General features: G+C 42.0%; 57 protein-coding genes (2 of these 57 only partly in view). 17 read left to right on the top strand and 40 right to left on the bottom strand.

Features of this window, described 5'->3' with window-relative positions; all coding sequences use genetic code 11:
• The 6 genes from DN92_RS03115 to DN92_RS10695 all read right to left on the bottom strand — a co-directional run.
• Positions 1-2,298, bottom strand: partial view of a type 2 lanthipeptide synthetase LanM family protein gene (locus DN92_RS03115; protein WP_173959881.1) — the 5' portion only. It extends 942 nt beyond the left edge of the window; the window shows 2,298 of its 3,240 coding nt (coding positions 1-2,298); its start codon is at positions 2,296-2,298; its stop codon lies off the left edge, out of view.
• Between the two features lie 85 nt (positions 2,299-2,383).
• On the bottom strand, positions 2,384-3,418 hold the full coding sequence (locus DN92_RS03120; protein WP_173959882.1) for a hypothetical protein: 1,035 nt from the start codon (positions 3,416-3,418) through the stop codon (positions 2,384-2,386).
• Between the two features lie 100 nt (positions 3,419-3,518).
• The gene (locus DN92_RS10685; protein ID WP_302479690.1) at positions 3,519-3,647 is read right to left on the bottom strand and encodes a hypothetical protein; all 129 of its coding nucleotides are present in this window, start codon (positions 3,645-3,647) and stop codon (positions 3,519-3,521) included.
• Positions 3,648-3,710: 63 nt separating this feature from the next.
• The gene (locus DN92_RS03125; RefSeq protein WP_173959883.1) at positions 3,711-3,848 is read right to left on the bottom strand and encodes a hypothetical protein; all 138 of its coding nucleotides are present in this window, start codon (positions 3,846-3,848) and stop codon (positions 3,711-3,713) included.
• Positions 3,849-4,011: 163 nt separating this feature from the next.
• On the bottom strand, positions 4,012-4,137 hold the full coding sequence (locus DN92_RS10690; RefSeq protein ID WP_302479691.1) for a hypothetical protein: 126 nt from the start codon (positions 4,135-4,137) through the stop codon (positions 4,012-4,014).
• 325 nt (positions 4,138-4,462) lie between these two features.
• Positions 4,463-4,597 carry a hypothetical protein gene (locus DN92_RS10695; protein ID WP_302479692.1) on the bottom strand — a complete coding sequence of 45 codons (135 nt, stop codon included), beginning with the start codon at positions 4,595-4,597 and terminating at the stop codon, positions 4,463-4,465.
• Positions 4,598-4,860: 263 nt separating this feature from the next.
• Here DN92_RS10695 and DN92_RS03130 point away from each other — a divergent pair, with 263 nt between their 5' ends.
• The 5 genes from DN92_RS03130 (at position 4,861) to DN92_RS03150 (ending at position 9,375) form a co-directional block, all read left to right on the top strand.
• Positions 4,861-5,622 (top strand): ParA family protein, encoded by a 762-nt coding sequence (locus DN92_RS03130; protein WP_173959884.1) that lies wholly within the window; start codon positions 4,861-4,863, stop codon positions 5,620-5,622.
• A 9-nt stretch (positions 5,623-5,631) separates the two neighbouring features.
• On the top strand, positions 5,632-6,117 hold the full coding sequence (locus DN92_RS03135) for a hypothetical protein (RefSeq protein WP_173959885.1): 486 nt from the start codon (positions 5,632-5,634) through the stop codon (positions 6,115-6,117).
• 30 nt (positions 6,118-6,147) lie between these two features.
• Positions 6,148-6,732 (top strand): YcjF family protein, encoded by a 585-nt coding sequence (locus tag DN92_RS03140; RefSeq protein ID WP_173959886.1) that lies wholly within the window; start codon positions 6,148-6,150, stop codon positions 6,730-6,732.
• Between the two features lie 145 nt (positions 6,733-6,877).
• Positions 6,878-8,437, top strand: coding sequence for a cyclic peptide export ABC transporter (locus DN92_RS03145; protein ID WP_254598366.1), 1,560 nt, complete (start codon positions 6,878-6,880; stop codon positions 8,435-8,437).
• A gap of 11 nt (positions 8,438-8,448) precedes the next feature.
• A complete protein-coding gene (locus DN92_RS03150; protein WP_173959888.1) occupies positions 8,449-9,375 on the top strand; it encodes a prohibitin family protein in 927 nt (308 codons plus the stop codon).
• 17 nt (positions 9,376-9,392) lie between these two features.
• Here the strand turns inward: DN92_RS03150 and DN92_RS03155 are convergent, their stop codons facing one another.
• Positions 9,393-10,175, bottom strand: a complete 783-nt coding sequence (locus DN92_RS03155) for a hypothetical protein (protein ID WP_173959889.1) — start codon at positions 10,173-10,175, stop codon at positions 9,393-9,395.
• A gap of 237 nt (positions 10,176-10,412) precedes the next feature.
• Between DN92_RS03155 and DN92_RS03160 the strand changes: the two genes are divergently transcribed.
• From DN92_RS03160 to DN92_RS03170, 3 genes are all read left to right on the top strand, one after another.
• A complete protein-coding gene (locus DN92_RS03160) occupies positions 10,413-10,670 on the top strand; it encodes a hypothetical protein (protein ID WP_173959890.1) in 258 nt (85 codons plus the stop codon).
• A 37-nt stretch (positions 10,671-10,707) separates the two neighbouring features.
• A complete protein-coding gene (locus DN92_RS03165) occupies positions 10,708-10,908 on the top strand; it encodes a hypothetical protein (protein ID WP_173959891.1) in 201 nt (66 codons plus the stop codon).
• A gap of 194 nt (positions 10,909-11,102) precedes the next feature.
• Positions 11,103-12,401, top strand: a complete 1,299-nt coding sequence (locus DN92_RS03170; protein ID WP_173959892.1) for a hypothetical protein — start codon at positions 11,103-11,105, stop codon at positions 12,399-12,401.
• Between the two features lie 20 nt (positions 12,402-12,421).
• Here the strand turns inward: DN92_RS03170 and DN92_RS03175 are convergent, their stop codons facing one another.
• Positions 12,422-13,000, bottom strand: coding sequence for a hypothetical protein (locus tag DN92_RS03175; protein ID WP_217426044.1), 579 nt, complete (start codon positions 12,998-13,000; stop codon positions 12,422-12,424).
• Between the two features lie 198 nt (positions 13,001-13,198).
• Between DN92_RS03175 and DN92_RS03180 the strand changes: the two genes are divergently transcribed.
• A protein-coding gene (locus DN92_RS03180; protein ID WP_173959700.1) for an IS3 family transposase occupies positions 13,199-14,340 on the top strand; the annotation gives its coding sequence in 2 pieces (ribosomal slippage) (positions 13,199-13,466 and positions 13,466-14,340; 1,143 coding nt in all).
• On the opposite strand, the gene DN92_RS03185 is transcribed toward DN92_RS03180, so the two are convergent.
• The 16 genes from DN92_RS03185 to DN92_RS03260 all read right to left on the bottom strand — a co-directional run bounded on the left by DN92_RS03185 (position 14,319) and on the right by DN92_RS03260 (position 30,948).
• Positions 14,319-14,495, bottom strand: a complete 177-nt coding sequence (locus tag DN92_RS03185) for a transposase (protein ID WP_173959894.1) — start codon at positions 14,493-14,495, stop codon at positions 14,319-14,321. The genes DN92_RS03180 and DN92_RS03185 overlap by 22 nt on opposite strands.
• A gap of 91 nt (positions 14,496-14,586) precedes the next feature.
• On the bottom strand, positions 14,587-15,138 hold the full coding sequence (locus tag DN92_RS03190) for a phosphohydrolase (RefSeq protein WP_173959895.1): 552 nt from the start codon (positions 15,136-15,138) through the stop codon (positions 14,587-14,589).
• Between the two features lie 166 nt (positions 15,139-15,304).
• A complete protein-coding gene (locus tag DN92_RS03195; RefSeq protein ID WP_173959896.1) occupies positions 15,305-15,679 on the bottom strand; it encodes a hypothetical protein in 375 nt (124 codons plus the stop codon).
• Positions 15,676-16,977, bottom strand: coding sequence for a TolC family protein (locus DN92_RS03200; protein ID WP_173959897.1), 1,302 nt, complete (start codon positions 16,975-16,977; stop codon positions 15,676-15,678). The genes DN92_RS03195 and DN92_RS03200 overlap by 4 nt, the downstream gene beginning before the upstream one ends.
• Positions 16,978-17,020: 43 nt before the next feature.
• Complete coding sequence (locus DN92_RS03205) at positions 17,021-17,410, bottom strand: hypothetical protein (RefSeq protein ID WP_173959898.1); 390 nt, start codon at positions 17,408-17,410, stop codon at positions 17,021-17,023.
• Between the two features lie 635 nt (positions 17,411-18,045).
• Positions 18,046-19,173, bottom strand: coding sequence for a hypothetical protein (locus tag DN92_RS03210; RefSeq protein ID WP_173959899.1), 1,128 nt, complete (start codon positions 19,171-19,173; stop codon positions 18,046-18,048).
• Between the two features lie 14 nt (positions 19,174-19,187).
• Complete coding sequence (locus DN92_RS03215; protein WP_173959900.1) at positions 19,188-19,757, bottom strand: hypothetical protein; 570 nt, start codon at positions 19,755-19,757, stop codon at positions 19,188-19,190.
• Between the two features lie 364 nt (positions 19,758-20,121).
• Positions 20,122-20,736: a response regulator transcription factor gene (locus DN92_RS03220; protein ID WP_173959901.1), complete on the bottom strand. Its 615-nt coding sequence runs from the start codon at positions 20,734-20,736 to the stop codon at positions 20,122-20,124.
• 126 nt (positions 20,737-20,862) lie between these two features.
• Entirely contained in the window at positions 20,863-22,368 is a 1,506-nt protein-coding gene (locus DN92_RS03225; protein ID WP_173959902.1) for a sensor histidine kinase, read from the bottom strand.
• Positions 22,369-22,414: 46 nt separating this feature from the next.
• Positions 22,415-23,062 (bottom strand): hypothetical protein, encoded by a 648-nt coding sequence (locus DN92_RS03230; RefSeq protein ID WP_173959903.1) that lies wholly within the window; start codon positions 23,060-23,062, stop codon positions 22,415-22,417.
• Positions 23,063-23,547: 485 nt separating this feature from the next.
• Entirely contained in the window at positions 23,548-25,479 is a 1,932-nt protein-coding gene (locus DN92_RS03235) for a CHASE2 domain-containing protein (protein WP_173959904.1), read from the bottom strand.
• Between the two features lie 197 nt (positions 25,480-25,676).
• Complete coding sequence (locus DN92_RS03240; RefSeq protein ID WP_173959905.1) at positions 25,677-27,368, bottom strand: FecR family protein; 1,692 nt, start codon at positions 27,366-27,368, stop codon at positions 25,677-25,679.
• Positions 27,369-27,501: 133 nt separating this feature from the next.
• Positions 27,502-28,947 (bottom strand): tetratricopeptide repeat protein, encoded by a 1,446-nt coding sequence (locus DN92_RS03245; protein ID WP_173959906.1) that lies wholly within the window; start codon positions 28,945-28,947, stop codon positions 27,502-27,504.
• A 287-nt stretch (positions 28,948-29,234) separates the two neighbouring features.
• The gene (locus tag DN92_RS03250) at positions 29,235-29,747 is read right to left on the bottom strand and encodes a hypothetical protein (RefSeq protein ID WP_173959907.1); all 513 of its coding nucleotides are present in this window, start codon (positions 29,745-29,747) and stop codon (positions 29,235-29,237) included.
• A 212-nt stretch (positions 29,748-29,959) separates the two neighbouring features.
• Complete coding sequence (locus DN92_RS03255) at positions 29,960-30,175, bottom strand: hypothetical protein (protein WP_173959908.1); 216 nt, start codon at positions 30,173-30,175, stop codon at positions 29,960-29,962.
• A 14-nt stretch (positions 30,176-30,189) separates the two neighbouring features.
• On the bottom strand, positions 30,190-30,948 hold the full coding sequence (locus DN92_RS03260) for a hypothetical protein (protein WP_173959909.1): 759 nt from the start codon (positions 30,946-30,948) through the stop codon (positions 30,190-30,192).
• Between the two features lie 491 nt (positions 30,949-31,439).
• Here DN92_RS03260 and DN92_RS03265 point away from each other — a divergent pair, with 491 nt between their 5' ends.
• The 3 genes from DN92_RS03265 (at position 31,440) to DN92_RS03275 (ending at position 34,105) form a co-directional block, all read left to right on the top strand.
• Positions 31,440-32,114 (top strand): DUF3313 domain-containing protein, encoded by a 675-nt coding sequence (locus DN92_RS03265; RefSeq protein WP_173959910.1) that lies wholly within the window; start codon positions 31,440-31,442, stop codon positions 32,112-32,114.
• A 19-nt stretch (positions 32,115-32,133) separates the two neighbouring features.
• On the top strand, positions 32,134-32,418 hold the full coding sequence (locus tag DN92_RS03270; RefSeq protein ID WP_173959911.1) for an EF-hand domain-containing protein: 285 nt from the start codon (positions 32,134-32,136) through the stop codon (positions 32,416-32,418).
• A gap of 335 nt (positions 32,419-32,753) precedes the next feature.
• A protein-coding gene (locus DN92_RS03275) for an IS3 family transposase (RefSeq protein ID WP_437342745.1) occupies positions 32,754-34,105 on the top strand; the annotation gives its coding sequence in 2 pieces (ribosomal slippage) (positions 32,754-33,216 and positions 33,216-34,105; 1,353 coding nt in all).
• 60 nt (positions 34,106-34,165) lie between these two features.
• Here the strand turns inward: DN92_RS03275 and cynS are convergent.
• Genes cynS through DN92_RS03295 form a run of 4 tightly spaced genes read right to left on the bottom strand, consistent with a single transcriptional unit; the run spans position 34,166 to position 37,736 of the window.
• A complete protein-coding gene (gene cynS / locus DN92_RS03280) occupies positions 34,166-34,609 on the bottom strand; it encodes a cyanase (protein ID WP_173959912.1) in 444 nt (147 codons plus the stop codon).
• Between the two features lie 28 nt (positions 34,610-34,637).
• A complete protein-coding gene (locus DN92_RS03285) occupies positions 34,638-35,504 on the bottom strand; it encodes an ABC transporter ATP-binding protein (protein WP_173959913.1) in 867 nt (288 codons plus the stop codon).
• A complete protein-coding gene (ntrB, locus tag DN92_RS03290) occupies positions 35,494-36,354 on the bottom strand; it encodes a nitrate ABC transporter permease (RefSeq protein ID WP_173959914.1) in 861 nt (286 codons plus the stop codon). The genes DN92_RS03285 and ntrB overlap by 11 nt, the downstream gene beginning before the upstream one ends.
• Before the next feature lie 8 nt (positions 36,355-36,362).
• Positions 36,363-37,736 (bottom strand): CmpA/NrtA family ABC transporter substrate-binding protein, encoded by a 1,374-nt coding sequence (locus tag DN92_RS03295; protein ID WP_173959915.1) that lies wholly within the window; start codon positions 37,734-37,736, stop codon positions 36,363-36,365.
• 331 nt (positions 37,737-38,067) lie between these two features.
• Here DN92_RS03295 and DN92_RS03300 point away from each other — a divergent pair, with 331 nt between their 5' ends.
• Positions 38,068-38,535 (top strand): nuclear transport factor 2 family protein, encoded by a 468-nt coding sequence (locus tag DN92_RS03300; RefSeq protein WP_173959916.1) that lies wholly within the window; start codon positions 38,068-38,070, stop codon positions 38,533-38,535.
• 507 nt (positions 38,536-39,042) lie between these two features.
• Here the strand turns inward: DN92_RS03300 and DN92_RS03305 are convergent.
• Positions 39,043-39,480 carry a hypothetical protein gene (locus tag DN92_RS03305; protein WP_173959917.1) on the bottom strand — a complete coding sequence of 146 codons (438 nt, stop codon included), beginning with the start codon at positions 39,478-39,480 and terminating at the stop codon, positions 39,043-39,045.
• A gap of 451 nt (positions 39,481-39,931) precedes the next feature.
• On the opposite strand from DN92_RS03305, the gene DN92_RS03310 reads away from it, so the two are divergent.
• The gene (locus DN92_RS03310) at positions 39,932-40,684 is read left to right on the top strand and encodes a sulfite exporter TauE/SafE family protein (RefSeq protein ID WP_173959918.1); all 753 of its coding nucleotides are present in this window, start codon (positions 39,932-39,934) and stop codon (positions 40,682-40,684) included.
• A gap of 172 nt (positions 40,685-40,856) precedes the next feature.
• Positions 40,857-42,020: an IS30 family transposase gene (locus tag DN92_RS03315; RefSeq protein ID WP_173959919.1), complete on the top strand. Its 1,164-nt coding sequence runs from the start codon at positions 40,857-40,859 to the stop codon at positions 42,018-42,020.
• A 320-nt stretch (positions 42,021-42,340) separates the two neighbouring features.
• Here DN92_RS03315 and DN92_RS03320 read toward each other — a convergent pair whose 3' ends face one another.
• From DN92_RS03320 to DN92_RS10605, 6 genes are all read right to left on the bottom strand, one after another.
• Positions 42,341-43,822 (bottom strand): hypothetical protein, encoded by a 1,482-nt coding sequence (locus DN92_RS03320; RefSeq protein ID WP_173959920.1) that lies wholly within the window; start codon positions 43,820-43,822, stop codon positions 42,341-42,343.
• Between the two features lie 481 nt (positions 43,823-44,303).
• Entirely contained in the window at positions 44,304-44,972 is a 669-nt protein-coding gene (locus DN92_RS03325; RefSeq protein WP_173959921.1) for an amino acid ABC transporter permease, read from the bottom strand.
• A complete protein-coding gene (locus DN92_RS03330) occupies positions 44,972-45,706 on the bottom strand; it encodes an amino acid ABC transporter ATP-binding protein (protein ID WP_173959922.1) in 735 nt (244 codons plus the stop codon). The genes DN92_RS03325 and DN92_RS03330 overlap by 1 nt, the downstream gene beginning before the upstream one ends.
• On the bottom strand, positions 45,703-46,362 hold the full coding sequence (locus DN92_RS03335) for an amino acid ABC transporter permease (RefSeq protein ID WP_173959923.1): 660 nt from the start codon (positions 46,360-46,362) through the stop codon (positions 45,703-45,705). The genes DN92_RS03330 and DN92_RS03335 overlap by 4 nt, the downstream gene beginning before the upstream one ends.
• Before the next feature lie 19 nt (positions 46,363-46,381).
• Positions 46,382-47,134 carry a transporter substrate-binding domain-containing protein gene (locus tag DN92_RS03340; RefSeq protein WP_173959924.1) on the bottom strand — a complete coding sequence of 251 codons (753 nt, stop codon included), beginning with the start codon at positions 47,132-47,134 and terminating at the stop codon, positions 46,382-46,384.
• A gap of 134 nt (positions 47,135-47,268) precedes the next feature.
• A complete protein-coding gene (locus DN92_RS10605; RefSeq protein ID WP_217426045.1) occupies positions 47,269-47,418 on the bottom strand; it encodes a hypothetical protein in 150 nt (49 codons plus the stop codon).
• A 327-nt stretch (positions 47,419-47,745) separates the two neighbouring features.
• Here DN92_RS10605 and DN92_RS03345 point away from each other — a divergent pair, with 327 nt between their 5' ends.
• A complete protein-coding gene (locus DN92_RS03345; RefSeq protein ID WP_173959925.1) occupies positions 47,746-48,369 on the top strand; it encodes a hypothetical protein in 624 nt (207 codons plus the stop codon).
• 40 nt (positions 48,370-48,409) lie between these two features.
• On the opposite strand, the gene DN92_RS03350 is transcribed toward DN92_RS03345, so the two are convergent.
• From DN92_RS03350 to DN92_RS03360, 3 genes are read right to left on the bottom strand one after another with little or no spacing between them, the layout of a single operon-like run.
• Positions 48,410-50,284, bottom strand: coding sequence for a multicopper oxidase family protein (locus tag DN92_RS03350; RefSeq protein ID WP_173959926.1), 1,875 nt, complete (start codon positions 50,282-50,284; stop codon positions 48,410-48,412).
• A 26-nt stretch (positions 50,285-50,310) separates the two neighbouring features.
• Positions 50,311-51,429: an RCC1 domain-containing protein gene (locus tag DN92_RS03355; RefSeq protein ID WP_173959927.1), complete on the bottom strand. Its 1,119-nt coding sequence runs from the start codon at positions 51,427-51,429 to the stop codon at positions 50,311-50,313.
• Positions 51,430-51,448: 19 nt separating this feature from the next.
• The gene (locus DN92_RS03360) at positions 51,449-52,393 is read right to left on the bottom strand and encodes a YHYH protein (protein ID WP_173959928.1); all 945 of its coding nucleotides are present in this window, start codon (positions 52,391-52,393) and stop codon (positions 51,449-51,451) included.
• 28 nt (positions 52,394-52,421) lie between these two features.
• Here DN92_RS03360 and DN92_RS03365 point away from each other — a divergent pair, with 28 nt between their 5' ends.
• Positions 52,422-52,727, top strand: a complete 306-nt coding sequence (locus DN92_RS03365) for a hypothetical protein (protein ID WP_173959929.1) — start codon at positions 52,422-52,424, stop codon at positions 52,725-52,727.
• 419 nt (positions 52,728-53,146) lie between these two features.
• Here the strand turns inward: DN92_RS03365 and DN92_RS03370 are convergent, their stop codons facing one another.
• Positions 53,147-53,962, bottom strand: a complete 816-nt coding sequence (locus tag DN92_RS03370) for a peptidylprolyl isomerase (protein WP_173959930.1) — start codon at positions 53,960-53,962, stop codon at positions 53,147-53,149.
• Between the two features lie 82 nt (positions 53,963-54,044).
• On the bottom strand, positions 54,045-57,671 hold the final stretch of the coding sequence (locus DN92_RS03375; protein WP_173959931.1) for an autotransporter outer membrane beta-barrel domain-containing protein. Its footprint extends 6,636 nt past the window's final position; only the last 3,627 of its 10,263 coding nucleotides appear in the window; the start codon falls outside the window, past its right edge — the gene reads right to left on this strand; the stop codon is at positions 54,045-54,047.

Here is a 57,671-nt window from a genome sequence, read left to right on the forward strand (position 1 = left end):
TGTAGGTGCATGAATTTGCTCGTGAAGACCATTTAAGATCTTCGTTAAGAGTTTTTTTGATCTTTCATCATGAAACTGATGTTGATAAGCTGCTAAAAATAATGCAATACCGCTCATTCCGTTATAAAGATCATCCCCCAATGGAACCAGTTGAGCCACTTCTGAGTCTTGCATCCAATCCAAACCAAGCCAACTAATGCTCACCGCATCTTGGAATGCGCTCTCTTCAAGCTGCTCTATGATGCGCTCTAATTCATTAATTAAATCTTCATTATTAATTTCATTAATAGACCCTGATTGAAGCGCGCGGTCATAATCATGCCTATTTCTTTTAGGCTCCCGCTCAATAGAAGATGACACAAAACTAGTACTAATCTGAATGATTAAGCTTTGCCAATCAATCTCATCCTTACTTAACGTTTCCCAACGCTGTTGAGCTCTTTGTAAACCTGGTATAGCCGGGGTTACTATGGAATGACCAAAGGTATCAAAGAGAATATGGCCATCACTTGGCGACAAAAAGAAAGGAATATTTAAGTTTAAAAGCGCATCCCTTTCGCTCTTATGCAAGGGCCAGAGTAAATCCGTTTGCTCATCCCAGTCACCAAGTCGCGCTAAAAAATCAGCCTGAACACTCCATTTAATGCCATCATCCATGCTGTGATGATCTTTAAGGCGTTGTAGTAGTACGTAATAAAAGCGTGTTGGTCGGAGCACCTTGCGGACAGGCAAATTACTCAAGCCCTTCCATAGCTTTTGTAGATAAACAGAGTCTTTTTGCGCCAATAGAAAATGCGCATATTCCTCAAAGCCCTTAATGAATTCAGATTTGTAATCTCCGAATTTTGCATAGTTTGAATCAATATGAGGGACATTGGTATTAGTATCAATATTGACTTGATACTGAACCCAGCGCATACCATTGGTATTAATATTTTTCCAGTCAGTGGCTACTGCAGTTCCAGATCTAATATTCAAGCCCCCCAAGTCAAAGATTTTATTTTTATGTGACTTTGTATAAGCTGGCAGCATTCCGACAGTTAAGACAGAATTTTGGATTTTATCTATAGCCTGATTAGTTGCGCCGTAAGCGGGATTTTTGAGTTCAAACTCTGGAAGCGATGCTTGTAATATCGTTTCTAAATCAATCGGGACAGGATGAGAGCCACTTGCAATCATATTTTCATAATGCATATCGCTACTTGCTAGCAAATGAAAAATAATCAACCAAGCGCCCGAGCGCTCATAAAACAGGCGAATTCCATCCTGAGATTGACAAGATTCATGTTGAATAAATTCACACCAACCATAGCCATCACAAGCAATGGTATTGACGACTCTTAGTTGAACAGGTGGGTTAAGCCCATTTAAGTGATTGATGAAGTCAATCCATACAATATCCAAGCCTAAATCTTTCGGCTTGTAGACTATTTTGCTGCCATCATCAAACCCAATGATCCGAACTGAATGCCCTAAATTATGAGGATCTGATAAGTCCCCCTCGATAGTAGAAACTTTGATAGGACTTTTCGAATGGAGCAGCTTACGCTCAATTAACTCCAAATCATTTCCAAGTCGATTGACTATTTCTCCAGTAGTATCAATCCATTGGCGGGTGATGGCTGCGAGTAACCTTAGGAGTACTGGCTTTTCATTAAATATCCGTTCAAGCTCGCCCTCTTGAAGTCGACGAATAAAATCAGTGTAATGATTTGTCTTGATGTCAGCATCTGAAGGTAGCAACTTTCCATCCGGCGACAGCCCTTTCAGGTCCTTAACAAAAAGACTATACAAAAGTGGTGCAAGCAAATCACTCAATTGATGCAAAAGTGCGAAGTTAAAGTCTGACATTGCCTCAGAAGTGAAGCATTCCAGAGCTTTCGGTAATGCTATCTTTTTTAGCTCTACATTAGCGCCCTGCAAAAGAGATAAAAATATCCCCTCAAATGCCACTTGATTTTTGGGATTTAAATCAATTTTGATCGATACTTCTGTTTCTTGAGTCAATAGTTCAAAAACCCATCGAGCATCGTGCATCCAAGGTAATAAGCCAGCTTCTGCATGACTTAACTTAACATTAGAAAATCGCGCTAAAACATCCCTGAACTCAATCTGATCCCTCTCTAAACGCTTAGCGAACAATCCCCAATCACCACTAGCAGAGGATTTGCACCAGGAGGCTAAACGTTCAGACGCCAAATCTGCTTGTGATTTTTCTCCTACAAGGGAATTAAACTGACTTGATAGCACCTCATCAAATGTACAGGCCCTAAGAAGCAGGGAGTGATTTATTGGCATTAATTGGAATTGATATGTGTAAAAAAAGTAAATGCCTTTATGACAATCGAGTAAATACTAGTTCGACAAGTTTTTCACTAGCTTGCTATGCAGTCTCTAGTGATGGCGCAAGCAATCCAATCTTCAGAAATAATTCGCGAGTTGGGGGATGGTCTGAAATACCTGCAAAAGCCATCAAGCGCATTGGGTTCTGAATAAAGTCTTTTTCATGCAGAGCTTGCTTAGCAAATGATTTAGCTACCTGCGGTGCGATCGACTGAATAACATCCTCAGATAAAGTAAGTTTTTGTAAATTTTTAGATGTTATTTGGACTAGCTCATCATAAGACAGCAGCTGAAAATACTGTTCATAATAACCAGCAATAGCCTTCCCTAAAGCTATGCGATCCTCTTCCGAGATGGCGCCCCATATATACTTTAAAAGACGCTGAAAAAATACTTTATGACGTCCTTCGTCGTGTATGTGCTCTCTGTTATAGACAGCTACTGGATTTGCATCGTCAAAATCTTTAGCCATTTCTAACAAATCATCTACAACTGCATTCTCTAAAATACATAGCAAGGTAGTTTCAGCTATTCGTTGTAATTTTTCAGGCACTGCATTTTTGAAATATTCGACGGGAGTTAAACGGGCTTTAGCCTGCTCATTAGAGCTTACTAAAGTGTCTTTTGGTAGTTCAGGCTTTGTTTTCTGAGGAACAACTGGCATAACACCAGTTAATTCCTCGATGTCAGAGAGCAATTCTCTGGCTGCAAATGCGTGATACATCTCATCGGTGCCAATAGCAATCGCAACCTGTTTGATAGAGCTACTGAGCTCTATTCCTAAATCTGTATTGGCCAACTTACCGCATTGATCGGTTACGAAATTTACTTCAAATTGAGTCACTCCATAAAGTATGTTACACAGTGACTGTAAATAAAAGGGCTGCAACTCTGCTTGTGTCAGAGCCTTGACTTCGGGATACTGAAGAAATTGCTTAATAGTGTATGGGAACTCTATGTTCGAAATCATTGCCTTGTCTAAGCGACTTCTTTTACCAGTTCTTACTGTAGACTTTTGCTCCCAATCAAGGAGATATTTTTTAGAGAAAGAATCTAAATCGGAAAGAGTTTGCATGAGCGTTTAATCTTAAATCTTTGAAGGGGTCTATAAGTTTGATTGACTAAATCTAACTTATAGACGGTAAGGCAAAGCTACTAAATAAATAAAAAATACTTTAGCACCAGCAACTACCAGTACATTCTGTTGCCATTGACCAGCCTGTTTTAGTCCCTGTGATCTCCAAGAAATCATCGGTCACATCATTCGTTTTAATTTCATCTAACTCGATCATTAGTTCTTGCATTTTATTACTCCAATAGTTAAAAGATAGGCCGCCTCATGACGGCCTATTTGGTAGAACTTGAAATTAGCAGCAGCCAGATCCACCATACATCTGGTTAGTAACACTATATTGAGTCTTGCTCTTAGTCACAATTTCCTCGAGCTTGTCATCGTTGATATTAAGTGTCTCAACTTCTTCTAGTTCAATCATCTGTACTTGCATGTTATTTCTCCAATTATTAAGAAAGTTAAAAAAGTTGTGAAAAAAAACGCTTCCACTACTTTATTATTTGCTAAGTAATTGTTAGATGAAACCCTCTGATAGGAGGGGGCTACCCTTTGCAAATGCAGTAAAAAACTACTCCGAAGAGTGGCTGGTAAAACAATCAACTTGCGCAATCTGAAATAGAATAGCCATAGCCTGCATCAGCTGTAATACCTAAAGCCTCTAAATTACTATCGCTTACTTCAACTATTTGCACCTCTTCTAATTCAATCATTTGTACTGGCATTTTTTCTCCAATTATTAGGAAAGTTAAAAAGTTGTGACAAATCGCCATCACGGATTCATTATTTGCCAAGTAATTATTAGGTGAAACCCTCCGATAGGAGGGTTCGTGATCGCCAATAATCCTATCTCTAATTGAATTATCTGGAACTACATGGAGATTCACAAATCAATAGGAAGTTCAGGAATTTATGAATAGGTATCTTGTGCCTTATTGATTTGTTAATAATTTCATAAAGGTATCCCTACGATCGTAGGGATAATTTTGCGGACCAATACACCAATAGATAAAAAATAAGGCGTCTAAGCGACCTTTTGGGTGGGACTTGCTATTGGCAACCTTCAACGTACTCATCAGCTGTAGAGCCATATTGAGCCTTACTCTTGGTCACAATTTCCGCAAGCTTGTCATCATCAATACTCAGTGTCTGAACTTCTTCTAATTCAATCATTTGTACTGGCATTTTTTCTCCAATTATTAAGCGAGTTAAAGGTTGTGACAAATCGCGATCACGGATTCATTATTTATAAATAATTTCTTATGAGGAACCCTCCGATCGGAGGGGTAAATCTGATTTACTAAAGAATTTCCAAGAGTAAACTTATTTATATTATTGTTTTAGGTTCAGATTTCTTATTCTTCAGATGTAAGGCTTGAATAATCCCGAATTCAAATCACTTTTTTTTACAAGTTGTTCATTACCAATGATTAATTAGATTTAGACTCATGAAGTCCATTGCGATTACTAATCTGAAGGGTGGCTGCGCCAAAACGACTACCACCATTAACTTGGCCGCCTGTCTAGCAGAGCTGGGTAAACGCGTTCTTCTGATTGACCTTGACCCACAAGGAAATGCATCGCAGTGGATTGGGCAAGAAAATCAGTGTGCTGACAACTCCATGGGACTGCTCACTAGCAAATCACCAATAACAACTTTGATTCAGCCAACGATGGTGAATAACGTTGGTTTAATCTATGCCAGCCCTGAATTATCAAATCTGGAAAAAGCCTTAGCAGGTGAATTTGCAACTGAGACCATTCTCAAGCGTCGCTTGGGTCAAGCAGACTTAAGTAACTGGGACTATGTATTGCTCGATACCCCTCCAACCCTTGGCCTAGTAACAGTAAATGCATTAACGGCGGCAGATCAATTAATTGTGCCTGTCTCCACCCATGTGTTATCACTTGCGGGTGTTGCTCAGCTAATGGCTGTCATCGAAAAAATAAAGGACGCCTTCAATCCTTCATTATCGATTCTGGGAATCTTACCCTCACGAGTGGATTTACGGACTAGGCACTCAGGAGAGGTCTTGGAATCTCTGCGGGAACACTTTGGAGACAAAGTCTTTGGATCATTTATCCGAGAAAACGTCAAATTAGCTGAGGCACCTTCTTACAAAAAGCCGATCACCACTTATGACAACAGTGGTGGAGCAGCGCAGGACTTTAGAGCGCTTACCCGTGAACTCATGCCGCAATTAGGATAAGTCAAAATAATGCCAAGACCTAAAAAAACAATCAAGTTCAACCCATTGGATGAGATCCCTAGTCAGACTACTAAGCCGACGGTAGTTACTGGGGGTTTGAATCAATCTGATGAAGAAAAATTACATAGTGAGTTTACTGATAGTCCATTAGATGAAACAGTAAGACAAATAGTCTCCTATCAACTAGATGGCGAAGATCAAAGAGGCAATGCTGATCTGCTATTTAATGGCATGCATTATGGCTTTGAGCTCCCCCAGGCTGGATTTATTTCCATCCCCAGCAAAGAACTCAAGATTCAGCTCAAGCGCCCTTTCCCGATGCCGCAAGCATTAGGCGGCTTTATTACCGGAGGCCCACTTGGCTTTCTATTTAGCTTTTTGATGGGCGAACCAAAACCAAAAAAATACTTTTTTTCTTTAAAGAGCAATCAAGGTGGCGTTATTTTCATTAGCCTAGATCGCTTAGCAGTCGATAGCATCATGCAAGTTAGTTAGTCTTTTTAAAATTGATAAGGAGAGTATTTCATGGCCAAGAATGACCAAAAAACAGCAGAAGAAGTATTGAACGATGAAATTCACACCCAAGCAGATGGGAATCAAAATATAGATTTTCGCCATCAGCTAGCTCACCAGTCCGTTAAAAATTGGGCACAGTGGGCAACAGTAGCTGGCTTTATTCCAGTTCCGCTTGTAGACACTGCCGCTATCACTGGTTTGCAAATCAAAATGATTAGTGATTTATGTAAGATTTATAAAGTTGAATTCAAGAAAGAGCTGGTTGCCTCCATTATTACTTCATTAGCAGGCGCCAGTATTGCCACTATGTTTTCTACTACTCTAGGCTCAACTTTTGCACGCTATATCCCTGTAGTGGGAACTACTATTTCTGCAATTACTCAACCTGCCCTGTCCTACGCAAGTACCTATGCAATTGGCGTTACCTTTGTTAAGCATTTCGAAAATAAAGGCTCACTTATTGATTTTGATGTGACAAGTACTAAAGGCTTTTTCAATGAACAAATAGCAAAAGCCAAAAAGATCTTTCAAAAAAAGAATACGGGATCTGAAGAAGCAGTTGTGGTTGACGCGGTTGTAGTTGACGCAGCCTGAACTGAGTAACTTTCTACTCGATTATTAAACTCAGCATTACCCGCCCTAGGGCGGGATTTTTAACTTTGAGACAGTGATCATCAAACCATTTCGTAGTAGTTTGCTTGAAATCATTCAAAGCGAAAGTCGCATTGAACTTCGGCGCATGTGTCTATTTTCTGCATTAGTGGGGCTTTCTGGCGCACTCATTATTGCCGTTTTAAACCAGGCCGCAGGTCATATCATTGAAAATGAAAGTTCTACTTTCGAATTTTTTGCTTTTGTATTTTGTCTAGCTTTTTATCTCTATTTCTATCAAGTCAATAATCGAGAAAGTGTCCAATCAACTCAAGGACTGATTTATCGATTTCGTTTAAACATTATTCAACTAGTTCTTAAATCTGATCTAAGTGTTTTCAAAGTCATAAGTAAAAACGAGATCCAAATGCGGATTACTAGAGATACTCAAATGGTTTCTCAGGCTATTGTGACTATCGTGACAATTGGGCAATCCACAGCCATTGTCTTTTTTGCGCTCATATATCTAGCCACTCTCTCTTGGATAGCAAGCATTTTGATGTTGGGGTTCTTGCTAGTCACCCTATCGATATTCTTGCAAGTGGAGAAGAAGGCTACTGCAGAACTAAAAGCATCTTATATAGAGGATTCAAAGACATTTGAATTTGTAGCAGAGTTTTTATCCGGATTTCAAGAAATTAAAATGAGCTCAAAAAGAGCCAAGGGCTTTATCGAAGACCTTGTGTCATCCGCAAAAAAATCTAGAGAAACTCGGGAAGTGTCCTTAATCACACTAGGAAAAACTTTTAGCCTTCTCCAGATCATCCTATATATTGCTGTCGGGATGCTTATTTTTGTCGTACCGGTGCTATCAGACTCCTTCTCGGATGTTGTCCTAAAGGTAGCAACCACTAGTCTATTTATGGTTGGCTCGTTTCAGTCAGTCTTTACTTCGCTACCCATGATTGTTCAGGCTGAAGCCTCAGCCAAGCAATTGCTTAGTCTCAAAGACACCTTAGAACAAACCCACAATCAAGCAAACTCTAAGAATGTCGAAGATCAGTATGTGAATGCTAAGCGCTTGACATTGCATGGCATTACCTATCAACACCAATCACTCGAAGAAAAACGTCATTTTGATCTGGGGCCTATAACAACTACTTTTGAGGCAGGGAAAGTCTACTTTATTCGCGGTCAAAACGGCTCAGGAAAAACGACCTTAATTCGGGTATTACTGGGTCTATATGCCCCCACCAAAGGATTCATCACAGTCGATGATCAATTGGTAAATCAGCCATCCTCAAGCGCCTATCGAGATCTATTTGCAGTTGTATTTAGCGATTTCTTTCTCTTCAAGAAGCTCTATGGAATTAGCCAAGAGAGTTTAGCGGAAGGTCAATCCTTAATTGAAATGTTCCAGCTTGAAGACAAAGTATCCATACTCGACAACCAATTCGATACCATTCACCTATCCACCGGCCAGCGAAAGCGATTGGGCTTACTTGAGGCTCTACTAGAGGATAAGCAATTTGTCGTCCTGGATGAATGGGCAGCTGATCAAGACCCCGAGTTCAGAAAATATTTTTACCAGGTTCTGATCCCTTATATCAAGGCGCTTGGTAAAACGCTGATTGCAATTAGTCACGACGATCGATATTTTGATGTGGCTGACGAAATTATTACCATTGACCAGGGTCAGTTAATCTAGGTTTTTAAGATATGAATAAAATTATGAACAATGCCTTACCTCATTTCCGTGCCTGGGTTCGAAAACATACACTGAAATTCATTCTGATTTGCTTTTTCTTTTTGACAACGGCAATTGTCTTATGGCCGAAAATCCATGTCATCATCCCCGTTGGCAATGTTGGCATCCTATTTAGGCCAATCTGGGGTGGCACTGATTTATATACAGTCTTGGGGGAAGGTATTCGTCTGAAGACTCCATGGGATAGCGTCACTCAGTATGACACCACGATTCAGCAAAAAGTGGTTACTGTTGATATCTTAACCAAAGACTTACTCAAATCCAAATTAACAGTTTCATATCAGTTTAAGGTGTATGAAGAAAACATTCCCATGTTGCATAAGTACGTTGGATCAAGCTATGTTTCTAAATTCGTAGAGCCAAGCATCATTGCCTCAGTCAGAGATTCCATTGGCAAGTTATCGTCCACTGATGCTTTTACTCTAGACATTGCTGCAGTTCAGAGTGCCATCCGCCAAGGGTCAGATTTATCGATCATTAATTCAATCTATCCACCTGGTATTAATGATGTTCGCCTAGTTAGGATAGTGGGTATTGAATTTCAAGACTTCAGCTTCCCTAAAGAAGTTGAAGATGCCATTTCCAAAAAAATGGTCGAGTCAGCCAAAGCAGCGAGCTATCCATATATCTTGGATGCAGAGCGTGGAGAAGCCACTCGCAAAGAAATCGAGGCTGAAGGTATCCGCAAGTTTCAAGACATCATTAGGCCTGGCTTAAGTGATAACTATTTGCGTTGGCGCGGTATTGAAGCGACCCAAAAACTCGCAGAATCAAGTAACTCAAAGATGGTTTTGTTTGGACAAGGTCCTACAGGACTTCCACTCATTATGGGTGATATGGATAAGACACCAATTACTAATAACAAAACAGGTAAGTAAATCTATTCCGGCTTTACTTACTGAGTTCGTACGTAAAAGTTGCCCATATTATCTAGTACATATTCCGCCTCGTCTAACGACACCCTGCTGCGAATGCTGATTTGCTTATCCAAAACCTGAGTCGAGAAAGTCCAGCCGGAAGGCAATTCTAGCGATGGAGCGAGATTCATCAGCCCATCTAAAGTAAGAGAGGAATTGATCAAGTTACTAAAAGTAGTCATAGTGTAAGTTTTGCCATCAGGGCCATTCAACTGATACACCCGAAGCCCTGGGTTATATACAAAATGGACAACTCCAGTGACTTTTATAGGTGTAAAAGTTAGACCAACAAAGCCTTTGCGATATCTTGGATCAGTAAGGTAGCGATAGAAATAAGCAAAGTAGCTCACAGTAAGTTCGCCAGTTTTTCTGAACTTCAATCTACCAATTTCAATATAAGGCTCATTCAAGGGGGTTAAATCTTTACTCATTACAGGAATATGGACCCCAGATTTAACGATTTCAGCTGGTTTCATGAAGGTTTGCAGCTGAACAGAAATTGACACCGCCGTAAGTTTTTCGTATTCAGAGTCCCTACAATCAGCCCTAAGATCAGTTGAAAAAATAGAAAGTTTGATACCGGTGAGCTTTTTTTCAATCACGTTAAAAATGCAAAAAGAGCGTTCGAAACCCAAGTCCGACTTTTCACTGACAGATTTTTCGATAGCGAGACTGCTGCTTGGCGCATTTTGCGAGTTTGCCGAGATAGAAAACCCTAAAAAGACAAGGAAAATAATCTTATCTAGTGAGGGCTTCAGCATATATTTTGTGAACATAAGAATTAATAATAGCTTCGTAATTAAGGATAAATATTAACTCATTATGACCTTAGAAAAACCTTGAAATATTCATCAAATTGTCCAAAAGATGGGTGTTCAATTCGCGATTCTTATAGTAGAGTAATTTTGCTTTATGGGGCTTAATTTTTTGATGCCTGCGATATATGTTTGTCTATAGTAATTCCCATTATTTTAGTAATTTTTTAACGAGGCCAGATGATGATTTTTTTTATAATTCTTAAAACATTAATTATTGGAGCAATCATTGGTGGCTGTCTTTATGCATTCGCAAGTAAAGAGAGTATGCCGAATCAGCTGATGACAAACACTGGAACGATAGATGCTCAAAACGGAACTGCGCAGAGTATTCCATCTACTGGTAATCCATTTGTAGTCGCTCTTCGGTTTATCCGCAATTTAATTTATTTAATTCTCATCATCCTGATTCCACTCATTATCTTTCGCTTCATTGTCTAAATATAAATAAAGTGTCCAATATATTAAGGATTCATACATGGTATTTTTAATTAAATTTCTGCTCTTATTCGCCCTTGTAGGAGCTGCGCTTGGCTATCTACTCAATGGCAGAACCTCAGACTCAGCAAAACAAGGGGCTGCGGGAGGCGTTCTTTTGGCGACTCTCGGCTTATTTCAACTCCTATGCTTTGGCGCCCTAGCTATTGCTGGGATTTGGTTGATCACCAGAATTTTTTAAATTCTTTCTCCATAACTACATACCATAAAAAATACAATGCCTACTCAATTAATCGAACTAGAAGAAGTTAATCCAAGCACGATCAGCGATGATCAACTAGAGAGTTACTCACAAAATAGTGCAATAGTGACGCAGTGGACATGTGGAAATATGACAATTTGCGGCTGCTACTGATTCACTAGGGAACTCCTCAAATGATTCGATCTAAGACTCTCGTACCCCTTAAAGGATTGCTGCTATCTGCAATTCTGACTGGCTGCGCTTCCGTTTCGCCAGATTTTTCGGATATGTCTCAGTCTTATCAAAAGTCGATTGAAAAATATCAAAACAATAACTTTTTACTAAATATTGTTCGCAGCTCAAAAGAGATGCCTTTGAGTTTTATTGATATACCCAGCGTCATAGGCACGGGTAATATCACTGAAACTGCTGGATTATCAGGACTCTTTTATTCCGCGTCTGCAGGTAGCGGACTCTCTGGACTATTTACAGTGGCAGGCAGCAACGTCGCAGCCTCATACATCAATCCATCGCTAGGTCTTAGCCTGGGAAGATCTTTTAACTTTACTCAGTCCTCTTTGGCTAATGCACAATTTCAAAAAGAATTTTTGAGCATCATCCCTATCGAAACGATTAATTTTTTTGCAAGACACCACATCCCGCCTGAACTCATTTTCTCACTCACCATTGATAGCATTGAGGTTTCAAAGCCAGATGGCACAACGAAGGAATATTTTAATAATCCAACAAGCACAAATTTTGCTGAATTCCAAGCTCTGATTAGGCATCTCATTCAATACGGCTTAACTACAGAGATTGTTAAAACAGAAAACGCTGTAGGACCACCCTTAGATGTAAAAAAAATGGGCCCCACTTTGCCGCAAACTATTTTGCAATATGTAGGTTCAAAAAATTCCAATAAGCTAGACTTTAAGCCGGCAGCAGAAAAAAATCCTGATCTATACCAATTTACCCAAGAAGTCACTACAGCCCGCTTATGCTTTGCGGCTTATAAAAACATTCAGGCCGTTAGAAGTGAGTTTGGTGAAAGCATGCTCTGTCAAAATCCGCTCGGAACTACCAAGCAAAAAGTAGAGCGCTTAGGAATTACAGGCACCCTATCACCCAATAAAGACAAAACCTCACTTGCAATCAGAATACGATCCAATAGGGATGTTTATCACTTCCTAGGTGAAGTTTTGATTGCTCAAATACAAACTATGCCACGGATGACGTACTTAGAACCAACAGCTATTTCTATTCAACAGAAAAAAAGCCTAAATGAAGAACAAGTTCCTTTACTGGTGATCAATAAAAACCCCCCTACTGGTACTAAATCGATTGCCACGATTAGCTATGATGGCGATACCTATAGTATTCCTGCGGAAAATAATGGCTATAGCGCCTTAGTGATTGATGTGCTCTCTCAGTTCTTAAACCTGAATAAGATCCCAGGATCTATACCCGCCTCACCTGCAGTCTTGGTTCAATAAACAATGTCCAGTAACGAGATCTAGTCAGTCAATCTATCTGCCTTATGGAGTGCATGAACCCAATTTGCATAGGAAAGCATTGCAAAACCTGCTCGCCCTGTACCATTATTCATGCCGTCAAATAGTGTTTGCATCTTAAAGTTCTCAAAAACCGGCAAGGCAGTAATCTGCCAAGCAGTATCTACAATCTCAGTAATTTGATCAGAGCTAGACAGAAGACCATCCCACCATAAGGGGCCAAAGTTTGCCTTATAGGCATAGTTGCTTAGTTCTGGCGGAATAACCCTTGAGAAAAACTTTCTAGCCCACCATTTTTGAATATCCTGTGTTTGACCATTCCGAAGGGATAGCAATACCTGCTTAACAGGCGATAAAGCAGCAATGTCAATATAGGCTGAACCCTGGGGGGAAAAGACATAATCATGGAGCCAATTGTCCTGTAAATTTGGCCACCGAATATCATTTGCATTATTGTTCACTGCCTCAACTAGCATAGAGTCAAAAGCGACTCCCTGAAAAATATATTTGACATCATGCTCTTTCAGCATCTTGACCGTATTAGCGCCAATATTGTGATGCAAAGACGTATAGCTAGGCAAGAAATGCGCGGGCGTTTCTAGTAGGTCGGTAAATTGTAATGAAAAAGATTTACTGAGAATCACATTCTTAAATTTTTTAGCGATGGTTTCTTGAATGTGCTTTTCGGTACGAAATTTAAAGAGTGAACTGACCTAATTTTTAGTACCACTCCAAAAGAGAGGATTTTTGATAATCTTCACCCTAAAGGAGTGCTAAATATGGCAAAAGGCCAACGTCTCAAACCCGAACAAATAGTCACCTTATTGCGTCAAATCGATGTTTTAACCACCAATGGCAAAACCCTAGCCCAGGCCTGTAAAGAAGTGGGAACGGTTGAGCAAAGCTACTACCGTTGGCGCAAGATCTACGGCGGCATGAAAGTCGATCAGGCAAAGAAGTATAAAGATCTGGAACTGGAAAATACCCGGCTTAAGAAACTGGTTGCCGATCTCTCCTTGCGAGAAGTCATGCTCAAGGAAGTCATTAAGGGAAACTTCTAAGCCCTACTAGGCGTAAAAATGCAGCGCAGCTGCTCATGGATAAGCATCTTGTCTCTGAGCGGTCTGCCTGTAGTTTGGTAGGGCTCTCCAGAGCAGCGTATCGGTACATGCCGCTCCCTCGAGATGACGAAGGGCCGCTTAGGGCTGAGGTCATCCGTATGGCGAGCACCTATGGCAGGTACGGCTACCGATTTATTGCAGGCATGATGCGCAATAGCGGTTGGGGACAAGCGACTACAGCCAAGGTCGCTCGTATCTGGCGGCAAGAAGGCCTAAAGATCCCACAAAAGCAACCCCCTAGAGGCAGACTCTGGCTCTCCGATGGCAGTTGTATGCGCCTGCGAGCTACCCACCCCAACCATGTGTGGAGTTATGACTTTGTCTTTATTAGAGATGCTTATGGCGGCAAGATCAGGATGCTCACGATGATTGATGAGTTCACCAGGAAATGCTTAACGATCCACTGCGCTAGAAGGATTGGCTCGATCCAAGTGATTGAACAACTGGCGAACGCCATGATCGCCAACGGTATCCCGGAATACATACGCTCGGACAACGGCCCAGAATTTATTGCTAAAGACCTACGCAGTTGGTTATCTGGCATTGGAGTGAAAACCGCTTACATTGAACCAGGGAGCCCCTGGGAGAATGGCTTTTGTGAAAGCTTTAATGGCACCTTCAGAGACAACCTTGTGGATGGTGAAATCTTCTACAGTCTTAAAGAAGCCCAGATCATCGTGGGGGAATGGGTGAAACACTATAACCATGTCAGGCCGCATAGTGCATTAGGTTATAGGCCACCAGCACCTCAAACCCAAGTACCCCAACTATTACAGAATCAACCCATGGTGCTGCAATGATTTACTATGGAAAAACTCTCTTTGGTTGTGGACCTAAATTGATAGCAGTTCACTGAGTGACTAATCTCAAATAAGTGACTTACCCGCTTAAGACCACCTGACTTTAGAAACTCTTTAACTACCTTTAGCTTGAACTGCTTGCTGTACTTGCTCATAAAACAAAACCCCCTTGGTTGGACATAACGTCCAACTTTTGGGGGTCAGTTCATTCGGGTGGCTTTTACTTTTGACTCTCAATCAGAGCAATTATGGAGCAACCCACTGCTTCTGCAAGACCCGTCGAACCATTGGTTCAAAGGTTGAGAGAGGCTCACTTTTGTAGTTGGCATCAAATGAGACTTCATCAAACTTAGCACAAAACTCTACTGTTTGCGCATACGCAGGGTCAGATTTATATTGATCACGCGCATTGGGATCTACACCTATCTTATCCCCATAAAAATAGGTTTGAAATAATCCATGTTGTAGCAGCATCCAATAATTGTTTCTGGAAATAAAAGGATGCAAGATTGATGCAATCACCTCACCATGATTAAAGGGCCCCAAAGGTTCTGCAATATCGTGAAATAGAGCAACTACTACATATTCCTCATCCTTACCATCACGCAAAGCTCTAGTAGCCGTCTGAAGGCAATGCTCTTTACGAGTAATGTTGTAAGCCGTATCCTTAGATAGGTTTTCTAAAAGAGCAAAGAGTTGATCAGGTAAAGCTTCTAAGGTGCGCTCATGAACCGCTTTCATTACCGCAAAATCATCTGCAGTACCTAGGTCCATTCTTGTGAAGTGCATTTTTTCCATCTGAAATCTTTCAAAAAATCGACTTAATAATTTATATTTTCTTAATGTACATAGCCTTACTTAGGCCATTATCGTTAGATGTATTCGTTTTATCAAGTTATCTGCAAACACTCTACTAACTTGCTGTTTGTAAAGCCTTGGATACTTCATCAAGATTCCGTCCTAACTATTGTTTAGACCAGTTAGGAGATCTTAAATAAGATTTCGGTTGAATAAATTGAAGCCCCTGAATGCTACTTTCAAAAGATTTAGGTAGCAGGCTCGGTATAGTACTTTTCTCTTTAATCCTGAGCTGCTGAGCATTTTGAACCGCCACAGAATTTTCAGATGAAGTAACGCTATATATAGGGTTCGATTGAAGATAAATGAGCATTAAATTATTTCGAAATGCCTCGAACTGAAGTGAGCCCGGATTTTGAATAGCAGCTTGATTGGGTAATGGATGCATCACAAACGCAGCAGGTAAAGGTAATTTTGGAGTCTGCGCCCAAGCAAATGAAGCATATATAGCGAGATAAAGGCCTAAAAGGAAAATTTTCATAATGTAGGCACTGAATAGTTAGCACTTTGACGCCATAAATTCACTAGCGCCTTTAGGTGATTCGCTTGTGCATCCAATAAGGCACCCTCCTTATCCCGCTTATCCATGATTGCTAGGATAGGACTTTTATTTGGATATTTGATAGCGGCCTCATGCTCCTTTTGTGCTTCCACAAGCATATCGCGCGCAACACTGTATTGCATAAATGCCTGCAATACCTGAATCCGAATTTGTACCTTGAGATCACGTAGTTGCATCTCATATTGGAGCTTTTGATTTGCTGTACTGACCAGATCCGCTGACTGAAAGTAATTATTGATAGGGATGGGGATTGTGATGCCCAGTGAGATCGAATTCTGAGCGGTATATGTAGTCCCCGAATTCACTAAAGTAATATCACGAGGTGATGCAGGTATTGTGTATGAAACACCATTAGTGTATTGATACTGCGGAGTTCTGGTCTGAGCAATGTAGGGATAGACATTCACATTACGATTCTTTAATGCGAGAGTCACATTTTTATCTGCTACGTCTATAGCAGACTGAAGACTCAAAACCTCTATGCGCTGCTCCTGACCTCGCACGATTAATTCTTCAACATTGTATTCTTGTGCTGGAAAATTTAAGCCTCCTCTTGGATAAGGTAAATCCTGGAGTGCATCGCCAGAGTAATTGAGTAAATTTAATGCAGAGAAAGACAAGTCTTTTTCAGTTAAATTTTTATATGTAGTCAGAAAGCGTTCAGAATCTGCAGTTTTTGTAGTAGCTTGTAAGGGCTTAATTTTGGCTAATGCCTCGTTATAAGACTTCAGCATAAGACCGAGTCGGAGCGTATCAATATAAGTATTCAGTGCTTGTAGCTCAACACTGGTTCTAATTTTCTCTAATTGAACAGCGCTTGCCTCGGTTTGAGCTTGAGCTAATTTTTCTCTCGCGTCACGCTTGCCCCAGCCTTCAATCGTAAAAGAAAGTCCGTAGGTACTTGATTCAGGAGTAGTGTAAGGGCTATAAGGTGCTTGGTTCTGGTATGCGCCTCGGTTATAGCTCACACTAGGAGAAAATTGATACAAACTTTGCGCCTCTTTGTTCGCTATAGCCGTTTGAACATCAAGTGAAGCGCCATTGATGTAAGCATTACTTTGTCTTACCAACTCAAGGTAGGGACCCAAGGCGATTGGGCTGTACTTTAGCTCTACCGCCTCAGTGAGGCCGCTTAATATGAGCGCAATAATCCCAATGAATACAGGGTTGTATCTAGTTTTTCGTACAAGAGGTCGACAGCAAATGAAATCAGCCACTAGATAAGCGCCATTGCGGAACTAGTTTGGTGTCTTGAGTTGACTAATTGGGTGGAGGCACCACTATGACGACATTATTGGTATTGCCAGTGTCAATATTGACTGTATTACCGCTTTTATTGCCATTCCCGCTGTTCTTAGCGTTAGCAGAAACAGAGCCACTCTGCAGATTGGTGTTACCACTTTTTGAGGTATCTCCGCTTTTGCTGCTAGTGCTCACTTGCGTATTATTTCCGCTCTTATTGCTAGTACTTATATAGTTTGGACTGTTGGTATTGGAGATAAAAGCATTGGGGGTGCTTCCAGCTGAACCAGGAGCAGGCCCAAAAGCGCTTTTTGGGGCACCCATACTAGCGGGGCCTGATTCACGGGCTTGAGAAAATACTAACAATGGAGTAAGGGCAACAAGCGCAATAAAGGATTTGATCTTCATGTAGCATCTTTTATGATTTTATTAATCTGAATTTAAAAGTAAATTGATTTACCCCTTTGATTGTTGATTACTTTGCCGCCATATGAAACCCCCCGATCGGAGGGATAGTTTTTAAATGCTTATGTGGGAATGACAGCTGTGCTTACAGATAAATAGATAGAAGTTATTCTTTAGCTTTGAGCGAAACAGGAGCATCTGGCGCCAAAACAATGTAGGCTCGTTGTCATGAATAAGGGCCGAGTAATCTCCATATATGCCCTGAACCAGCTAATTCTTCAGCTAGTAAAATTTCACCTAGATTAATGATAAGGGGCCATTATTACGAATTATAAAATCCATGCACCAGTTAATGTGACAACTAGCTGACTAACGGGATTGTTATGCCAATCATATTGGCCTCCCGAGGGAATTTCTTGCAACGCCGCTGTTTGAGCCAAGAACTTCGATGGCAAAGCATCCCCGCGATCGTTTGTTAAGTTAAGGTCAATAACACCCTCTTCAAAATAAGAATTACTGATTCAATTGGCATCAGTGGCGACACATCCGATAAAGACTATATTTGGGCGGTAGCTAGAGTAAAGGCTTCTGGCTCAATATCGGATGCCGACGATCAAGCCAGAAATTAACAACGGGCCCTAATCTATCAATCTATCTGCCTTGTGAAGGGCGTGAATCCAATTGGCATATCCAAGTAAAGCGTACCCTACACGACCAGAGCCATTATTCATGCCATCAAATATCGATTGCATTTTAAAGTTCTCAAAAATAGGTAAGGCAGTAATCTCCCAAGCAGTATCTACAATCTTAGTAATTTGTTCAGAGCTTGATAGAAGGCCATCCCACCATACTGGGCCATAGTTTGCTTTGTAAGCGTAGTTACTCAGCTCTGGGGGAATAACCCTAGCAAAAAACTTTCTAGCCCACCATTTTTGGTTATCCTGAGCTTGACCATTCCGAAGCGATATAAGCATCCTCTTGATTGGAGTTAATGCAGCGACGTCAACATAGGCCGAACCTTGCGGAGCAAATACATAATCATGCATCCAGTCATCTTGCAAATTAGGGAAGCGTATATCGTTGGCATTATTATCAACAGATGCAGTGAGCATCATATCAAAAGCGGTGCCTTGAAAGACATATTTAATATCATGCTCTTTGAGTGATTGAAGCGTATTAGCAGCAATACTATGATGTAGAGAAGCATAGCAAGGCAAAAAGTGTGGGGGTGTTTCTATCAAATTAGTAAATTGCATTGAAAAAGAATTGCTTAAAATGACATGTTTAAATCTATTAGAAATTATTTCTTGAATATGCTTTTCGGTACGAAATTTGTAGAGCTCGCTAATCGTTCCGATCAGGACAGGCTCATAACCAAGCATTACCAAAATTCCGATGATGATGGAGGAATCCAAGCCACCGCTAACCTCTACGGCAATCTTTCCTTTAGTACTTTTTAGTAGGCGCCTAGAATTTTTCAAGCATGATTCAAAAGTAAGGCCTTTAGAGAGATTAATATTCTTTTTTATCTTTCTAAAAAATCCATCTTCAAATGCCCACTTTGTCCTTGCGGGGATAGGGTAAATATCAGGCAAAACTGGCTGGTACTCATTTAGATGAATGGGTAAGCAAATTTCATTTTGCGTATGAGCATCAAAAGATTGTGTTGTAAATAGGCTTTTAGAAATCTTTTGGGTTTGATCAACAAAGCATTGGTCTTTTAAAGAAAAATAGTCTGTAGTGTATTTGGGGTTATCAATAATCAATTTAACTACCCTCCTTAATAAGCATATGCAGCAATAGGCAGGAAATTTATCCAGTTTCGATCCCAAGGATCAGGCTGGTAATCTTTTTCAATAATCCAAGCATGAAGATTGGTTTGGGGTAAATCAGCACCAATCAATAAAACGCCAGATTTTTTAAACTCAATAGAACTTTTAGCAACCGCTAAGGTTCTATTAAGGCAACCCCGCCGATCACTTAAAGTAGAGCGATTTTGCTGTGCTAGCGCATGAAAAGCCTGCAACGAATTTTTAAACAGGGGCTGATAGATGCCTGCATACTGATTAACAAGCCAGTAGTTTATTTGTCTCAAAAAAACAATGCGCTCATAGAACTTATCAAGCGCCTGTAATTGTTTTTCATCCAGCGCGTAAGACTGCACAAAATCAGGCGGTTGCAAACTATATGGAAATTGGCAGTACCGTAAAGCATCTAATACTTTATTAGGCAAAGAATCAGATTGAAATTTACCTAAATCATTAGGGCTGATCTGATGCAAATTACCTGTAAGTGGATGTAAGTACCAGCCGCTATTACGATGCTCTTTAGCAAGAGAATAATAGTTCATTACGTAAAAAATCCTAACAGCTTAAAAATTAAAAAACCACTCCATGGAGTGGCTTGAATTTGATGCTTAAATTAAACTTATACGCTGAAAGGCTCAATCTAAAAAACCCCAGCCATCAGACCAGGCGCCAGAACCATTTTGAATCTTGGAAGCTGCTGCATACTTCTTATTTTTTGAGCATAAGCTAGCGATAACGATTTTTAACATACATTTCCCTTTGGTAAGTAAATTTATAAGTAAGCTCTTTGTGAAATTGATGCCTCACAAGTATCATAATAAATTACTTCTTTACCATTTAGAACCCCCCGTTCGATGGGTAATGCTCACCATATAAGTTAGCAATATTGGCTAGCTATTGATAAACTCAGGCAGCAGAAATTCCAGCAGTCAATGAAATCAACTCTGCTAGAGAGCGCAGGCGCAGTTTGTACATCACCTCTGATTTGTACTCTTTAACCGTCGATAGCGAGATACCCAGGGCCTCTACTAGCTCTTTATTGCCATAGCCTTTTGCTAGGAGATGAAATACCTGCAGCTCACGGGGAGAGAGTGTTGTAAGAGCTTCATTTAAGCGAGATTTACGAATCAGTTCTTGCATTGCAATGCTATCCTGCTCTATCGCTCTTTCAACAGCACCTAAAAAGTCTTCTCGACTAAATGGTTTAAGTAAGAAGTCAAATGCCCCGCCTTTAAAAGCTTTAACAATCTGCTCATCCGAACTCTCGCCGCTAATAAAAATGATGGGTATCTTGTGACCCTTGGCAAGAAGCTCCTCTTGTAACTGTACCCCGGACAATTTAGGCATCCGCATATCAGTCACTAATACCGCAGGAATCAACGGCTTGAAGTCAGCCAAAAACTGCTCAGGATTCGAAAAGGCGAAAACGGTATAACCACAAAAAAGCAATGCCCGCTCTAAATCAGAGCGGTAGCCATCGTCGTCTTCAACCAAAAAAATGTATTTTTTATTGGCGTTCATTATTTATTGAATTAGCCCAATTAAATGCAACATACCGCATTGTGACAAACATATGTGAGCAGCAATACCCTCCGAATGACGGGTAAAGCGAGTAATTAGAAATAATTAAATTTTATTGGAGGTAAATTACCCCCAATTCCCCCTAACGCCCCTAGGGATCGATATGATGAAAATAACGCCGCCTTTATCTGGCAAGTTCTCATATGTTAGGGAGCCCTTATGGCGCTCAACGATGTAGCGCGAAAGCCATAGACCTATTCCAGTCCCCCCAGATTTCGAGGTGGCAAATAGATTAAATATTTTTTTCTCTTGCACTGCGTTAATTCCAGGTCCGTTATCTATAAACTTCAGCAAATAATTCCCTGATTGATCAATGCTGCTTTGGATTTGAATCAGTTTATTGCTTTTAGATGTGGTGTCCAAGGCTTCAATTGCATTGGACAGTAAATTGACAATTGCCTGACGAAATAGAGACTCCCAGATAAATTGTTGCCTATTGACATGGAGATCAAGCACTATTTCAATGTTTGATTTTTGAATACGCCCTACATAAAGCGATACGACCTCTTTTACCAAACCATCTACGCTACATAATGAAGAATCTTCTGCGCCAGAATTGAACAGTTTTTTTAAGCTTACAATTAAGTTAGCCGCTGATTGATTCGCTTTCAGAATATTGTCTAGCGGTAACTTTAGATTCTCAGGCTTTACATCTGATTGGTTAATCAATTGCGAAATTTCATCTCTATTGAGGGCAATACGACCTAAAAATTGATTAAGCTCGTGTGCCAAGCCTGCAGATAAAGCGCCGCTCTCAATCAAGGTGCTGCTGTTAGACAGATTTTCAATCAGCACATCTTTTTCATGCAGCAAACCTTGAATCTGCTCGTCCCTAATTTTGACCTTAACAGCGTTGTACGAAAAATTCTCCATCCAATGCATCAGAATTAATAGCTGGATGAATAGAAATAGAGTTCCCCTTAAAACACGAGAAGAAGTATCAAATAGTGAAATATCAGTCCGCGTGAATCCAAAAAGATAGCCTTGATAATTGGCAACAAAAATAATCACCATCCAGATCGCAAAAATACCGATAGCTACTAAGATAGTAGAGCTGATTAAATTGAACCAGATTGTTGGGAGCTCCTTGTTGCTAATAGAAGCTTCGACAAGCGTCCAACCTAAAAGGCAAAGAATGAAGAAATAGACAGAAAAAGATCGATCTAAATAGCTGCCATTTTTACCGACTAAAAAAAAGATAAGAAAAAAAAGAAATAAGCATACCAAACTCGCAAAAACAAACCTCTTGGATACTCTTTTTCGCAGAGCTCTAAAGTAAAGAGGCTGACACAACATTGCGAAGCCAAAAAGAAAATACCCGATAAAAAATGTCTTTTTAAAGGCTGAATCTGGTAGATCTTCAAAAAAACGGTACGAATCTAAGTTGCTGCCCAAAAATATTAAGGCTTTGACAACTAATGCTGTGCCCAAAAAACCAATCGCACTCGCAAAAGACATGAAATAAAAACTCTGATTTCGTTCAACTCCTTTAGATAATTGAGCACCTGAAATCAACATTGACAATAAGATCAATGATATTGAAGCAAAGTAGAAGGCTAGATACTGAGACATGTGTTGTTATTTTAAGACTTACCCTGATAAGCTATTTCAACAAGAATCAAAACTGATAGCCTAATCCTACAAGAAATCGATTAGTTTGTGGTGTTGTTGTTACAGAAGCATTGAATGTGCGGCCCGAGGAGACGATAGATCTTGATGTGGTCTGTGCACCATAGGAGGAGTAACTAGCCTCACCAAAAAAATAAATCGAACCATAAATGAACTGCTTATAACCAAGGCCTAATAAGTTACCATTAAAGTTCGGGCCAGTATTGGAGTTATTTACCTGCGTTTGCTTGCCTACCTTTAAATAGACTAAGCCATGCTCCGTTTTAAATCCGGGAGAAAGAAAAAATCCATAGTTATAAAGAGACTTAATGCCACTCACTGTTGTTGTTTTATTTAAAGCTTGGATTTGGAGTTCTTGCGTCAAGCCATTAGCAGGGGAAATATTGGCACCAATCGCTATAAAATAATTCTGCGCAACTTGAAAGTTATACCCTGTGGTCATTACTGCCACAGTATGGCCAGGTCCACCTGAGCTCACGCTAGACGGAATCACCGAGCTATTGAGTGTCAAAACAGAGGTGGTGGATGTATTGATATTGCGATATCCAATACCTAAATCGGTATAAAAACCTTCAAATTTAGAGCGTATTTGATCTTGTCCTTGTGCTAAAGCTGGCAGACAAAATACTGATATCAACAGAAAAAATGGGGTAAACCAAATCCTGAGCATTCTTAAACATCACTACTAAATGAGTAAGGCTATAGTATGGGTAATAGGGCTTGTATTTAATATCCTACGATCGTAGGGATAGTGTCACTCTTTATGAGTTGGCATATCTCGAGTAAACAACGCTCCAAGGGAAACTTCACTGTATACCCGAGTTTTACTGACAATCTGCATTCGAATGATATAACTAACTGAGCAGCATAGTCCTCAGGCAATAGTCAATTCTTTTGTGAGGAACGTTTGATAGGAGGGCACCTCTCATGATTCAACGTCTCTTATTGCGTTGATATTTTATGTGATACTTAAATCGATAACTGAATGTATTTATTGACCATAACTCGTTGGTGGCAATCAATTTAAAAATTATGCTTTTTTATACTCCGAATTTAGCAAAGCGCCTCCTCAAAACCACCTTTAAATTAAGAGAGTATTTTCTATATTTAACCTACGATTAGCTAATGGGTAGTATTAAAGGGGGGGGTAGCCAACGGCTTATCGGAGAATTGGGCTTCAAAGATTTCTATTGACTGACGCTTTCCTCGAATCTCAACTGCCCCCATTGAGATCAGTTGGATAGCACGTCCATTAAATTCATACTCTCTACTGCCATCAACGCCTGCTACCAAGATTGAGGTAACTTTGTCTTTAGTCATCGTCTCAAGACGCGCTGCCATATTTACGGCATCGCCCAAGACCGTGTAGTTAAATCGAAAGCTTGAACCCATATTGCCCACTGTTACTCCTCCCGAGGCAACACCGATTCCAAAGTCAATATGAATTCCTCTGAGCCTGTCATCGAGAGCGTACATTTTTTCTCTAATAATGTTTGCATCTTGCTCAATCAAGCAAGCGGCATACAAGGCTCTTGCTTGATGATTCTCTTGTTTTTCGGGGGCATTCCAAAATGCCATGACTGCATCGCCAATGTATTTATCAATAGTAGCCCCACTCTCAATCAAGCGAATGGTCACCTCATCCATAATTGTAGAAATTGTCTTAACCATTAATACTGGATCATCTTTAAGTCTTTCTGTAAGACTAGTAAAGCCACGCAGATCTAGGAACAAGACCGTCGTATCGATGAGCTCACCGCCAAGCGTGGGCAAATTACTGCTCTGAGTAATTCTTTTTACTACATCAGCAGGGACATACTGTAAGAACGATTTCTGCATCCTTTTTCTAAGAGACTCTTCGAAAAGAGACTTTAGTAAATAAGTAACTAACCCACCAGAAAAGAGCAGCACCAGCCCCAACGGAAAGTTAAACAAAAAGCCATACTCTAGGAATACGTATAGAGCGATTGCAGTTAAAACTGCGGCACTGCTAATCAATAAGCCGATCGCATACACTAGAGACAGACGCTGCACCAATAAGACCGAAATAAGGGAAAGAATTGCACAGATTAGAAAAATCACCCTGTCAAATATATTGTTAGTAGAGATAAACCGACCAGCCAATAGCTGGTCAATAATCTGCAGATGAATCAAAGCACCTGGTATTGAATCCTCTAGTGGCGTGGAATGCCTATCACCTAGGGCTAGAGCATCTACACCCACCACAGCAATCTTTCCCTCTAACTCTAAAACTATGCCGTTAACTAAACGGTGTGCAGATATTTTTGAGAAACGACTGGTGTGACCATGATGTAGTAGCATGCTGCCAGCAGAATTTAGATTGAGGATGGCATCCCCTACTTTCAGCATTAATTGATGGCCAGAATCCGAGGGCTTAACAATATAGTTTTTTGCACCTACGGCCAAACGAAGCATCTCTAAACCTAAGGCAGGAAAGATATCCCCTTTGTGTGCTGCTATCAATGGTGTTTCTCGAATAAAGCCATCAACTTGATGCGTATTTACAAAGCCGGCCCCATTGGCAACACTGAAGACAGGCAAGGGCATGATCAAGTTAGGCACTTCCAGCAGGCCATTTATCACATCACCAATCACAATGAATCGATTCGGGAATAGCGTCTTAGGATTAATAGAAGCCTCTCCAGACAATGCAAATGCAACAGCTGTTGATGTCTGACTTAAGGATTGAGCTAACTCAGCATCGCCATTTACAGCACCAGCCGATAGCAATCGTGGCTCCGGAATATTTAATAATGAGCTGATTTTTTTAGGTGTATAGCGGTCCTCCTCAATAAATAAAATATCTAGGCCACTCGCAGCAGCACCGCTCTTAGAAATATTCTCAGTGATTTTTGCAATGGTTTGACGAGGCCAGGGCCACTGACCTAGCTTTTCTAAAGACACGTCATCGATTGCAACAAACACTAAAGACTGTGCGTTATCGGGGTAGTACTTATCGTAGGGGAAAATCTTGACCAAAGCATCTAATGACCTACGCTTAGTGCTATCGTGAACTCCAAGGCCATCAAACAAGCTGAATACAAATAGGATAACTACGGTAATAAAACCTACCACCAGTGCCTTCGGGACCCTATTAAAAAGTAGGAATAGTTTGTGCAATTTTCAAGACATGAGATTGAGGTAGTTCGAAGATCATACTAAAGTTACCAGCAAGATGTAGATACCTAAACCCACTGCCCTATTACGACTACATGAGTTTAGGCCTTAAATCATTTAACTACTTGAGTAGCCGAATAAACACCACTTGACATGGTGATAGGGCCATTAGCGCCAGTTTGACTCTGAATAGCCGTATTAAAAATACCAGTGGATTTATATGCAGTACCAGTATTGGTAACGGTAGCCGTTGGCGCAGTAAAAGTGGCCAGCATTTTTAACATTGAGTGGTTAGCATCTGTTGGCAAATAAAATATTTTTGAAGCGACGTATGGCGATAGTGAGGACATGTTTTCAGTCTTGGTTGCTACATAGCTACCCGATGTCAGATTCATGCTAGACCCCGGTCCGCCAATACTGTAGGACACGTTGTAGGTATTTGTAATTTGATTAGTCAAGAAATTTAGAGTGACCGCGTGGGAATTAACAGTTGCGCTTGCCCCAGAACCGCAAGAGTTGCCTAGATTAATACATGACATTGCTTTCGCAGTATCAAATCCAAAAGTAAGAGTTCCAGCAGGACCAGTGTAAGCATTGCGGAAAGCATTGTAATTAGTAAAGTTTAATTGACCAGAAGTAAGCAGTTGAGTTCGCAAGCTCTCTAGGGTACTGCTAATAGCGGCTAACTGATCCGCTGGAATTAATTCAAGCGAAGCTACATATTTTTGCCTTAACGTAACTAGCTTTTGAGCTAACTCTGCATTTGAAGAAACAGTATTTAGGTCAAGACTATCTGTATCAACTCCTTCCAATTTTAAATAGTTAAGATAGGAAGCAAGTGTGCTTGAAGTATTCGCAGAAGTCGCGCTTACGGCGCTCAACCTAGAGGTAAAGTTGTTAGCTAGATCGGCAACAGCTCCAACACCAGTAGTTGAAATAGCACCGCTAGCAGGCACTGACTGCAAAAAGTTGCTTGCAATCTTTTTGGCAGCGTCTCTAGCAGCTTCATTATTTGCAGTTAGACCTACAGGGGAGCTTCCGCTGCTTGATGTTGTACTCGTGGATGAATTAACAGTTGAAGCAGCACCTGCGCTTGCTTGTGGTGATGTCGATGAGGTGTCAGCTATTACTTCTGCAACCGGTGCCTTAATCTGCGCTACGCTGCCCATGATGTTCTTAAGCACATCCGATGGGGTAACGCTGGGCTGCCCGACTATTCCGCCAGGAGCCACTTGTACACCCCAGCCAGATTTACTAAGAGTTGATGATCCCGCAGCGCTTGCTATATCAACTACACCATGAAGCAACACAACGGTTGATGCACCATCAGGATCAACATTACCAGCCACACCAGTTCCACGCACTGAAATGGTAGCGTTTGGTAGCGTGACTTTCATCGCATCCGGATTAGAGTTGGAGACTTTTCCAGACACAAACTTAAAGGCACCCTTTTGAATGCCAACACTTAGCTCGCCTTTTGTCGCATCAAAGACAAACTTATCAATGGTCATCACGCTATTAGGACCCATGTTAAAAACGGTTTGATCCTTTAAAAGAATTTGTAGTTTATTGTTTGGGCCGGTTTTGATTTCATCATTGAGATAAATCGGTTGACCAATCCCCACAGCACGATTAGTAACCTTGCCTGCTACAGAAGTTGTTTTGATTGCAACTGGTTCGGTGGCCATGGAGATCACTCCAGAAACAGGAGGCATAGCATCTGCAAAAGCAAAGCTCGTCCAGCCCATATTTATTAGCACTAAAAATAAGGTCGTAGCACGAAAGGCTCTGGGCAAAAAAAACATAAATTTAGGAATTAAACTCCAAGAAGTAGCAAAACAAAAAATCTGAATCGGGGTTAACACTAGGACTTAATATACCCTTGGTATAGCTTTTTGTCTAATTTGGAATTAATAGATAAAAAACAAGGGGATGCTCCTAAAAAGCCTTTAAAATCAAAGCCATATATTGAGATGAGCTTGTTGCATAAGTCTGGACATTGGAATTTGACTGTCCTTGCTGATAGGTCAGAGCTAAAGTCCAATCCTTCTTTTGGGGTCTACTTAAGGTATTAAGCGAGATGGAATAGTTAGCGCCATAGGCATTAGTTTGAACATAGCGTTGGGCGCCGCTTAATGGATCGGCATCTGAGTAACTATTAGTGATGGAACTACTAAACATTCCAAAAACTCCGTAATTAGTTGAATAACTAAGATTCGCTACCCCATAGGTCATATTGTATGACTCATAGCTTGCTCTAGCCGCATAACGGTAACGAGAGAAATTAAACTCACCCAACCAGTTGCTATCAAAGAAATACTTGCCCCCTAGGCTTAAGCCGCTCATCCAGTTGCTTCGTGCATTGCTACCTGAATAATTTTGACCTTCGAGTTGATTGTTATAGCCATAATTCACACCCACATTCACCAGTGCATTAGAGCCAACCGAAGTTTGGTAACTAGCCGTCCCCCAATTGCTATTGATGAAGCCTTTGCCGCTCAGGCTGGTGGCAGAACTATTGAATCCAACCGTAACACGGTTAGTAATATCACCAACCTGATAGGCTAGAGAAGCGGTATTGACGCCTAAATTAGCCAAGTCATTGGAACGATATTGTTGATTAAAACTACTGGCTGAAAAGACAATTGAGTGATTAGGCTGCGATTGAATCGCACGCTCTACCGTGGTAGATGCATAGTAAATCCAAGTTGTATCGTAATAGTTGGTATTCGCATTGGTCGGTATATCGGAACCGAAGATTGTGACGTATTTCGAAGAATTGAGTGGATTCATAGCACCGCCAATACCAGTTTGTATCTGCGCGCCATAGCGCCATAGCTTTTCAGAGTCGATTAAGTCATCTAAACTTTTCTGTGCATTAGCGGTTTGATCGGGCTTTGCTGACGGGTTGTTCACTACTGCACGAAAATATTCTTTTGCCTCAACAACATTGCCCAAAAGAGCTTCTGTTTGGGCTAATAATAATTGTGCAATTGCTTCATTGGGATAGAACTCTAAAATCCGCCCTAAGCTTGCGGCGGCACCCTTCAAATTTTGATTACGTAATTGCAGTTGGGCCAAATCCAGATTCAAAGACAGCGAATCGGGATTCTTATAGACTTTTTCAAAGGCTAGATCTTCATCAGCTTGGGCCTGCCGACTAACCGAGGCTAGCTGAGAGGAATCTTTACCCTGGGGAATGACGGATATATTGCCGTCCCCCTCAGATTCCACCTTCTTTTTACCAACTATATTCAAATCAGAATCGTCAAAATCAATCGTTCCAGGCGCAACTCCCTCTTGATTCAAAAATGGCACTGGACTTTGAGCCCATACCGAGGACATCAAAAGCATTGATAAAAGTGATAATAAAGCTTTACGCATCAAGAACTACCTTACTCCGTTGAATGTTCCCCACTTAAGTCAATACGCTTCCCAAGACTAAATCAACCAAAATTAAGCCTTAGTCTCAATCCACAGGCATTTAAACCACCCCCAATTATCTCTTACAAGCACAAAATGAAGGGCTGAGCAGATGAATAGAGCGTCCTTGACAAAAGTACGATTTTGTTAAATTTTATAATCCACAAAACATCCGCACTCAGGTGAAAATTCTTGGTGAAGGCACTTAAAGCGCCAAGATGGATAAGCCCTCCGTGTAAAAAAGAACATTAGCCTTTCAGTGGACCAGCAGACAATTCCCACCTACCAAGAATTCTGAGATAAAGAGGCGCCTTGTTGCTTGTTGAGATCCCCAATTCAAGAGCCTCTCGCCCGTTCAGCCAAATCAAGTTGCGCGTGAAATTGCTTTCGTCGGCTTGATGTACCCACTGATAGGCTGACGGCGGGAGCATTTCTTTCATATAAGGAGCAATGACTGTGCGATTAGATTTATGTGCAGCTTGAAAATCTCCATTTATGTTGGGATGGTGATAACCCAAGCCATTTTTTTTGTGATTTTCTAGATTTTTACCAGTTTGAATATGGTCAGCACTGGAGTAGATCCTCTCTGTGCATCCAGCAAAAACTCGGTTGCATGCACTCGCACAAATATCACTTTTGGCATCGGTCCAGGTAGTGATATTGTGATTGCGAAGATAACGGCCAATTTTGACAGCCTCAAGCCCAGCGCCGCCGGTCAAATTTAATCTAACTATTTTCTTTGGTTTGCCGATAGTGGACATGTATTAAATAAATTTCTCTCCATCGTTGGCACAAAAATTCCCACTTGGATAAACGTAGCTGTTTTTAGGGGTAATCATGAGACCAGAACCTTTACATATTTTGCTGGTATTAATTGATTGAACGAAAATCAAATTGGGAAATAGCGCAGTCATAACACCCAGCCTCTTCCAAGCAATCTTCATCTAAAAATTTCAAGGTTTCAGTTTTTTGGTTAATCTCGAAACTCGCTAGATATACTCTTGGCGGAGAGGTAAGCCGCCATAGCCTGAATATCCGCTTCAGCAAGACTCTTCTCTTCATTGATCATTAAAACGCCATATAGCCCTGTAAATTGAATGATTCTAGGTACCCAAGTACTACCACCTACTTCCATAATCTTTTTTGAGCTGATTCTTTCAAAAAATTGAGTTGTTAGATGGTTCTGCATTTATTCAAAATTCACTACTTCATCACATCTTTTAGCCTTAAAAAATCTCTGTTAATTTCCCCATAAGACATTGAGAGGCTGGGAAATTCCAAAGAAAGAATGACATAAAGTGACAGGCCAATTAAAAGCATGTAGAGAGAGGCTAGTAGCCAGTCAGTCTCATTTTTTAATACCATCGTGTAGCCAATTAAAAAAGCACCAATACATAAAAGTGCAATTAGAAATCTCATCAACAGAATCGGTGGATGTGATTTTGCGTCTATGGTTCCAGACTCAAAAACAGCAACTAAATTGCCGACCTTGGGGACAAGAAGATTGGTTGCATATGTCTTATTTTCAGCAGATGTGTTTAGCGTTGCCCTCATGACATCTTCTTGAACCTGTCTAACAGCTATCGTAATTTTTTCTGCCTCACTGTCTATATCAGATAGTCGAGTGATATTTATATATGCCGATAATCTTGTATCTAATAAATTTTCGAGAGATTTTTTAACGGCCAACTGATCACTTGGCTGTAGATATGTTATTAAACTATTTACAGACTGAAGTGTTTGCGCTTCAATGCGAATCGTTTGCATGCGATCCGTATACTTACTGACAGAGCCGTGAAACGTAAAACCTAATACCAAAGCTGATAGACCAAAAATTGCTGTAGCTAAAGAGTCCCTAATGACAACCCCATCAGAGCCATACTTTTTAAGACGGTATAGTCCGAAATACCATCCAACTGCAGTAAAAATCAAGATAGCCACAGTCAAACCAAAAGGGGACAAATTTAATTATGTGCAAATTTGATTCGTACAGCAATTGCATAGTTATCCGCCTCTCTAATGTAAAAAAATATTCTAGGTACTTAGTTCGTCAAGATTAAAAAACTTACAGAAAGAATCACTTGAGATTGGTCTTTTTTTTGATGATCAAAGCTAATGTCATTTGAATCCATAAATTGAAAGTTTTTTCAAAAATTTCATTCTAATTTTGCAAATCCCAGCAGTCATCTCTAACGATAGTTTTATTAGGCCGCCCATAAAAAAAACTGTCATGTCATATTTTGGAGTTCAAGAGTAATTTCGACTATGCCGAATTCCGCTCGGTAAAGATATTTAATTAACAAATTGTTTTATTTGGATATTGATTAATTATCGATGCTTTAGATTAGAAAAAATACCCAACGATTGGAGGGATTGGGGCGAATTTTTCTTTATTACTTATAAGATGTAATTTAATAATGCTATAAATGCAAATCAACTTATTTGGAGATTTTATGAACCGGCGCCACATCCTTACGATTAGTTTATTTGTTCCTGTGGCTCTGCTTATTGCTGCATGTAGTAATACCTCTAAATATTTAACTGAGCCGATGCCGCAATCAGGCTTTCTACCTAATTACAAGTTGTTGCAGCTTGTTACCGATAGCCCAGCTGACAGTCGAGTATGGCGTTATCGCGACCCCGCAGTAGATCCTAATAAATATACTTCCGTTATCTTAGATCCAGTCTATTTAAATCAAACAGCCACTCAACAAATTTCAGCCCAAACCTTAGCCCAGGTTAAAGAAGTATTGCAATACTCCATGGTTGATGCAATTAATGCCAGAGGTAATATCAAGATTGTCAATAATCCTGGACCAGGTGTTGCTAAGCTAGCAGTAGGTATTACTGGCGCTGAGATGTCCAACAATAGTCTGCAGCCCTGGAATTTCACGCCAATTGGTTTAGCAACGAATGCCGCTGCCTATGTTGCGGGAGTGAATGCTAAAACTCCGGCCTTAATTATTGAGAGCAAGATTACAGATAGTCAAAGTGGTCAGATACTTGGAGAAGGCTTAATTACAATTCAAGGCGAATCTTTTAGAACGGGTTCTGGCTCAGTGGAAGCATTTACTAATATTGCTAAAAAAGCAGTTCGTGAGGCGCTTATGCTCTCGGCAAGAAGATAAGACGATAGGATAAATTGAGATGAAATTTGCCCTAAATCAAATCCCCAAATGCTTTGCATTGATTATTTTTTCTGCTGCTGTCGTAAGCACCACAATTAGCGCTCATGCACAATCTCAAATGAGTGCTAAAGACAAAGAGATTGTCGAAAAATTTAAAGTAGCAGATAAAAATCAAGATGGTAAGCTGACTCTCGCTGAGGCACAGGCTGGCATGCCCAGGATAGCTAAACACTTCAGCTACATCGATAGCCAGGGTCTTGGCTATGTCACGCTTAATCAAATTTTAGCGGTCGCCGACAAGTAGGCTGCTGAGACCTTAAAAGCAAATTTGTGAGCAAACCCACTAGAGTATTTCTGTGTTAGGTTGTGTTTATCGGCGTTAAAACAGCTCTTTTAATCCGTTGGTTGCGAGTTCGAAAACGTAGTTTCGGCGAGGCCAATCTCGCCCGACCCACCAAGCATCACTAAGCCTCGCTCTGCGGGGCTTTTTCATTTCTAGAATCCCGAGTTTGTAGTGTGTTGCATCGATCAGTTGAATTTAAGACCCAAAGCAGACATTGGTAGTCAAAGAAAAAAGCCACCCGAATGAACTGACCCCCAAAAGTTGGACGTTATGTCCAACCAAGGGGGTTTTGTTTTATGAGCAAGTACAGCAAGCAGTTCAAGCTAAAGGTAGTTAAAGAGTTTCTAAAGTCAGGTGGTCTTAAGCGGGTAAGTCACTTATTTGAGATTAGTCACTCAGATGTCCGCAAATGGGCTTTAGCCTATCAAGCACGTGGCCATAGTGGTCTTAATCCTAGCTACCAACGCCACTCCCCGCAGTTCAAAGTACAGGTTCTAGAGTACATGGCACAGTATCAGATATCAGCTAGGCCAGCTGCTGCCCACTTTGGGATTGGTAGTATGACCACCATTTTGCAATGGCAAAAACTCTACAATGAAGGCGGTATTACAGCCCTTGCCAATCGACAGAGAGGACAACCGCCGATGTCCCAATTTAATATCAAAGCATTACTCAAAAAGCCTATCTCGGAGCTCACGCCGGCAGAGTTGCGAAGACGTTTGGGGTATGCCGAAGCACAGGCTGCCTACCTAAAAAAGTTAGAAGCCTTAGCTCAGAGCAAAGCAGTAAAAGAGAACAAGCCCAAGTAATTACTGAGCTAAGGCCGCATTACCGTTTACCAGACTTACTACTCATCGCCAAGATGGCTAAAAGCGTTTACTACTACTGGCGGGCAGCCAGTAGTAAAGCTGATCCTTATCAGGGGGCTAAAGAGCATATCACCCAGATCTTTAATGCCCATCGGGGTCGCTATGGCTATCGGCGGGTACATTTAGAGCTGCGTAATCAACAGCAATACCTAAACCACAAGACCGTGCAAAAGCTGATGGGCCAACTAGGACTGAAGTCCCTTGTGAGGCCCAAGCGCTATCAGTCTTATAAGGGGTCTGTGGGTAAGGCAGCCCCTAACTTGTTAGAGCGCAACTTTATAGCTAAAGCACCCAATCAAAAGTGGGTGACTGATGTGACTGAGTTCAATATCAAGGGCGAGCGAGTTTATCTCTCACCCATCCTGGATCTATATAACCAAGAGATCATCTCCTATGAGATTGCTGATCGACCACAGATTAGCTCAGTAATGCAGATGCTAAAGAGCGCCTTCAAACGACTCAAGAATGAAGACAGGCCAGTATTGCACTCAGACCAGGGCTGGCAATACCAAATGGGGCTGTATCAACAGGCCCTACACCAGCAAGGCATTACTCAAAGCATGTCTAGAAAAGGTAACTGCTTAGATAACGCAGTGATGGAAAACTGGTTCGGGATTATGAAAACAGAGTTCTTCTATCGGAGAAGGTTTGAAAGTATCGAATCATTTAAAACAGAACTTAAAGAATATATCCATTACTACAACCATGATCGAATCAAACAAAAACTAAAGGGATTAAGCCCGGTGAAATACCGAACTCAATCCCTCGTGCTAACCTAACTAAACTGTCCAACTACTGGGGGTCAGTTCAGTAGGTGGCTTTGAGGGATTCTTTAACTTTTAGTAAGTTTTATAAGAAAGGTACTTTCCAGACAGCACAACCTGAACTCGGTCACCTTTCGGGTCTGACTCCCGCTGAATATCCATTGAAAAATCAATTGCACTCATGATGCCATCACCAAATTCCTCATGGATCAACTCTTTGATCGTGGTGCCATAAACGCTCACAATTTCATACCAACGATAGATTAGTGGATCCGTTGGCACCGCAGTTGGTAGAGATCCCTTATATGGAACGATCTGCAGCCATGCCATTTCTTCGTCAGTCAATTCAAATAACTTTCCAGCAGCTTCAGCCTGCGCTTTTGTGAAAGTCATTTGACCCAAGCATCCAGCGGTGACCCATTCCTTGGATTCGCCAATAGTCTTAGCGATGTCACTCCACTTCATTCCGTTACGTACCTTTGATTCAATGATTTTCTGAGTAACAACTGAACGGTCCATTTTTTTCTCCTAAGTTTTGAGTTTAAATTTATTGCGTAACTGGGGTTTGTAGGCCTGGGCATATTAGAACTGGCTGATAGCCATCTAAGCCTCCAGCTATGCCTTTTGCCTGTAAATCTTTAGAGCGATTTACTAAAAAATCCACTAAATGATTGCGCATCGGGTAATACATAGGGTCATGATGCAAACTGGCGCGCTTCCGATCTTTAGGTAGCGTGTTAATTACGATTTCTGCAATACGAGCATTTGGTCCATTGCTCATTAACATAATCTTGTCAGAGAGCAAAATTGCCTCATCGACATCATGCGTAATCATGAAGACGGTTTGCTTAGTCTCACTACAAATTTTGAGCAACTCATCCTGAATCACCCCACGCGTCAAAGCATCTAAAGCGCCAAATGGCTCATCTAATAACAGCATTTTTGGCTCAATAGCGAAAGCTCGTGCAATGCCAACCCTTTGCTTCATACCGCCTGATAACTCAGAAGGCTTTTTATTTTCAGCATTGACCAAGCCCACCATCTCTAGGTATTTTTTAGAATGCTCAGTAATTTTTGCCTTAGACCAATCTGGATACTTTGACTTAACAGCAAAAGCTACATTTTGAAGCACTGTCATCCAAGGCATTAATGCATGACCCTGAAATACCACTCCGCGATCAAGGCTTGGCCCTTTAATTTCGCGGTCGAGCATATAGGCATACCCACTAGTGGCGTCCTCAAGACCGGCAAGAACATTTAAAATGGTGGTCTTGCCACAGCCTGAGTGACCGATGATACAAACGAACTCGCCACGCTCAATTTCAAAATTGATGCCCTCGAATACTGGAGGTGCATCTGCCTTGTATGACTTACTAAGGCTTTCAACCTTCAAGAATGAATTTTCAATCTGCATAGGAAACTGCTTTCTGTAATCTTGCAAATGCCATATCTAAAACCATGCCAACAAGTCCAATCATCACAATGGCAAAAATGACACTTGAGATGGATAAGTTATTCCACTCATTCCATAAGAAATAGCCAATCCCTGTACCGCCAACGAGCATTTCTGCTGCAACAATTACCAACCAGGCAATACCCATGGAGATCCGCATACCAGTCAATATTGTGGGTGCGGCAGCTGGCAGAATAACTAGAAAAGCTTTTCTTAAGGGAGAGACCTCGAGAGTTTTGGTGACATTTAATAATTCTTTGCGGACATTAGCGACACCAAACGCCGTATTCAATAACATTGGCCACACAGAACAAATAAAGATAACAAAGATGCCTGAGATGGATGAGTCCTTAATCGTGTAAAGCGCTATTGGCATCCATGCCAAAGGAGAAATTGGCTTGAGGACTTGTATAAATGGGTTAAATGCCTCATATGCTAATGGTGACATCCCAATTAAAAAACCAAATGGGATGGCGACTAGCATTGCCAGAAAAAATCCAAGGCCTACCCGAGCTAATGAATAAGCCAGCTGGATACCAATTCCCTTGTCATTGGGGCCATTGTCATAAAAAGGGCTGGAGAGTTGCTTGTAAAAGACTTCCCCCATCTGGGTGAGAGTGGGGAAGCCTGATTTTTCTATTGAAACCCCGCCACTTTGCCCCATCAGCGCTTGATACTCACTCGACCCTGTACTAGCAACTGGAATAGAGACTACTTTTGGAGCGGTTGCAAGATGCCAAATCAATAATGCAAAAACCAAAATGGCAACAGATAGTAGTGCTCCGCGAGTCTTAATGGAAAGCTTATTCATCTGCTTTCTTATGCCTTACTTACTGAAAAAGATTTGAGATAGGCCTCTGGCTGATTGGGATCAAACTCTTTACCCATGATCTTGTCCTTTTTGTAGCCTGCCTTTGCTAAGGGTGGAACGGTAATACCAGTCTCCCCCATATATTTTTTGGCATCAGTCAATAAAAAGACTTTTTCGGAAATGTCTTTGTAGTTCACATCCCCTTTGACATAACCCCAGCGTTGCATTTGGGTCAGCATCCAAGTAGCCATTGAATACCAAGGGATTGGATTGAAATCGATACGGTCTGGGACGTTTTGAACATTGCCAAGACCATCGGCAAATTTTCCAGTTAATACTTGCATCACCACTGTTTCAGGTTGATTTAAGTAATTAGCTGGTGAAATCACTTTTGCAATAAGCGGACGATTGGCAGGATCACGTGCCATGGTTGAGGCATTTAAAACCGCACGGTAAAGCGCTGCAAAGGTATTCGGATTCTTCTTAATAAACTCCTCAGAGGTTCCAAATGCACAGCAAGGATGTCCATCCCAAATATCCTTAGTCAAGATGTGTATAAAACCTACTTCGTCATAAACTGCGCGCTGATTAAATGGATCTGGCCCAAGGAATCCGTCAATGTTGCCAGCACGCAAATTAGCGACCATCTCTGGTGGTGGCGTTACACGGATCTGAATATCTCTATCAGGATCTAAGCCTGCTTGGGCTACGTAATAACGTAATAAAAAGTTGTGCATAGAGTATTCAAACGGAACAGCGAATTTCATGCCCTTCCATTTTTTTGGGTCACGATTATCTTTGTGCTTATTTGCCAAGGTAATGGCCTGTCCATTCACATTTTGAATGGTGGCAACACGCATCTGACTCGGATCAGAACCCAATCCCATCGACATTGACAGTGGCATAGGAGATAAAAAGTGGGAGGCGTCATGCTCTTTGTTCAGCATCTTGTCACGAATTAAGGCCCAGCCAGCGGTCTTATTCAAGGTGACGTTCAAACCCTGCTTCTTATAAAAACCTAATGGATCAGCCATGATGAGAGGAGTTGCACAAGTAATGGCAATAAAGCCAATCTTTAGATCTGGTTTTTCTAACGGCGCCTTTTCTTGAGCCATGGCTTGTAAAGAGCCTATCGGGAGAAAGCCTGATAGCGCACTCATTGCACCTCCAGCACCAACAGCCTTCAAAAATGCGCGGCGGCGACTTTCTTGAGGGAAAAGCGCTTTGACCAGGCTTGCCTCTACAAAGTCCGCACTCATTTTCTCTTCATCAACTCTCGCTGATAAATCAAGAGCATGCTCCGCATCAGATGCATGGCGACCACAACTGCAACGACTACTGAACAATGGCCTATCAGGGTCAAAGGGGCGATATGAATTCATTTGCTTCTCCTAGAGTATTTAATGATGAAACATCAAAAAAACGAATAATTCATTATTAACAAGGCAAAAGCATGCAATGCTGTAGCAGTGCACCAAACCTCATCACGCTAAATTAATCGGCACCAAGTTAGTGATTGCCGCTTTAAAGGTGGAACGATCAACATTAAGCTTAATAAAATCGATGTAATACGCCTTGAGAATTAATTCAGCTGTAAATTAATGCCCCAAAACTGTGCAGTTGATTAGATTGATTCTCTAAAATGTAAATAACGATGGTTATGCTGATTACCTTGTATTCACTTAAACCCTATAGGAAAGTAGAGCCAGCGCCATGGAACAAAAATTACCCGTACCCCCTTTTTCACAAGAAACGGCAATTCAAAAAATTCGTATGGCTGAAGATGCCTGGAATACGCGTGACCCAGAAAAAGTTGCGCTAGTCTATACAGAAGATACTGTTTGGCGAAATCGTGCTGAATTTCCCAAGGGTCGCGAGGAAGTAAAGGAGCTTCTTCGACGTAAATGGTCCAAAGAGCTGGAATACAGGCTAATTAAAGAGCTTTGGGCTTTTACAGATAACCGCATCGCAGTTCGCTTTGCATACGAGTGTCATGACGACTCAGGTAACTGGACAAGAAGTTTCGGAAATGAAAATTGGGAATTTAATGAGAATGGTTTTATGATGCGTCGCTTTGCTAGCATTAATGATTTACCAATTAAAGAGGCCGATAGAAAATTCTTTTGGCCATTAGGCAGAAGACCAGATGCTCATCCTGCATTGAGCGATTTTGGTTTTTAATTCCCAAACCAAAGGCCAAAGGAATAACACGCCGCAATTATTGAGCGGTTCATTACTCTTCTGGCAAATCTATATTCTTATTAAGCTTGCAAGATAGAGCGGACGGAAATTGCTTTCGCATTTTATGGCTGAGATAAAAATTAGATACCAGTAACCCTGGAACAGAATTGAACTATTGATAAAACGATTTTCAATTCTTTGCTCTCTACGCTACTGGCCGCAAGCCGTCTTTAGGTGGGCGGGCGCAACGGATCAGTCAACCGTTGGACGCGAGTTCGAGTTTTGCCCGACCCACCAGCACTACTAAGCCTCGCTTCTAGGGCTTTTTCTAATTCTGAATCCAGAGCCTGAGGGGGTTAGGATCAGTATAGGAGTCCGTTGATGCCTCACTATTAGGCTACGAACCATCACGTTCAGTTGGTTTTGAAACAGCTCCTAACAACCCAGAAATATTAAAGACAATAAAAAACCACTCCGTAGAGTGGTTAGTAAATACTTGTTTGAGTTTTATTTCTTTGTCATCTCAAAGCAAGAAGCTACCTTTGGGCTAGCTGAGACTTGGGTATAGCAAACTTCCAAGTTTTTAGAGTCGGCCAATTTAAAGGTAAAACTTCCTGTTTCATTAACCATTACGCCACTCTTCATATCTTTAGCATAGGCACCCATTAACACTTCTTTGCGCTTAGCATCGGTTGAATGCTTATTATTAGTTGCGCCAATAGAACCAACAAAGTTTCTACCCTCTTCTTTATCAATAACCATTACATACTCCACGCTTCTAAAGCGTACAGCCTTTTCCTTACCCGCTTCTGTAGGGTGGAAGTGCCCAGCACCAGAGACTGCCGAATTACTCATACCCGTCCAAGTACCAAGCATATTGGGTGAGCTTTGTGCAAATACTGAAAGACTCATACACAGCATTGTCAGACCTAGAACTTTTTTCATTTGTTTCCTTTTTTTAGTTTGTGTAACGCCTCGTTCGTACTATAACCTCTAAAGATAGCTATAAGCGTGTTCATATTTACGCAGTTGATAAATTCCCATGATGGCTCTAAATCAATGGACCTTTAAATAGACGCGACCTACAGGCAGCGCGACAAAAACATTCCCAGAGAAGTAAAAACGGAACAGCCATAAGATGCCGAATGATAACGACTCAGAAACGCCGAGCTATGGGGGTTTGTGAGGTGGTACCAGATTCACAAATGTGAACAGATTTATTACTTTTATTTACTCAAACAGCGCTATATTAATCTCTTAATTTTTTTTGGTTATTGCTACTGCCCTTATATCTTTTGCTACCCTCTTGTTCACAAGGGAAGCTGATAAAGAAAATCTGTGACCAGCTGTTGCAATGAGTTTTTTAACTTGTACAAGAAGCGCTGGAATCAAATAAATGCCTATTGAGATCATTATTGCTGTTGGCGCTGGGCTTCTTTGTGGATTTCTAAACACAGTTGCATCAAGCGGATCAGCTGTAACCCTCCCTTTATTAATTTTCATGGGGCTTGCCCCATCCATAGCTAACGGAACCAATCGTGTTCCCGTATTGGTGGGGGCGCTCATTGCATCAATCGCTTTTTTAAGGGCTGGAATAATAGATTGGAGCCTGGCTTTTAAGATTTTGACACCGACTGTTATCGGTAGCATCTTTGGCGCATTTCTTGCAGTGTACATGCCTGAAAATTATATAAAGTTATTAATATTCATAGCGCTCATCTGCGCTTTCTTACTTTTATTCTCCGGCGTTAAGAAGTTATTTGAAAAGGAGCTTGAGGAGAGCCTTCGCTATAGCGGCCTTGAAATAGGAATTCTCTTTGCAGTTGGATTATGGCTAGGGCTAATAGTCCTTGATGGTGGCACATACCTACTACTGGCTTTGATAGCCTTTGTGCGGCTACCTCTTGTAAAAGCAAATGCCTATAAGAACCTTGTTGTCTTGGCAACAGCAGCTATTGCATTAACTGTATTCTCAATAAAAGATGAAGTGAATTGGGAGCTTGGTGGAATTATGGCGCTGGGCAGCATAGTGGGCGCATTCTTTGGCGCAAAATTTTCTTTAAACCCACTAGCTAAGGTTTGGACTTTTCGATTCTTGGTTGCGGTAATCGTGCTCGAGTTAATACATATGGGGATGCAGTACTTTTAACTCCCGCTCTTCTCGTTTAGTCATTGATGTTTAGCCTACACAGCGCGATTCGAACGTGCGACCTGGGCCTTAGAAGGGTGTTATCTCTAGTAGCCAAAGTCTCTTAATGGCCTTGGATTCAACTGATCGATGCAACACACTACAAACTGCGTAAGCAAAAGGAGTGTTGCTCATGAAACAACGGCCCCGAATCTATTACACGGCCACCCAGAAGGCTTTAATGTGGGAACGCTGGCAAAAAGGCGATAACCTTCATCAGATAGCGCAGTTATTTGATCGGGGCCACTCTTCTATCCAGCGTATTTTGGCCGAAAGTGGTGGCATCAAACCACTAGAGCGATCTCGATCAGCTCTATCGCTGACTTTGGCTGAGCGAGAAGAGATCTCCCGCGGCCTGGCAACGGGACAATCCCTTCGTTCTATCGCACAGCTTTTAGGCAGATCGCCTTCTACGGTTAGTCGGGAGGTTAAGCGTAATGGTGGTGCCAAAGACTACCGATCAGCTGGGGCAGATAGCTCAGCTTGGGATCGAGCACTTCGTCCTAAGACTTGTAAACTAGTTTTGAACAAGCCCTTGGCAACTATCGTGACAGATAAGCTGCAGCTCTTGCAGTGGTCGCCACAACAGATTGCCGGATGGTTAAAGCAAACTTATCCAGATGACGAAAGCTATCAGGTGTCACACGAGACTATTTATCGCAGCCTCTTTATCCAAGCCCGTGGAGCCTTAAAGAAAGAGCTCGTGGCGCACTTACGACGCACTCGGGTAATGCGCCGCTCACGCCATCACACGCTTAAAGATGTTGGTCTTGGCAAGATTGCTAATGCGGTCTCCATTAGAGAGCGGCCAGCTGAAGCAGAAGATCGTGCAGTGCCAGGTCATTGGGAAGGCGATCTTTTATATGGGGATGCTAATAGTCAGATCGCCACCCTCGTTGAGCGTCAGACTCGCTATGTGATGCTAGTGAAGGTTGCGCGTAAGGATAGCCAGACGGTAGTTAACGCACTCATTAAGCATGCGAGAAAATTACCAGACGAGTTGTATAAGTCGCTCACTTGGGATCGAGGTAAAGAGATGTCTGAACACAGACGCTTTACCTTAGCCACGGATGTTCAGGTGTACTTTTGTGATCCTCAGCATCCTTGGCAACGAGGATCCAATGAAAATACGAATGGGCTACTAAGACAATACTTCCCTAAAGGAATGAGCCTGGCTAATTACTCACAGGCTAAGCTTAATGCCATAGCCAGGAAACTCAATGAACGCCCTAGAAAGACACTAAACTATCAAACACCGGCAGAACGTTTTGCCCAATCTGTTGCGTTGACCGGTTGAATCCAAGGTCGATAACAGTCATTAAAAGCACAAGAGCAGGGAATCAACCATCCTTAATGCGAGCTAGAAACTCGGCCGAGAATAAGAAAGCATTACCAAGCATCGCCCCTGTGGAGATTTTTTACCTCTAGAGCCCTGAGTTTGTCTGAGCAAGCAATGGGTAGAAAGTCTAATAGATCCTGACTATTTAATAGTAGATGGTCTATCCATTAGTCATAGATAAGAGTAGTAGCAAGCATGATGTTAAATAAAAACCACTTCGAAAAGTGGTTTTTAGGATTCACAATGGGATGACAGTGCTGCGTTAATAACTTACCTCATCACTGCTTATAGGTTTCATAAATAGTCTGATATCCCTGTCCGCTAGTAGCAATCGGGGTTGCCTGCACCTCTTTATAGAGGGCTGTTAGGGTATTGTTTGCATTGATACGGTAGTTTGTGATGCTGGTATAAATCAGCTCATCCGTTCCATATATTTCTGAAATATCGGTAGCGATGTACAAAAGCGTGGTTGGCGTATCGGCTACGATTTTCCAGGTTCTACTGCCTTCCTGGGCACGAATAGTAGGTCCTGATGGATTGAGGGGATTGCTGGTGTAGTTTACGTAGGTAGCCAAAGTACCTGTAGCTCCAATAGTAACTGACGTTGGGGGAGCTGCTTGATTGGACCAGACAAGGCCTAGTGGATAACCATTTTGCGTGGTACCAGTCGTTATCGGGGTCACAGCTGTTGGGTCAAAGTAATATGGAGTACTTGTACTACCATCATATTTGTAAAAACTTTTGCAAAAATCATTAGAGCTAGCGGGTATCGTGTCAGTTTCAGATTCGTAAGTGATTAAAGCAGCTGCACCGCTTAAGGTTTGCCCTGAGACCGTAGGAGTGAAAGACTGTTGTCTTGTTCCCTGGCAGTAACCAAAAATAGTGCCTGATATTGCGCTTCCGTCTTTAACCCAGCTTGTATAGGCTGCATTTAAATTTAATGTTGGAGAGCTAAATGACTGTTGATAGACCTCATCAACATTCTGATCGCCGCGTACAGTAATTGTTCCTCCACTGAAGGCGAAAATTCCCAGCGGGGTTACCTGTATATTTTTACGTAAACTCGTTAATGTGTTGTCGGAATTGATACGGTACCAAGTGGTTTGGTTAAAAAGCAATTCATTGCCAGCAGTCGTATATGCTTTATTGTTAGTAATCAGCGTCAAGGTAGTTGAGCTATCTGCCGTAACCGCCCAGGTCTGGAAACTTGTGGCTGCAGGTATCGTCCCATCAACAAGGCTAGTAGTGTTAAACCAATTGCCTGATGATCCAGCAGTAACTGAAGTTGGAAGGGGAATTTGGTTTTGGTAAACAGTACCAGGCGGATTGCTACCGTTACTGATAGGAACTATAGTGTTGGGATCATAATAATTTGTAGCCTTGATCGCATTAATATCAGTGTTTCTATAAAAATTCCTACAAAATGCATTAGAGTTCCCAGCCATGGTATCGAGCTCATATTCGTTCTGAATTAACGCTGGTGTGGTGCCATTGAGAGTTGTTCCTGAGGATGTAGGGGCCAAAGTCCATACTCGAGTGCCTTGGCAGTACCCGCTAATAGTGCCTGATATCGAACTACCTCCTATAGTTTTTTTCGCAAAAGCTGCATTTAAATTTAATGTCAGGGGGGCAGTCGAGGTCGATGAAGAGCTACCGCCACAAGCTGCCAATATAAGTGTTGTTATGAGAGGTAAACCTAGTTTTAAGTTAGATTTTTTCAGCATTCGAGAAATAGTGGTGTTCAGTATCATTTTTTTCATTAAACCTATTTTGTTTTGGTTTTCATGCCTATTTTTAAGCAGTAATTTAATCTATAAAAACAAATATTTTTATAATTAAAAATCACTTTAACCCTTAGAATCACCAAAAAAACTGATATATCGTTCACAATTTAATCGGCAATAGGTAGCTGAGACCTATATATCCATTAGCTTTTTTGACGATTCTAATTTAGGGATTATGGTGTTCACATTTTTAATGCAATCCACTCATAGATCCTTGCAAATAATGAGTGAAATCATTCAATGAATGAATACCCTATATTGAATTTTTCCATGCTAATTTGAGCCGACAAATGTGTGGACACATCCCTTGGTTGCGAGTTCAAACATGGCATCGGTCAAGCTAATCTGGCCTGATCTAGAAGCATTACTCAGCCTCGCTTTTTGCGGGGCTTTTTCTTTTGATCTTCAGTAAATATAGGGTGAATGGCTATATTGAGTCTTTAAGCAAGAAAAACTACTAGGCGCTTGGAATTGCTAGGCGTTTTTCTATGTTTCTGGCCACCAATACGATTACTGAAACGAGTAGTAAATACACCAAGGCCGTAAGTAAGTAGGCTTTAAAGAACTGGAAATTAGTGGATGCTAACTGCTGCATACGCGCAAAGAACTCGGTGTACTGTATTAAGAACACAATAGAGCTATCTTTTAGATTGCCAATCACTTGATTTGTTAATGCTGGTACAGAATTACGTAGCACCTGAGGCAAGGTAATTAAACGAAATATTTGTGATGACTTAAACCCTTGCGCTGTTGCAGCCTCTATCTGACTAAAGTCTAATCCATTAAATGCCGTTTTAAGATAGGCGGCATTGTAGGCAGCAACATTTAAAGTGAATCCAATCACTGCAACGGTAAATGGATTTAAGCGCACATCCCACTGTGGCAATCCGTAATACATTAAAAATAAGAGCACGATGAGCGGCATGCCAATAAAAAAAGAAATGTACGCATTGGTTGCGTTTCGTATCAGGCTATTTTTACTGAGCGTGAGATAGAAGACAAAAATACCCAAGAAAAAGCCAGTCACACTAATGATCGCCGCCAATTGCAAGGTATTTACAAGCCCAGCCAATATCAGAGGCATTTGCTCCAGAAGATCACGCTCGAAAGTGCCCCATGAACCCATCAAACAGACTCTTTTTTGCCAAAAAATGCTTGCATTTCTGGATCAGAATGATCGTTAGCTAGGACATCGATGCGCTCATCAGCACGAATGACACCTTTATCGAGAAAAAGCACTCTATCTGCAATTCCACTTGCTAGCCCCAGATCATGCGTTACGCACAGCATCGTAATTCCATTGCCATGTAGGCGATTAATTAAATCGCAGACATCACGCGACATTACTGGATCCAGCGCTGAAGTTGGCTCATCGAGCAAAAGAACAGCAGGGTCCATCGCTAAAGCCCTGGCGATAGCAACGCGTTGCTTTTGACCGCCCGATAACTGTGAGGGAAACTTACTCTGATGGGGTGTCATCTCAAATTGAGATAACTCATGCAGAGCCTTCTCGTTGGCCTCTTTCAGTCCCATACCTTCTAATTTACGTAAGGCTAATGTGACATTTTCCAGCACAGTGAGATGGCTATATAAGGCAAATTGCTGAAACACAAACCCGATCTGTTTACGTAAGGCACGAACATCAACACTGGAATCTAGAATCTCTTTCCCTTTGAATTGAATCGATCCGGATGTTGGTTCAACCAGCCTATTGAGACATCTCAATAAGGTCGATTTACCACTGCCAGATGAACCCATTAAGACCTTCACATCACCTTGATTGAGGTCTAGATTTATTCCAGTGAGGACAACTTGATCCCCAAACTGTTTAGTAAGATCCCGAATGGCGATGACCGTCATACCGCAGCCTCTTTCATACCTGAGATTTCATAATATTTTTGAATGAGCTGAACGCCCACCAATAAAATCCGATAAATTGCAAAATAGAGAATACCAACTGCAAGATAAATCTCAATTCCATTCAGGGTATTCGCTGTCAATGTCATGGCCTCCTTAGTAATCTCTGGAATGCCAACGGTATAAGCAAATGGCGAATACTTCAGGACTGAAGTGAACTCATTTACCAAGCCGGGTACGGCAAAACGGAGCATCTGGGGAATTTCGATATATCGGAGAACCTGGATCCGGGTCATGCCCATAGACTGTGCCGCAATAATTTCAGCAGGGTCAACAGAATCAAATGCGCCACGAAATACTTCGGTTAAATAGGCGCCAGCAACCAATCCCAGGCTCATGGCCATTGCTAACAAGGGTGGTGGTTTGATGCCCAAACTAGGGAGGCCAAAATACACCATAAATAGCAATACCAATACTGGGACACCTCTAAAGATATAGGTATAGATATCGATTAAAAAGGAGATGCTTTTAATTGACAGCCTATGCAAACTCGAGAGCACTAGACCAACCGCAAGGCCAGTCATGCTGCAAACGAGCGTTACCATCACGGTATTGACAACACCATGCCCCAGATATAACAGAATATCTAAAAGACTCACTGCTGCATTTCCTGGGGAATCAGTTCATCCATTTATCTAGGATGGCTTTAATTTTCTCAGGGCCTAATTCAGTAAGGTATTTGTCAAAATCATCCCGCAACTTTGATCCTTTAGCAAAAGCAAATCCCAACTTATCATAGCCCTTAAAGACATAGGCACTTTCTAGCGGCAGCTTCAGTTTATTTTTATAGTTCATGAAAACAGGCTCTTCGATGAAGGCCAAATCAAGATTTCCATTCTGAAGATCAGTCACTACTTCGGCATAAGAGGGATACAGTTTTACTTTGCTTAAAGAGTAATAACCCTTGGGTTCAAGTTCATTTCTGATTAAATCATCGTAAGCCATGCCACGTGGATAGCCAATTGAATATTTCTTAAGCTGGTTCAAGTCTGTAATCTGAATATTTTTACTTTTAGTACTCACTAAATGCCAAGAGTTATCGTAATACGGCTGAGAAAAATCCATTGCTTCTTTACGTTTATCGGTAATCGAAATACCAGAGAAAGCGACGTCTGCTTGACCGCTAGAAACTGCCCCTAGCATCCCCTGCCAATCATATGGAGTGACTTTGATGGTGCAACCACGAGCCTTGCAATAACCTTGAAAAATATCCATATCGACGCCCACGATCTGACCATTTTGATCAAATAGCATGGGTGGAGATGCTGGCGATACAGCCACCTTAATCTCTTTCGAACTCGTCCCCTTTGAGCATGCAATGATTCCGAAGCTCAAGATGGTGGCTAAAAATATTAAAAAAAGGCGCTTCATATTAGGACTCCTGGGATTAAGATGGATTGGCTTTATCGATGAAATAGCTGATAGATGCCTACTCCAACAATTTACACTAAATAATAGGACTGACTATAGTGGTTTTAAACCTTTCTAGATGGTCCTAGTTGAAATCAAACGGGCAACGAAAGAATGAAGCAACAGCCAAATAGGCGTTGGTCTTGATGGTCAACTTGCCCATCATCATGGCCAACAGACTCACTCTGCGTCACCGTCAATGCTGAATTAGAAATACCAATTGAGCCCGCGTAAATAATAGGCATACCTAGAACATTAAGCAGGATTGAGATCGGCGTACGAAATAATTTTCCAGCAGCCTATAGATTCAGTCCAAACAACAAAAGAAAATTTGCAAATAAAAATACAACAAGTGTTAATTTGCATTTCATATTTATGTTAATAAAAGTGTGGTCAAGAGGGCGTAACCCTTCTAATCTACAGCCTAAATTCATGAAATCTACTTGATTATTTGTTCACATTAGGTAAATGAGCAATTTCGCCAATCCCCAAGTATCATTTGAGTTTTACAACAAACCGTTGCTTAATTTTGAAAGTGTTCCGCTTTTAATAACGGTAGTCCTTTTTTCAATATGAATCCAGAGTTTGAAATCCTCTTTTCCAAGTCAAAACAAGATCGCTCGCTAAAAACGATGGCGGATATTCTGCAAGCGGCTGAGCAATTGACAGCAGAAGCTGATCCAGAGCTATTTACTAGCAGATCTCTGGCGCAAAAGTCAGGCTATGCTTTAGGTACCCTAGTTAGACGCCTTGGCACCATTGAAAATGTTTTTTTATGGGCCATCAAAAAAGGTAGAGGCACATTACTAAATGAATTTGCTCTGAGGATTGCTCAATTCGATGCGGATGTTTCTGTTCAAAAATTTGCAGAAGATCTGGTTGACATTGCATTTGCTAACATTCAAAAAGTTAATCCTAAAGTCATGCGTTTTTTTGAGAATAGGATTACTAAGCAACAGGGTCTCCCAGCGGATTACTTTTCTTACTGGGATTGTTTTGTTGAGCCGTATTTAGAATCAGCCCAGAGAAATAAAACGGATACTTTTAGACAGATGCCAAAAGATGAAGCAACCTTAATTATTAGAAATCTCTGTTTATTAGTAGAGCGGCCCTTTATTGAAGAAAACCCCATAGCAGGTACTGAGGAACATCGACGCATAGCAGTCGATGCCTTTATTAGGCTTCTTAGTAAATGATCTAGTTATCCAACACGAGCCTTGCCTTAGAGCTCTATAGCTATACAGGCACTACCGTTACTCGCTGAACCATCCCCAAATCAGAGTACTGCAGCATTTGGCTATGCAAGATATAAGGCCCTACAAAATCATTAAATCGCATACGGAAAGTGATTGAGGTGGGATTCTCTGCGGTTCCACCCAGAGGTAGCGTAACGGTATCGCACCAATAAGGATCCACTGGATTACCGTTGATTCTAGTAATGAACATCGGATTGACATGAATATGGAACGCCTGGGCAATACCATTGCAATTAAAAATAGTCCACTCCTCCACGGCGCCCAGAATCACATTCTGAATAATGGTATTAGCAGGTTGCAACTCGTAATCATATTTGGGAAACACAAACGGAGGGAAGTATTTTGAACCCTCCATCGGTTTTCCTGTTAGCTTTGCAATTTCTTCTTTTGCTAAGGCACTATTCTTTTTGTATGCCTCGGCAATCTCTGAAGCTATATTTGTTGCGCCAGCCAATGCCTTATCAATCGTAGAAGGGTTATTACGAGAAGAATCAAGATGATCGTTACCAAGCATATTGAAAATAATGCTACGCTTTTTACCACCCGCACTTGCAAACTCTTCATCAGTAATTGGTTTTAAGAAACTACTCACAGGCAATGGAGCGGGAGCCAATGTCATTACTTTTTTCTCATTTACTACAACAATCTTAGCCAGAACATCTCCCGGCAAAATAACAGTTTGCTTACCCTTTGCAATTTTGACAGGTAGTGATCGAAGCAAGTAAGTACCAGGCTTACCGGCTTTGATCAATACTGATGAGCGGTTACCGGCTGCGAGCAAAATACCCTTGCCCTTGCCCTCGCCTCGCCCATCCGGATGTTCTTGATAAGTAGTACTACCCCATCCATCAATCGTGTATTGATTAAGGGTATGGCCATCTACACTCAAATTTAGATAATTAAATACTTGTGTATTTATAAAGCGCCATCGCTGCACTTCCCCACTTTGCATCACAATAGTGGGTTGACGCACGCCATTAATCAACACAGGCTGGGTATCTACATAGTCATCGCTAGTGCTATCAATTCCATGACCTGTTGGTTGGTTGGCAATTTGGGCAAACTTCTCTAATAGACCATCCTTAACGCCATAGTTATTCGCAATCTCCTTACTTGCAAAATAAGGTGCCTGGAATAAGAAAATCAACTCCTTTGCTTCTGCCATCTCTGGCAAATCATCCACGGGACCACGAATCATGATTGCCCCGGACATGAGGCTAGCTACCTGAATAGCACTACTACCATGGTATTGAGGGTGGTAATAAAACGGTCCTTCAGGATGATCATTAGGAATAGAGTAAACATACTGTCTTGAATCACCGTTAGGTAAAACACCGCCAATGTTAGGATCAATCACATAATCACCATATTCCAGAGGCTTTCGATCGGAATAGATGCCTGGGTAAACGTGCAAACCGTGGGTATGTAGATTTGTTGTATTGGGCTTCATGTAATTCGTGGGATCACGAAATGCCAAGAATGGGGGATTGACAGGTAAGTTGTTCACGAGTCGAATGCGTAACTGATCTCCGCCCTTCACGACTAATGTAGGGCCAGAGTAACTTGGGCCCTGAGCATCATAGCCATATGCCCGCAATGAGACAGGATATTGCTTGCCAGGATCTGCTCCTGCTAACTTCGTATCAAAATAGGACGCTGTCAAAGTGACATCTAATAAACCACCTTTAGCCTCCAGTATCGTCGGCTGAACAAAGGTTTGCTGAGGGTTAGTTCCATTTTTTTCTTCTTCACGACTACAAGCTGTAAAGCTTGCAGGAACGACGATGCCCGAAGCTAGTGTGGCGCTCACGCGCAAGAAATGCCGGCGATCAATTGGGAGATTCTTATTTGCCATGTTTGCGCATATTTAACGTATTTACTTTAGGCAATCGCCAAGAAAGCATTCGGAGTCATTTGCCTTACGGCTGCCTGACCCAATTGACCAGACTCATTACTACCCCAGCCAAGTAGTTGGTTTTTACCAATGGCTAATGCATGCCCCTCGCCAGCAGCGATGGCTCGCACTCCAGATAAATTCGGAATGAGTGTTGGGGTGATGCGGGATTTCAGATCTCCCAGTCCAAGCTGACCAAATCCATTCCATCCCCAGGCATAGACTTTTCCAGATGCTGACAAGGCGAGAGAGTAATGCATCCCTGCAGCAATGGCGATGATCTTTTCTGGAAATGGTATGGGTTTTGGTTTGGTAAGAAATGTTTGGCTATGTTGCTGATCAGCCTGACTCAAGCTGATTTGTCCAAAATGATTACTACCCCAGCCTAGCACGTTACCGTCGATAGTTAGTGCTAAAACATGAGTAGATCCAGCTGCAATATTCTTGATCTTAGGACTCAGAGAAATAGGCTCTGGGCTTGTCACCGTATTTAAGTGACCCAAACCTAATTGCCCCGCGGAGTTACTCCCCCACCCATAGACTCTTTGATCTTGAGAGAGCGCAATCATGAAGTTGTCACCAATCGCAATATCTTGAATCTCAGGAAGAGAAGCAATCACTTCTGGCGATGCATTCATTTGCGTTGATGGGCGCCCTAGAGCGCCATCTGTATTAAAACCCCAGGTATACACTTTGCCTAATTGATCTACGGCAGCATATAAAAACTGTCCAGCTACAACCTTAGACACATTACTGATGCCATTGATGAGAGTAGGCTCTTCAGCGAATACATTCTGACCACTAACGCCCACTTGGCAAAATCCCCAGATCAATGATTGCTGCTGATCAGAGACTCCCAGACTGACACCGAAACCTGCAGAGATATCAGAACAACGGGATGGCTTTCCAACGAATGCTGGCTTAGCATCTGCTACTTTGAAGGAGCTACAAATATCCACAAAAGGTGGCATTACACGACCACTACCAGCGCCACCCCAACCCAATACTTGACCAGACTTTAACAAAGCTAAAGTCTGATCCTTACCTCCCGAAATAGATATAACCTGGAATAAATCAACCTGTAAACCCGCTTTGAAATTAAACATAAAGCGTTGAAAGACTCAATTAAGGACCAACAGGGGAAGCCCGATTAAAGTAAGCAAAGCCCTCTTTCATAAAAGGGTTCGTACCCAAGGCTTCAGGCGAAGTATTCGGTGGATTATCTGGACCAAGCGCCTGGTTGTAGTTCACCTTACCTCTGAAGCAACCAACGGAGTGGGGGTACTCCCTATTAAGGACATAGTGATAGGTGAACTTCCTTGTGCCATCGGGCATAGTGATTTCGGATTCAGTCCCATGACAAATATCTAAGTCTGCATTGGTCAGTTCTCTACCATCGGGTCCGCGAGGACCGGTGATTGGAAAGCCATCTAATGCAAATCCATAGACAGGAGACTGTTGACCTGAAGTACCCTGATCAAAACATTTCCAAGAATAGCTATGGTGGTGATATTGCTGATTGTAGGGGTGGCCGTAACACTGATCTGTGGGTAAGGCATTAAGGGGGTTGTAGTAGTTGCCGCTAGCATCATTCGCTTTTTCAACGTGCCATACCGCACCAGTCAATGTGATGCCCACAATTAAAGAGTTAATCGGATAGAACCCACTTTTCACTGGATTTAATGGCAAAAAAGAAACCAGAGGATATGGAGAAATTCCAATTGCGGCTGCGTTTACATATGCTGGATTGCCTGTAGCTACACTAGTACCAGCAGGGTTAGTGCCACCCGGTAAGGCCGCATAGTAAGAATAAGCAGGATCGCTAGATTGCACTGGATAAGTTCCCATCGGTGTAGAGGGCAAACCGTTACCAACAAAAAGGCGAGTGCCTTGACCAGGGAAGCCATAAACATCTTGCGTTGGAATGGTCAGCATCTGAAAAACACTACCTTGGGGATCGTATACGGTTGCATTATTCGATCCTTGAACTAAAGGAATTTTTGAAAGAGTAATGATGTTTGTACTGGTATCCGTCCAAGATGTAGCTAGTTGACTCAGAGTGGCAGGCATCTGGGCCACACCAGAAAAAATAAAATCAATGCATTGCGCATTTCTGGCGCAAGTAACATTACTTACTCCATTGGCACTGGTCACTAAGGTAGTGATTTCTGTTGATGCAGATGTGGATGTAGACGAACTATCTGATCCACCTCCACCGCAGGATACTAATATTGCCGCAGATCCCAGACATAAACTAAAGATTAGGCCTGTTTTGGTACACACCTCAGAGCGAACTGTCTTGCACGCCTCTTTGAATATTTCAATTGCCTTCAATTTCACTTGTATTCCTCAGGCATTATTTTCTAAATTGATCTGGAATTTAGCATTCAGAGGTGGCAAATAGACTGGGTAATGTGTTCACATTTGAGAAATCAATAGATAGCCGTAAACCCATGTATTAATTAGGTTTTTTAGACCACTATTAAGATACTTTTTTAGCGTTCCTATTTTTTGCAATTCAAAAGTGTCAAAATAAATGGGCTACATTGTGTTTTTCTGTGCCAAGTTGGGTCTGTTGGCGTTAAAACAGCTCTTTTAATCCGTTAGTCGCGAGTTCGAAAACGTAGTTTCGGCGCAGCCAATCTCGCCCGACCCACCATATTAAGTAGCAGCATGTAACTAGCGTCGAAAAATACTAGCCAATGATCCGCTGGACTTTTAATGCCACTTATCGACTACAAGCGGACCTTGGCAGACATGATCTCCAATATCAGCCTTTTCCGCTACCAACTACCTTACCGAAGTTAATTGCACTTCATACAATCAGCTGCCCTTGGCTACCTTCGCATCTTTTAACAAAGTATTCACTGCCTGCTGTCGACGTTGTTGCACCAGCTCTTGAGCAAGATTATTTCTCACTTGATCAAAAGGGGCTATTACAAATGGACGCACATCATCTAACTTAACTATATGCCAGCCATTATTGGTTCTAATAGGGCTTTGAGCGACCTGCCCTTTACCTAAATTAACAATAAGAGTGTCGATTGGCGGCGCCAATTGTGCTGGCAACACCCAACCCACTACCCCGCCTTTAGCACCAGAAATCTTCTCTAGTGATTTGTCTTTAGCTAGCGTTTCAAACTTTGCGCCACCATTAACTTGTTGAATGATGGCTGCGGCCTCTGATTCAGTGGCCACTTGAATTTGCGATACCTCATACTGTTTTGAGTTTTGTGGCTCCTTACTCAATGCTGCTTGACGGTCATACTCTGCCCGAACATCCGATTCTGTTACCGGATTTTGCTTGAAGTACTCTGCAAACCAGAGCTCTAACAGCGTGTTTTGTTGAGCCAACTTCAGCTTAAGGGCATTGTTATCTTTGTTTAACAATCCTGTTTTTTTAATGTCCTGTGTAATGACTTCACGAGCCACCAAATCATTGAGTAAATTTTGACGAAGCTCAGGAGAATCCTTGGCGCCATTGGCAACTGCCATAGTCACCATTTCATTTAATTGGCTGGTGTAAATTTTGCTGCCATTCACTGTTGTTAAGACGGGGCCAGACTGGGCGTAAGCGGCAATCATTGCACCGAGTAATGTCAAGGCGATCAGCGCTTTGGATAGGAGTTTGAAATACATAAAAATGACCTAAAAAAATATCAAAATAAAAAAGGGGGAAAGAAGGATGATGGCCCTAGCTTGAAGAGCCATCTTCCGCAGCTCACCAGCTGTACATTGCGCCTAATGAGCCACCAATTCCTCTAAAGCTGTAAGCGCCGTTGCCTTGCTCAAGATCAAGCGTGGCATAAGCGCTAATCTTATTGCCTAAATTGTATTTAGCGCCGCCTTTAATCACCACCATATTGCCCATGCTTGGAGTTCCATTGGAATACAAGGTTGGGCCGTAGTTTGGATTATAAGCAGCAGCCATGGTACTTGGACTCATCAGATCATGAACCCATGACACGCGTAAGAATGGACGCAATACTTCTTTATTGCTCAATTGCATATCGCCACTAATTTCCGTACCTAAGGAGACTGGTACGGCAGTATTGATATTGGAGCCATAGTAAAAGCCAGAGCCCAAACCACTGAAATACTCATTAGCCCCATTTTGGCGAATCTGGGTTGGGGCAATAGCGACAAATGGGGTGACTTGTAGGGTGCGCTTTCCTTCTGGATTGGGTAGTAAGTTGTAACCAGCCTCAACACGCGCGCTCAAAATATTACTATGCACGTTCACACCTGAGGAGGTATTGAAGTTCAAGGCTTGCAACTGACGGTTAAAGCTGCCGCTACTACCCCCAAGATAACCAATAGCCGACAGATAAGCAGACTCATGACGCGCACCAAAATAAAACGATGCGCCATAGTTGGTCGCTGATCCTGGAGTCGCTGGTGTGCTTGCGCTGCTGTACGTATAGTTGGATTGCGATACTGTCAGCGCTGCTCCGCCAATGAACTTGCCATCATTTGACTCCGCTTCAATACCGATAGATCCACCATAGACCTGATAGGCTAAGTTATTACTATTGCTAGTGCCACCAAAAGGTGTGATCCAAGTTCTGGCATCACGCGGATTACCTTGGATACTTGGCAGATTCTCACCATCTGCCGGTAAAGTACCGGTAGCTATTTGTGGCGCTACTGGAGTATTAGCTAAGCCTAACCCTGTCATCATTGCTCTAGGGTTTTTAGTGGTTGCAATAAAGCTATCGCCGACTCGCCATGAGTTCATACGATCCGATACAGTGCCTACCGCGCGTGTCACTGCCTGATAGTTTGCTTGCGGCATTGCCTGTATGGCAGAGCCAGCAAGTTGGTTATAGCCCTGCTCTAAATCACCTACTGTAGGCAGAGTGACCAACTGCGCGGTAGCTGCTTGGAAAAATCCATTGCTACCAGCAGTTTGATTTAAGCCAATCGCATTTCCCACTTGAGATGCGAATGAAGATAAACCGGCAGGAGTAAAGTTGGCAGTAGAAACTAGTTGTAAATTAGTGGGAGATTTGATAAGACTTATATCCATAATGGCAGTGCTATCAATCGTAAACGCATCATCTATTGCCAGTGTGGAAAACGCACTATTAGCCCTTATGGTCTCTGTTTGCGCCGTAGTACCCGGTTTAATCAAACCCGCATTGAGGAAATTCGCTTGTGCCTTACCTGCTAAATTGAAAGTGCCAGATTCTTCTAACATCACAAGGTCAGACAGGCCGGCATTGTGATCGAGATTAATACCCAAAATGCCAGTACTCGTCTGATTAAAGGTGCCAACAAATCTTTGAATAGAAGCCGTATTTTCCGAGCCCGAATGGCTAATGAAATAGCCCTTATTGGTAAAGGTATTACCGCCCATGAAACCTAAACCACCAACTGATGTAAACCGTGCACGCTCATGATTGATAAAACTGACATTGGCAGCGGTCGGATTGGTGATCCTACCGGCAATCGTGCCATGGTTTTGGAAATCATTGACCCCTGGGCTAAGAATTTCCACAGCTTTATCTGCTAACGCATCACCTACCAAAATGCTGCCATAGTTCACCAACTGATTGTTCGCACCATTGATTGCAATCGCTGTTCCGCCGCCAGAGGCAGATACAACACTACCAGGGGCAATCGTGATGAATGGATCGGCAGTACCGTTTACTGTACTAGCGTAAACAGCCTTTGCTCCTGTTCCTGAAACCGTAATAGAGGCATTGACGTTCACCTTCACAACACCGCCATCACCGGTGCCTGTTCCGCCGCCGTGTCCCACACTACCGTTTTCCATGTCAGTTCCACCGCCGCCGCCAACCGATTCGGCAAGAACGCCGAAGGCGTTCTTACCAGAGGTGGAGATTGGCGCATTGACGTTGACAGTAACTGCTCCACCATAACCCTTACCGGCGTTATAAGTAGGACTGACGTCATAACCAAAGCTCAATTGTCCTGAGGTCACAAAGACACCACCACCACCACCTACTGACTGCGCCAAAATACCGACTGCATTAAGACCCCTTGTAGCAATGCTCGAATTATTAGTCACGGTAACCGCGCCGCCATTACCATTACTAGAGCCACTGGGTACAGCACCAATAGCGAGATTGTCCTCATTATTGATACTGGCATTAGCATTTTTACTCACAATCGATACGTAACCACCACCACCACCTACTGACTGGGCAACGATACCAACTGAACCACTTCCTGATGTGGTGACACCGCCGCCACTTTGGGTGATATTCACTGCCCCACCATTACCTACAGCACCATTGTTGCCACCCAATGAACTTTGATTGAGGTTGATCGATCCGCCTGACGAAGTTGCCACCACATAACCACCGCCGCCACCGATGGATTGTCCAAAGATGCCAATGGAATTACTGCCGCTAGTTGATACAGAATTGGTATTCGTAATACTCACAGCGCCGCCATTACCACTAACTCCATTAGCGGTCGAGCCTGATTGATTACCACCACCTAAACTGAAATTCGCTGTGAGATGCGTACTATTCGTGGTCGTTTGTGCCACTGAGCCAATACCACCGCCACCACCAACCGATTGACCAAAGATGCCTACGGCATTATCTCCACTCGTGATCACTTGGGCTGCGTTAGTTAAGTTGGTCGTGCCACCATTGCCGCTCGTACCACCTGCACCACCACCGCCCAATGAAAATGTTGCACTTCTAGATTCCACAGAAGAGGCTTGAATGACACTCGAAGCGCTACCCCCGCCACCGCCAACGGATTGCGCCAAAATGGCAATGGCGTTTTTACCACTGGTTTGCAAAACGGTACTAGCTCCAGTTACGCTGACAGTCACAGTATTGCCATTACCGCTAGCACCACCCTCGCCACCCAGGAAAATTGATACAGAGGTGCTCCCGCTATTGGTGCTACTCGTTGAACTGGTAGATCCAGCATTACCACCACCACCGCCAACGGACTGAGCAAAAATACCAAAGGCATTATCTCCCGCTGTCGACACGCTATTGCTTGAGCTAATAGTCACTTGATTACCACTACCAGCACCGCCACCGCCCATACCTAGAGCAAAGGCTGCGCTATAAGCACCGCCGTTTGATTGAGTAGTCGATGAACCAGAGTTACCGCCGCCACCACCTACGGACTGAGCAAAGATCCCGTAACTACCAATACCGCTAGTCGTAATTTGTGAGGCATTCGTCACTGATGCTACCCCGGCATCGCCACCAGAACCGCCACTTCCACCAAGACTTGCGGCGATAGATACGCCACTATTGGCTTGAGATGAAGCGCCCCCCGCACCCGCTGTACTAGAGTTACTCGTGCCATTGTCAGAAATTGAACTCGTCGTTGCTATAGCAGAGTTATTAAC

Source organism: Polynucleobacter arcticus (assembly GCF_013307205.1).
Taxonomy (GTDB): domain Bacteria; phylum Pseudomonadota; class Gammaproteobacteria; order Burkholderiales; family Burkholderiaceae; genus Polynucleobacter; species Polynucleobacter arcticus.

Excerpts from the sequence above, each read along its gene's own strand:
- DN92_RS03285 (WP_173959913.1), bottom strand. The coding sequence starts at position 35,504 with ATGCAGATTGAAAATTCATTCTTGAAGGTTGAAAGCCTTAGTAAGTCA.
- DN92_RS03240 (WP_173959905.1), bottom strand. The coding sequence starts at position 27,368 with ATGTTTTTTTTGCCCAGAGCCTTTCGTGCTACGACCTTATTTTTAGTG.
- DN92_RS03185 (WP_173959894.1), bottom strand. The coding sequence starts at position 14,495 with ATGAGCAAGTACAGCAAGCAGTTCAAGCTAAAGGTAGTTAAAGAGTTT.
- ntrB (WP_173959914.1), bottom strand. The coding sequence starts at position 36,354 with ATGAATAAGCTTTCCATTAAGACTCGCGGAGCACTACTATCTGTTGCC.
- DN92_RS10605 (WP_217426045.1), bottom strand. The coding sequence starts at position 47,418 with ATGCCTATTATTTACGCGGGCTCAATTGGTATTTCTAATTCAGCATTG.
- DN92_RS03265 (WP_173959910.1), top strand. The coding sequence starts at position 31,440 with ATGAACCGGCGCCACATCCTTACGATTAGTTTATTTGTTCCTGTGGCT.
- DN92_RS03340 (WP_173959924.1), bottom strand. The coding sequence starts at position 47,134 with ATGAAGCGCCTTTTTTTAATATTTTTAGCCACCATCTTGAGCTTCGGA.
- DN92_RS03350 (WP_173959926.1), bottom strand. The coding sequence starts at position 50,284 with ATGGCAAATAAGAATCTCCCAATTGATCGCCGGCATTTCTTGCGCGTG.
- DN92_RS10695 (WP_302479692.1), bottom strand. The coding sequence starts at position 4,597 with ATGCCAGTACAAATGATTGAATTAGAAGAAGTTCAGACACTGAGTATT.
- DN92_RS03315 (WP_173959919.1), top strand. The coding sequence starts at position 40,857 with ATGAAACAACGGCCCCGAATCTATTACACGGCCACCCAGAAGGCTTTA.
- DN92_RS03370 (WP_173959930.1), bottom strand. The coding sequence starts at position 53,962 with ATGTATTTCAAACTCCTATCCAAAGCGCTGATCGCCTTGACATTACTC.
- DN92_RS03295 (WP_173959915.1), bottom strand. The coding sequence starts at position 37,736 with ATGAATTCATATCGCCCCTTTGACCCTGATAGGCCATTGTTCAGTAGT.
- DN92_RS03325 (WP_173959921.1), bottom strand. The coding sequence starts at position 44,972 with ATGGGTTCATGGGGCACTTTCGAGCGTGATCTTCTGGAGCAAATGCCT.
- DN92_RS03165 (WP_173959891.1), top strand. The coding sequence starts at position 10,708 with ATGGTATTTTTAATTAAATTTCTGCTCTTATTCGCCCTTGTAGGAGCT.
- DN92_RS03220 (WP_173959901.1), bottom strand. The coding sequence starts at position 20,736 with ATGAACGCCAATAAAAAATACATTTTTTTGGTTGAAGACGACGATGGC.
- DN92_RS10685 (WP_302479690.1), bottom strand. The coding sequence starts at position 3,647 with ATGCAAGAACTAATGATCGAGTTAGATGAAATTAAAACGAATGATGTG.
- DN92_RS03170 (WP_173959892.1), top strand. The coding sequence starts at position 11,103 with ATGATTCGATCTAAGACTCTCGTACCCCTTAAAGGATTGCTGCTATCT.
- DN92_RS03145 (WP_254598366.1), top strand. The coding sequence starts at position 6,878 with ATGTGTCTATTTTCTGCATTAGTGGGGCTTTCTGGCGCACTCATTATT.
- DN92_RS03215 (WP_173959900.1), bottom strand. The coding sequence starts at position 19,757 with ATGAACTATTATTCTCTTGCTAAAGAGCATCGTAATAGCGGCTGGTAC.
- DN92_RS03310 (WP_173959918.1), top strand. The coding sequence starts at position 39,932 with ATGCCTATTGAGATCATTATTGCTGTTGGCGCTGGGCTTCTTTGTGGA.
- DN92_RS03250 (WP_173959907.1), bottom strand. The coding sequence starts at position 29,747 with ATGTCCACTATCGGCAAACCAAAGAAAATAGTTAGATTAAATTTGACC.
- DN92_RS03130 (WP_173959884.1), top strand. The coding sequence starts at position 4,861 with ATGAAGTCCATTGCGATTACTAATCTGAAGGGTGGCTGCGCCAAAACG.
- DN92_RS10690 (WP_302479691.1), bottom strand. The coding sequence starts at position 4,137 with ATGCCAGTACAAATGATTGAATTAGAAGAGGTGCAAATAGTTGAAGTA.
- DN92_RS03360 (WP_173959928.1), bottom strand. The coding sequence starts at position 52,393 with ATGCCTGCCACTCTGAGTCAACTAGCTACATCTTGGACGGATACCAGT.
- cynS (WP_173959912.1), bottom strand. The coding sequence starts at position 34,609 with ATGGACCGTTCAGTTGTTACTCAGAAAATCATTGAATCAAAGGTACGT.
- DN92_RS03155 (WP_173959889.1), bottom strand. The coding sequence starts at position 10,175 with ATGCTGAAGCCCTCACTAGATAAGATTATTTTCCTTGTCTTTTTAGGG.
- DN92_RS03255 (WP_173959908.1), bottom strand. The coding sequence starts at position 30,175 with ATGCAGAACCATCTAACAACTCAATTTTTTGAAAGAATCAGCTCAAAA.
- DN92_RS03365 (WP_173959929.1), top strand. The coding sequence starts at position 52,422 with ATGCATTGCGCATTTCTGGCGCAAGTAACATTACTTACTCCATTGGCA.
- DN92_RS03320 (WP_173959920.1), bottom strand. The coding sequence starts at position 43,822 with ATGAAAAAAATGATACTGAACACCACTATTTCTCGAATGCTGAAAAAA.
- DN92_RS03345 (WP_173959925.1), top strand. The coding sequence starts at position 47,746 with ATGAATCCAGAGTTTGAAATCCTCTTTTCCAAGTCAAAACAAGATCGC.
- DN92_RS03120 (WP_173959882.1), bottom strand. The coding sequence starts at position 3,418 with ATGCAAACTCTTTCCGATTTAGATTCTTTCTCTAAAAAATATCTCCTT.
- DN92_RS03190 (WP_173959895.1), bottom strand. The coding sequence starts at position 15,138 with ATGGAAAAAATGCACTTCACAAGAATGGACCTAGGTACTGCAGATGAT.
- DN92_RS03300 (WP_173959916.1), top strand. The coding sequence starts at position 38,068 with ATGGAACAAAAATTACCCGTACCCCCTTTTTCACAAGAAACGGCAATT.
- DN92_RS03140 (WP_173959886.1), top strand. The coding sequence starts at position 6,148 with ATGGCCAAGAATGACCAAAAAACAGCAGAAGAAGTATTGAACGATGAA.
- DN92_RS03160 (WP_173959890.1), top strand. The coding sequence starts at position 10,413 with ATGATTTTTTTTATAATTCTTAAAACATTAATTATTGGAGCAATCATT.
- DN92_RS03125 (WP_173959883.1), bottom strand. The coding sequence starts at position 3,848 with ATGCAAGTACAGATGATTGAACTAGAAGAAGTTGAGACACTTAATATC.
- DN92_RS03270 (WP_173959911.1), top strand. The coding sequence starts at position 32,134 with ATGAAATTTGCCCTAAATCAAATCCCCAAATGCTTTGCATTGATTATT.
- DN92_RS03355 (WP_173959927.1), bottom strand. The coding sequence starts at position 51,429 with ATGTTTAATTTCAAAGCGGGTTTACAGGTTGATTTATTCCAGGTTATA.
- DN92_RS03135 (WP_173959885.1), top strand. The coding sequence starts at position 5,632 with ATGCCAAGACCTAAAAAAACAATCAAGTTCAACCCATTGGATGAGATC.
- DN92_RS03225 (WP_173959902.1), bottom strand. The coding sequence starts at position 22,368 with ATGTCTCAGTATCTAGCCTTCTACTTTGCTTCAATATCATTGATCTTA.
- DN92_RS03305 (WP_173959917.1), bottom strand. The coding sequence starts at position 39,480 with ATGAAAAAAGTTCTAGGTCTGACAATGCTGTGTATGAGTCTTTCAGTA.
- DN92_RS03245 (WP_173959906.1), bottom strand. The coding sequence starts at position 28,947 with ATGCGTAAAGCTTTATTATCACTTTTATCAATGCTTTTGATGTCCTCG.
- DN92_RS03195 (WP_173959896.1), bottom strand. The coding sequence starts at position 15,679 with ATGAAAATTTTCCTTTTAGGCCTTTATCTCGCTATATATGCTTCATTT.
- DN92_RS03330 (WP_173959922.1), bottom strand. The coding sequence starts at position 45,706 with ATGACGGTCATCGCCATTCGGGATCTTACTAAACAGTTTGGGGATCAA.
- DN92_RS03150 (WP_173959888.1), top strand. The coding sequence starts at position 8,449 with ATGAATAAAATTATGAACAATGCCTTACCTCATTTCCGTGCCTGGGTT.
- DN92_RS03205 (WP_173959898.1), bottom strand. The coding sequence starts at position 17,410 with ATGAAGATCAAATCCTTTATTGCGCTTGTTGCCCTTACTCCATTGTTA.